This window comes from Cyanobium sp. Tous-M-B4 (assembly GCF_024345395.1).
GTDB lineage: Bacteria > Cyanobacteriota > Cyanobacteriia > PCC-6307 > Cyanobiaceae > Cyanobium_A.
In genome coordinates this window covers 1-51107 of the sequence record NZ_JAGQBA010000009.1, presented here as the reverse complement: position 1 = coordinate 51107, position 51107 = coordinate 1, and the positions used below count along the sequence as shown (strand labels likewise).

General features: G+C 63.3%; 55 protein-coding genes and 1 pseudogene. 38 read left to right on the top strand and 18 right to left on the bottom strand.

Features of this window, described 5'->3' with window-relative positions; translation table 11 throughout:
• The 3 genes and pseudogenes from KBY73_RS14735 to KBY73_RS14725 form a co-directional block, all read left to right on the top strand.
• Positions 1 to 143, top strand: a pseudogene (locus tag KBY73_RS14735) (photosystem II D2 protein (photosystem q(a) protein)); the annotation flags it as partial.
• Complete coding sequence (psbC, locus tag KBY73_RS14730) at positions 127 to 1512, top strand: photosystem II reaction center protein CP43 (protein WP_254937812.1); 1386 nt, start codon at positions 127 to 129, stop codon at positions 1510 to 1512. The pseudogene KBY73_RS14735 and the gene psbC, both read left to right, overlap by 17 nt.
• 191 nt (positions 1513 to 1703) lie before the next feature.
• Positions 1704 to 2432: a YcgJ family protein gene (locus KBY73_RS14725; protein ID WP_254937811.1), complete on the top strand. Its 729-nt coding sequence runs from the start codon at positions 1704 to 1706 to the stop codon at positions 2430 to 2432.
• Here KBY73_RS14725 and KBY73_RS14720 read toward each other — a convergent pair.
• A complete protein-coding gene (locus KBY73_RS14720; protein WP_254937810.1) occupies positions 2404 to 2988 on the bottom strand; it encodes a nucleoside triphosphate pyrophosphatase in 585 nt (194 codons plus the stop codon). The two genes, KBY73_RS14725 and KBY73_RS14720, sit on opposite strands and share 29 nt — an antisense overlap.
• A 21-nt stretch (positions 2989 to 3009) precedes the next feature.
• Here KBY73_RS14720 and KBY73_RS14715 point away from each other — a divergent pair, with 21 nt between their 5' ends.
• Genes KBY73_RS14715 through KBY73_RS14705 form a run of 3 tightly spaced genes read left to right on the top strand, consistent with a single transcriptional unit; the run spans position 3010 to position 5186 of the window.
• Positions 3010 to 3405 carry an Npun_F0494 family protein gene (locus KBY73_RS14715; protein ID WP_254937809.1) on the top strand — a complete coding sequence of 132 codons (396 nt, stop codon included), beginning with the start codon at positions 3010 to 3012 and terminating at the stop codon, positions 3403 to 3405.
• 44 nt (positions 3406 to 3449) lie between these two features.
• On the top strand, positions 3450 to 4940 hold the full coding sequence (locus KBY73_RS14710) for a cobyric acid synthase (RefSeq protein ID WP_254937819.1): 1491 nt from the start codon (positions 3450 to 3452) through the stop codon (positions 4938 to 4940).
• Positions 4941 to 5186 (top strand): 2Fe-2S iron-sulfur cluster-binding protein, encoded by a 246-nt coding sequence (locus KBY73_RS14705; protein WP_254937808.1) that lies wholly within the window; start codon positions 4941 to 4943, stop codon positions 5184 to 5186.
• 31 nt (positions 5187 to 5217) lie between these two features.
• Here the strand turns inward: KBY73_RS14705 and mnmA are convergent, their stop codons facing one another.
• Entirely contained in the window at positions 5218 to 6429 is a 1212-nt protein-coding gene (mnmA, locus tag KBY73_RS14700; protein WP_396097234.1) for a tRNA 2-thiouridine(34) synthase MnmA, read from the bottom strand.
• Between the two features lie 23 nt (positions 6430 to 6452).
• On the opposite strand from mnmA, the gene KBY73_RS14695 reads away from it, so the two are divergent.
• The 4 genes from KBY73_RS14695 (at position 6453) to KBY73_RS14680 (ending at position 11815) form a co-directional block, all read left to right on the top strand.
• Positions 6453 to 8006, top strand: a complete 1554-nt coding sequence (locus KBY73_RS14695) for an NAD(P)H-hydrate dehydratase (protein WP_254937806.1) — start codon at positions 6453 to 6455, stop codon at positions 8004 to 8006.
• Positions 8007 to 8148: 142 nt separating this feature from the next.
• Positions 8149 to 9075 carry a sigma-70 family RNA polymerase sigma factor gene (locus KBY73_RS14690; protein ID WP_254937805.1) on the top strand — a complete coding sequence of 309 codons (927 nt, stop codon included), beginning with the start codon at positions 8149 to 8151 and terminating at the stop codon, positions 9073 to 9075.
• A gap of 497 nt (positions 9076 to 9572) precedes the next feature.
• Positions 9573 to 10859: a hypothetical protein gene (locus KBY73_RS14685; protein ID WP_254937804.1), complete on the top strand. Its 1287-nt coding sequence runs from the start codon at positions 9573 to 9575 to the stop codon at positions 10857 to 10859.
• A gap of 56 nt (positions 10860 to 10915) precedes the next feature.
• Entirely contained in the window at positions 10916 to 11815 is a 900-nt protein-coding gene (locus KBY73_RS14680; RefSeq protein WP_254937803.1) for a calcium-binding protein, read from the top strand.
• A gap of 256 nt (positions 11816 to 12071) precedes the next feature.
• On the opposite strand, the gene pdhA is transcribed toward KBY73_RS14680, so the two are convergent.
• A complete protein-coding gene (gene pdhA, locus KBY73_RS14675) occupies positions 12072 to 13199 on the bottom strand; it encodes a pyruvate dehydrogenase (acetyl-transferring) E1 component subunit alpha (protein WP_254937802.1) in 1128 nt (375 codons plus the stop codon).
• A gap of 149 nt (positions 13200 to 13348) precedes the next feature.
• Between pdhA and KBY73_RS14670 the strand changes: the two genes are divergently transcribed.
• The 6 genes from KBY73_RS14670 to KBY73_RS14645 all read left to right on the top strand — a co-directional run bounded on the left by KBY73_RS14670 (position 13349) and on the right by KBY73_RS14645 (position 19765).
• Entirely contained in the window at positions 13349 to 15307 is a 1959-nt protein-coding gene (locus KBY73_RS14670) for an IMS domain-containing protein (RefSeq protein WP_254937801.1), read from the top strand.
• Positions 15308 to 15382: 75 nt separating this feature from the next.
• Positions 15383 to 16861, top strand: coding sequence for a signal recognition particle protein (gene ffh, locus KBY73_RS14665; protein WP_254937800.1), 1479 nt, complete (start codon positions 15383 to 15385; stop codon positions 16859 to 16861).
• A gap of 49 nt (positions 16862 to 16910) precedes the next feature.
• A complete protein-coding gene (rpsP, locus tag KBY73_RS14660) occupies positions 16911 to 17357 on the top strand; it encodes a 30S ribosomal protein S16 (protein ID WP_254937799.1) in 447 nt (148 codons plus the stop codon).
• Between the two features lie 11 nt (positions 17358 to 17368).
• On the top strand, positions 17369 to 18400 hold the full coding sequence (locus tag KBY73_RS14655; RefSeq protein WP_254937798.1) for a PhoH family protein: 1032 nt from the start codon (positions 17369 to 17371) through the stop codon (positions 18398 to 18400).
• The gene (locus KBY73_RS14650) at positions 18397 to 18903 is read left to right on the top strand and encodes an aromatic acid exporter family protein (RefSeq protein ID WP_254937797.1); all 507 of its coding nucleotides are present in this window, start codon (positions 18397 to 18399) and stop codon (positions 18901 to 18903) included. Before KBY73_RS14655 ends, KBY73_RS14650 begins: the two co-directional genes overlap by 4 nt.
• A 124-nt stretch (positions 18904 to 19027) precedes the next feature.
• Positions 19028 to 19765 (top strand): Bax inhibitor-1 family protein, encoded by a 738-nt coding sequence (locus tag KBY73_RS14645; RefSeq protein WP_254937796.1) that lies wholly within the window; start codon positions 19028 to 19030, stop codon positions 19763 to 19765.
• A 42-nt stretch (positions 19766 to 19807) separates the two neighbouring features.
• On the opposite strand, the gene KBY73_RS14640 is transcribed toward KBY73_RS14645, so the two are convergent.
• Positions 19808 to 21349, bottom strand: a complete 1542-nt coding sequence (locus KBY73_RS14640; protein ID WP_254937795.1) for an alpha/beta fold hydrolase — start codon at positions 21347 to 21349, stop codon at positions 19808 to 19810.
• A 43-nt stretch (positions 21350 to 21392) separates the two neighbouring features.
• On the bottom strand, positions 21393 to 21914 hold the full coding sequence (locus KBY73_RS14635; RefSeq protein WP_254937818.1) for a hypothetical protein: 522 nt from the start codon (positions 21912 to 21914) through the stop codon (positions 21393 to 21395).
• An 88-nt stretch (positions 21915 to 22002) separates the two neighbouring features.
• Between KBY73_RS14635 and era the strand changes: the two genes are divergently transcribed.
• Genes era through KBY73_RS14605 form a run of 6 tightly spaced genes read left to right on the top strand, consistent with a single transcriptional unit; the run spans position 22003 to position 25308 of the window.
• Entirely contained in the window at positions 22003 to 22932 is a 930-nt protein-coding gene (gene era / locus KBY73_RS14630; RefSeq protein ID WP_254937794.1) for a GTPase Era, read from the top strand.
• Positions 22933 to 22968: 36 nt separating this feature from the next.
• Positions 22969 to 23196, top strand: a complete 228-nt coding sequence (locus tag KBY73_RS14625) for a type II toxin-antitoxin system Phd/YefM family antitoxin (protein ID WP_254937793.1) — start codon at positions 22969 to 22971, stop codon at positions 23194 to 23196.
• Positions 23196 to 23636 (top strand): type II toxin-antitoxin system VapC family toxin, encoded by a 441-nt coding sequence (locus tag KBY73_RS14620; protein ID WP_254937792.1) that lies wholly within the window; start codon positions 23196 to 23198, stop codon positions 23634 to 23636. Before KBY73_RS14625 ends, KBY73_RS14620 begins: the two co-directional genes overlap by 1 nt.
• 13 nt (positions 23637 to 23649) lie before the next feature.
• Positions 23650 to 24177 carry a phycobiliprotein lyase gene (locus tag KBY73_RS14615; protein ID WP_254937791.1) on the top strand — a complete coding sequence of 176 codons (528 nt, stop codon included), beginning with the start codon at positions 23650 to 23652 and terminating at the stop codon, positions 24175 to 24177.
• A 4-nt stretch (positions 24178 to 24181) separates the two neighbouring features.
• The gene (gene trmD, locus KBY73_RS14610; protein WP_254937790.1) at positions 24182 to 24883 is read left to right on the top strand and encodes a tRNA (guanosine(37)-N1)-methyltransferase TrmD; all 702 of its coding nucleotides are present in this window, start codon (positions 24182 to 24184) and stop codon (positions 24881 to 24883) included.
• 41 nt (positions 24884 to 24924) lie between these two features.
• Positions 24925 to 25308: a heavy metal-binding domain-containing protein gene (locus tag KBY73_RS14605; protein WP_254937789.1), complete on the top strand. Its 384-nt coding sequence runs from the start codon at positions 24925 to 24927 to the stop codon at positions 25306 to 25308.
• Here KBY73_RS14605 and KBY73_RS14600 read toward each other — a convergent pair.
• Positions 25299 to 26180, bottom strand: coding sequence for an SPFH domain-containing protein (locus KBY73_RS14600; protein ID WP_254937788.1), 882 nt, complete (start codon positions 26178 to 26180; stop codon positions 25299 to 25301). The genes KBY73_RS14605 and KBY73_RS14600 overlap by 10 nt on opposite strands.
• 75 nt (positions 26181 to 26255) lie before the next feature.
• Here KBY73_RS14600 and KBY73_RS14595 point away from each other — a divergent pair, with 75 nt between their 5' ends.
• Positions 26256 to 26681: an NfeD family protein gene (locus tag KBY73_RS14595; protein WP_254937787.1), complete on the top strand. Its 426-nt coding sequence runs from the start codon at positions 26256 to 26258 to the stop codon at positions 26679 to 26681.
• A gap of 382 nt (positions 26682 to 27063) precedes the next feature.
• On the opposite strand, the gene KBY73_RS14590 is transcribed toward KBY73_RS14595, so the two are convergent.
• The 3 genes from KBY73_RS14590 to KBY73_RS14580 all read right to left on the bottom strand — a co-directional run bounded on the left by KBY73_RS14590 (position 27064) and on the right by KBY73_RS14580 (position 31158).
• The gene (locus tag KBY73_RS14590) at positions 27064 to 27720 is read right to left on the bottom strand and encodes a LuxR C-terminal-related transcriptional regulator (RefSeq protein WP_254937786.1); all 657 of its coding nucleotides are present in this window, start codon (positions 27718 to 27720) and stop codon (positions 27064 to 27066) included.
• A 124-nt stretch (positions 27721 to 27844) separates the two neighbouring features.
• Positions 27845 to 29011 carry an HlyD family secretion protein gene (locus KBY73_RS14585; RefSeq protein ID WP_254937785.1) on the bottom strand — a complete coding sequence of 389 codons (1167 nt, stop codon included), beginning with the start codon at positions 29009 to 29011 and terminating at the stop codon, positions 27845 to 27847.
• The gene (locus KBY73_RS14580) at positions 29008 to 31158 is read right to left on the bottom strand and encodes a peptidase domain-containing ABC transporter (protein ID WP_254937784.1); all 2151 of its coding nucleotides are present in this window, start codon (positions 31156 to 31158) and stop codon (positions 29008 to 29010) included. The genes KBY73_RS14585 and KBY73_RS14580 overlap by 4 nt, the downstream gene beginning before the upstream one ends.
• Before the next feature lie 408 nt (positions 31159 to 31566).
• Here KBY73_RS14580 and KBY73_RS14575 point away from each other — a divergent pair, with 408 nt between their 5' ends.
• The 5 genes from KBY73_RS14575 (at position 31567) to larB (ending at position 34372) form a co-directional block, all read left to right on the top strand.
• Complete coding sequence (locus tag KBY73_RS14575; RefSeq protein ID WP_254937783.1) at positions 31567 to 31860, top strand: hypothetical protein; 294 nt, start codon at positions 31567 to 31569, stop codon at positions 31858 to 31860.
• Positions 31861 to 32137: 277 nt separating this feature from the next.
• Complete coding sequence (locus tag KBY73_RS14570; protein ID WP_254937782.1) at positions 32138 to 32344, top strand: hypothetical protein; 207 nt, start codon at positions 32138 to 32140, stop codon at positions 32342 to 32344.
• Between the two features lie 267 nt (positions 32345 to 32611).
• Entirely contained in the window at positions 32612 to 33097 is a 486-nt protein-coding gene (gene ispF / locus KBY73_RS14565; protein ID WP_254937781.1) for a 2-C-methyl-D-erythritol 2,4-cyclodiphosphate synthase, read from the top strand.
• Positions 33094 to 33549, top strand: a complete 456-nt coding sequence (locus KBY73_RS14560; protein ID WP_396097224.1) for a TIGR03792 family protein — start codon at positions 33094 to 33096, stop codon at positions 33547 to 33549. Before ispF ends, KBY73_RS14560 begins: the two co-directional genes overlap by 4 nt.
• A gap of 109 nt (positions 33550 to 33658) precedes the next feature.
• Complete coding sequence (gene larB / locus KBY73_RS14555) at positions 33659 to 34372, top strand: nickel pincer cofactor biosynthesis protein LarB (protein ID WP_254937780.1); 714 nt, start codon at positions 33659 to 33661, stop codon at positions 34370 to 34372.
• Here larB and KBY73_RS14550 read toward each other — a convergent pair.
• The 5 genes from KBY73_RS14550 to KBY73_RS14530 form a co-directional block, all read right to left on the bottom strand.
• Entirely contained in the window at positions 34346 to 34504 is a 159-nt protein-coding gene (locus KBY73_RS14550; RefSeq protein ID WP_254937779.1) for a hypothetical protein, read from the bottom strand. The genes larB and KBY73_RS14550 overlap by 27 nt on opposite strands.
• A 106-nt stretch (positions 34505 to 34610) precedes the next feature.
• Positions 34611 to 35603 (bottom strand): DUF1517 domain-containing protein, encoded by a 993-nt coding sequence (locus KBY73_RS14545; RefSeq protein WP_396097238.1) that lies wholly within the window; start codon positions 35601 to 35603, stop codon positions 34611 to 34613.
• A gap of 10 nt (positions 35604 to 35613) precedes the next feature.
• Positions 35614 to 35817: a sulfur carrier protein ThiS gene (gene thiS / locus KBY73_RS14540; protein ID WP_254937815.1), complete on the bottom strand. Its 204-nt coding sequence runs from the start codon at positions 35815 to 35817 to the stop codon at positions 35614 to 35616.
• Positions 35817 to 36896: a thiamine phosphate synthase gene (locus KBY73_RS14535; RefSeq protein WP_254937814.1), complete on the bottom strand. Its 1080-nt coding sequence runs from the start codon at positions 36894 to 36896 to the stop codon at positions 35817 to 35819. The genes thiS and KBY73_RS14535 overlap by 1 nt, the downstream gene beginning before the upstream one ends.
• A 76-nt stretch (positions 36897 to 36972) precedes the next feature.
• Entirely contained in the window at positions 36973 to 37956 is a 984-nt protein-coding gene (locus KBY73_RS14530; protein WP_254937813.1) for a bifunctional riboflavin kinase/FAD synthetase, read from the bottom strand.
• Positions 37957 to 38033: 77 nt separating this feature from the next.
• On the opposite strand from KBY73_RS14530, the gene KBY73_RS14525 reads away from it, so the two are divergent.
• Positions 38034 to 38615, top strand: a complete 582-nt coding sequence (locus KBY73_RS14525) for a DUF3611 family protein (protein WP_254937778.1) — start codon at positions 38034 to 38036, stop codon at positions 38613 to 38615.
• Positions 38616 to 38624: 9 nt separating this feature from the next.
• Here the strand turns inward: KBY73_RS14525 and surE are convergent, their stop codons facing one another.
• Positions 38625 to 39410 (bottom strand): 5'/3'-nucleotidase SurE, encoded by a 786-nt coding sequence (surE, locus tag KBY73_RS14520; RefSeq protein WP_106502229.1) that lies wholly within the window; start codon positions 39408 to 39410, stop codon positions 38625 to 38627.
• A 72-nt stretch (positions 39411 to 39482) separates the two neighbouring features.
• Between surE and pheS the strand changes: the two genes are divergently transcribed.
• From pheS to KBY73_RS14500, 4 genes are read left to right on the top strand one after another with little or no spacing between them, the layout of a single operon-like run.
• Entirely contained in the window at positions 39483 to 40490 is a 1008-nt protein-coding gene (pheS, locus tag KBY73_RS14515; protein ID WP_254937777.1) for a phenylalanine--tRNA ligase subunit alpha, read from the top strand.
• Between the two features lie 55 nt (positions 40491 to 40545).
• Positions 40546 to 41463 carry an NAD(+) kinase gene (locus tag KBY73_RS14510; protein ID WP_254937776.1) on the top strand — a complete coding sequence of 306 codons (918 nt, stop codon included), beginning with the start codon at positions 40546 to 40548 and terminating at the stop codon, positions 41461 to 41463.
• A complete protein-coding gene (locus KBY73_RS14505; protein WP_254937775.1) occupies positions 41460 to 42137 on the top strand; it encodes a response regulator transcription factor in 678 nt (225 codons plus the stop codon). The genes KBY73_RS14510 and KBY73_RS14505 overlap by 4 nt, the downstream gene beginning before the upstream one ends.
• Positions 42134 to 42622, top strand: a complete 489-nt coding sequence (locus tag KBY73_RS14500) for a DUF192 domain-containing protein (protein ID WP_254937774.1) — start codon at positions 42134 to 42136, stop codon at positions 42620 to 42622. The genes KBY73_RS14505 and KBY73_RS14500 overlap by 4 nt, the downstream gene beginning before the upstream one ends.
• Here the strand turns inward: KBY73_RS14500 and cbiE are convergent.
• The gene (gene cbiE / locus KBY73_RS14495; protein WP_254937773.1) at positions 42585 to 43865 is read right to left on the bottom strand and encodes a precorrin-6y C5,15-methyltransferase (decarboxylating) subunit CbiE; all 1281 of its coding nucleotides are present in this window, start codon (positions 43863 to 43865) and stop codon (positions 42585 to 42587) included. The genes KBY73_RS14500 and cbiE overlap by 38 nt on opposite strands.
• Before the next feature lie 70 nt (positions 43866 to 43935).
• Between cbiE and KBY73_RS14490 the strand changes: the two genes are divergently transcribed.
• The 3 genes from KBY73_RS14490 (at position 43936) to KBY73_RS14480 (ending at position 44898) form a co-directional block, all read left to right on the top strand.
• Complete coding sequence (locus KBY73_RS14490) at positions 43936 to 44181, top strand: hypothetical protein (RefSeq protein WP_254937772.1); 246 nt, start codon at positions 43936 to 43938, stop codon at positions 44179 to 44181.
• An 85-nt stretch (positions 44182 to 44266) separates the two neighbouring features.
• Complete coding sequence (locus tag KBY73_RS14485) at positions 44267 to 44497, top strand: hypothetical protein (RefSeq protein ID WP_254937771.1); 231 nt, start codon at positions 44267 to 44269, stop codon at positions 44495 to 44497.
• Positions 44494 to 44898: a PIN domain nuclease gene (locus tag KBY73_RS14480; RefSeq protein WP_254937770.1), complete on the top strand. Its 405-nt coding sequence runs from the start codon at positions 44494 to 44496 to the stop codon at positions 44896 to 44898. The genes KBY73_RS14485 and KBY73_RS14480 overlap by 4 nt, the downstream gene beginning before the upstream one ends.
• Before the next feature lie 93 nt (positions 44899 to 44991).
• Here KBY73_RS14480 and KBY73_RS14475 read toward each other — a convergent pair whose 3' ends face one another.
• Together KBY73_RS14475 and KBY73_RS14470 are read right to left on the bottom strand one after the other, a co-directional pair.
• The gene (locus tag KBY73_RS14475) at positions 44992 to 45165 is read right to left on the bottom strand and encodes a hypothetical protein (RefSeq protein WP_254937769.1); all 174 of its coding nucleotides are present in this window, start codon (positions 45163 to 45165) and stop codon (positions 44992 to 44994) included.
• The gene (locus KBY73_RS14470) at positions 45165 to 45353 is read right to left on the bottom strand and encodes a hypothetical protein (RefSeq protein ID WP_254937768.1); all 189 of its coding nucleotides are present in this window, start codon (positions 45351 to 45353) and stop codon (positions 45165 to 45167) included. The genes KBY73_RS14475 and KBY73_RS14470 overlap by 1 nt, the downstream gene beginning before the upstream one ends.
• 355 nt (positions 45354 to 45708) lie before the next feature.
• Here KBY73_RS14470 and KBY73_RS14465 point away from each other — a divergent pair, with 355 nt between their 5' ends.
• Together KBY73_RS14465 and KBY73_RS14460 are read left to right on the top strand one after the other, a co-directional pair.
• On the top strand, positions 45709 to 45996 hold the full coding sequence (locus tag KBY73_RS14465; RefSeq protein ID WP_254937767.1) for a DUF4915 domain-containing protein: 288 nt from the start codon (positions 45709 to 45711) through the stop codon (positions 45994 to 45996).
• Between the two features lie 55 nt (positions 45997 to 46051).
• Positions 46052 to 51107, top strand: a 5056-nt coding sequence (locus KBY73_RS14460; RefSeq protein ID WP_254937766.1) for a type VI secretion system tube protein Hcp, incomplete at its 3' end; no start/stop codon positions are given.

Genomic DNA, 51107 nt, shown 5'->3' with positions numbered 1-51107 from the left:
CTGAGGATCCTGAATTTGAAACCTTCTACACCAAGAACATCTTGCTGAATGAAGGTCTGCGTGCCTGGATGGCACCGGCTGACCAGCCGCATGAAAACTTCGTCTTCCCTGAAGAGGTTCTGCCCCGTGGAAACGCCCTTTAATTCCAACCTGGTGGTCGGGGGCAAAGACCTCGACTCCACCGGCTATGCCTGGTGGGCGGGCAATGCCCGCCTGATCAACCTCTCCGGTCGCCTACTCGGCGCCCACGTAGCCCACGCAGGCCTGATGGTCTTCTGGGCAGGGGCCATGATGCTTTTCGAGGTGAGTCACTTCACCTTCGACAAGCCCATGTATGAACAGGGGCTAATCCTGTTCCCCCACGTAGCCACCCTGGGTTACGGCGTTGGTCCTGGCGGTGAGGTCACCGATCTCTATCCGTTCTTTGTCGTTGGTGTGCTGCACTTGATCAGCTCGGCCGTGCTCGGCCTTGGTGGTCTTTATCACGCCCTGCGTGGTCCTGAGGTTCTGGAGAATTACTCCACGTTCTTCTCCCAGGATTGGCGCGACAAGAATCAGATGACCAACATCATTGGTTACCACCTGATTCTTCTGGGCGTCGGCGCCCTGCTGCTGGTCTTCAAGGCCATGTTCTTCGGAGGTGTTTATGACACCTGGGCACCGGGCGGTGGCGATGTGCGCATCATCACCAACCCAACCCTCAGCCCCGGAGTGATCTTCGGTTATCTCACCCGCGCACCATTCGGTGGCGAGGGCTGGATCATCGGAGTCAACTCGATGGAAGACATCATTGGCGGTCACATCTGGATCGGCCTGATCTGCATCTTCGGAGGCATCTGGCACGCAATCACCAAGCCCTTCGGCTGGGTGCGTCGCGCCTTCATCTGGAATGGTGAGGCCTACTTGAGCTACAGCCTCGGCGCCCTGAGCTTTATGAGCTTCATCGCCTCGGCTTACATCTGGTTCAACAACACCGCCTATCCCTCGGAGTTTTACGGCCCCACAAACGCCGAATCCTCCCAGGCCCAGAGTTTCACCTTCCTGGTGCGTGACCAGCGCCTCGGCGCCAACATCGGTTCGGCCATGGGCCCCACCGGTCTTGGTAAATACCTGATGCGCTCGCCCACCGGCGAGATCATCTTCGGTGGTGAAACCATGCGCTTCTGGGACTTCCGAGGCCCCTGGCTGGAGCCCCTGCGCGGCCCCAACGGCTTGAGCCTCGACAAGCTTCAGAACGACATTCAGCCCTGGCAAGTGCGCCGCGCGGCTGAATACATGACGCACGCTCCCAACGCCTCCCTGAACTCGGTTGGCGGCATCATCACCGAGCCAAACTCGGTGAACTTCGTGAACATCCGCCAGTGGCTGGCGTCCACGCAGTTTGTGCTCGCCTTCTTCTTCCTGGTAGGTCACCTCTGGCACGCCGGTCGCGCTCGCGCCGCTGCTGCTGGTTTCGAAAAGGGCATCGACCGCAAGGCAGAGCCCAGCTTGGCTATGCCTGATCTGGATTGATCGCTCGCGATCAATCCGTTTCATCAGCCCTCGCCGCAATGCGGGGGCTTTTTGTGTGCGGTTTTATGGATCCAGTTTTGGATCCATAAACATCCAGTCACAACCCGCCGAATTTTGGTCATATCTCAAACAACTTCTCTCTATACCTTGGTGGAGCGGGGCCATCCCACCCCGTCCATCTCAATTTCTCCATGACCCTTAGGCACTTCTCCCTTGCGGCGGCCAGCACAGCTCTGCTGGCCGCCTGCCTGGGCCTTCCCCAGCAGGCGCATGCCCAGTACGACAGCGTGAGCAGCCCCTCAAAAGGGGTGCTCTGTGATCGGGCCGGCCAGATCTGCTACGACCGCCAGGGCATCTCCCTAGGCCTGACCCGCCAATATTTCGGGCCAACGGCCGAGCGCAAACTGATGGGAGAGCTCTCCGGCCGGCCCATGCCCAGGGAATTCCGGCTCAGCAACGGCGCCGTGTGCAGCCTGCAGCTGGAACTGTGCTGGAGCGATGGCTTCGCCAAGCGCCAGATCAGTCGAGAAATGAGCCGAGACCTGTTTGGAACCACGACAGCCGCGGTGAACAACGATCGAGAAGTGACCCGGTTCTCTGGCTTCTGCACCCTGGCCCAGGGAGGCAAGCAGCTCTACGACGGACCCTGTGGACTGCGACGCATCAGCCGTGACAGCAGTGGCATCACCCGTTACGTGGTGGCGCAGCAGGATGGCCGCCGCTTCAACTTCAGCAACAGCACCGGACGGCTGGAAGTGAATGACAGCAGCGGCACCTGGCCCGTGGCCTTCTTCGACCACGGCTACACCGGCGTGTTCCGCTGGCGTGACATGACCCTGGTGGCAACCCGCGAGCACCGTGGTCTGCGGCAAAGCCGCGACAATCGGGTCGTTATGGATCAACTCTTCCTTGATCCCTGAGCCATCGGCGCAGCAACGGCAGGCTCAGGCCGATCACGTTGCTGAAGCAGCCTTCTATCCGCTCTACCAGTAATCCCCCACGCCCCTCCAAGGCAAAGCCACCGGCGCACTGGAGGGGTTCGCCACTGGCTACATAGGCGTCGATTTCATCGGAGTCGATAGCTGCAAATTGCAGCCGCGTCCTAACTACGGCGATTTGAGGGCTGCCCACCATCGCCTCTTCACTACTAGTGGTGAGGCAATGGCCGGTGATCAGCTCACCCCAACCGCCTGCCATCTGCAACCAGCGCTGCCGAGCAGCGCCAGCGTCAGCTGGCTTGCCAAACACCTCACCGTTGAAAACCAGCAGCGAATCGCAGCCAAGCACCCTGGTGCCCTGGGGCAGTTGTTGGGCCACCGCTTCGGCTTTGGCCCGGGCCAGCCGCTGCACAAGCTGGCCGGGATCGGCATCGCTGATCGACTCCTCATCAACGCCGCTCACCTGCACTTGGTGGGCGATGCCGGCCTGCTCCAGCAGGCGCCGGCGAGCTGGGGAGGCGGAGGCGAGCACGAGCATGGGGTCAGGGAGAATCCTTCTATGCAACATCGGGAAGCCACCGCGATCGACCCCCTGCTTCAAAACAAACGCTCCCTGTCCAGGGCCAGCCAGGCAATGCGCTGCCTGCCATTTAGGCGGGCGTTTTACGTGGAGGTGAACGATCGGGCTCTCAGCGGCGGCGAGCTCTGCCGCCGGAACGACCTCCAGAGCCTTTGCCAGGGAGCACAGAGTTCCGATCGGGTTGAAGCCCATTGGATCTGGCTGATCCAGCTAGGAGTGCTGCGGCGCGAAGTGGACGGCCAGGGCCTCACCGAGCGGGTGCGGCTCACGCCCATGGGACGCGAAGTTTTAGCCCAGTGGCCTGGCGAGATTCCAGGCGCCAGCGGCCCCATTCGCCTGCAGCACTGGCTGCGGCGCCACCGGCCGCGGCTATGAGCGCAAAAACTGCTCAGCAGGCCCCAGCCGCACCCACCCCGCTGATGGTGCTGGGCACCAGTAGCGGGGCTGGCAAGTCGCTGATGACCGCTGCCCTCTGCCGGGTGCTGCGCCGTCGCGGCGAAACGCCCCTGCCCTTCAAGGGGCAAAACATGAGCAACAACGCCTGGGTTGATCAAGAGGGCGGCGAAATGGCCTACTCCCAGGCGCTGCAGGCCTGGGCCGCCGGCCTGGAGCCCCACCACAGCATGAATCCAGTGCTGCTCAAGCCCCAGGGCGACTCCACCAGCGAGCTGATCCATCTGGGCCAGTCGGTGGGGCTGGCCCGCGCTGAGCACTACTACCGCGACTGGTTCCGGCCGGGCTGGGCGTCTATTCGCGCCGGCCTGAGCGAGCTGCAGTCGGCCCATCCGGGGGGGCGCCTGGTGCTGGAGGGGGCGGGCAGCCCGGTGGAGGTAAACCTGCAATCACGGGACCTCACAAATTTGCGTCTAGCCCAATTTCTGCGGGCCCGTTGCATCCTTGTGGCCGACATCGAGCGCGGTGGCGTGTTTGCCCAACTGGTGGGCACCTTGGCGCTGCTGCGGCCGGTGGAGCGGCCCCTAATCCGCGGCCTGCTGATCAACCGCTTCCGCGGCAGGCGTGAGCTATTTGACGAAGGGCGCCGCTGGTTGGAGGCCCACACCGGCATCCCCGTGCTGGGGGTGATGCCCTGGCTCGACGAGCTATTTCCGCCAGAAGACTCCCTCGATCTGCTGGAGCGCCGCGGCCGCAAAAGCGGCGCCGAGCTGGAGATTGCCGTGCTGCGCCTGCCATCACTGAGCAATTTCTCCGACCTCGATCCCCTCGAGGCCGAACCCAGCGTCCAGCTGCGCTGGCTGCCGCCGGGGGAGCCGTTGGGGAGTCCCGATGCGGTGATCGTGCCGGGCAGCAAGCAGACCCTGCGGGATCTGGCGTCCCTGCAGCGAGCTGGGCTGGGGCAGGAGCTGCGCAGCTACGTCGCCGGCGGGGGACAAGTGTTTGGTATTTGCGGCGGCCTTCAGCTACTGGGCCGGGAGCTACTGGATCCCCAGGGGCTTGAGGGCGGCGCTTGCGCCGCCGAGGAAGTGGTGGCAGGCCTGAATCTGTTGCCGCTACGCACCCGCTTCGGCGGCCGCAAGGCCTTGCGCCAGCGCCAAAGCATGGCCCGCTGGCCCGGCGAGGGCTTGAGCCTGGAGGGATTCGAGCTGCATCGCGGCCTCAGCAGCCCCATCGAAACTGCCGGCCCCCTGCACCCCCTCGCCACCGATCCCGACCTAGGCCATTGGTGCAACTTTGGCGAAGCGGGCGGCCTGGTGGCTGGCACCTACCTGCATGGGGTATTCGAAAGCGGGCCCTGGCGGCGCCGCTGGCTCAACCAACTTCGCCAGCGTCGCGGCCTGGCTGACCTGCCGGAGAACCCGCCCCACCACAGCCGGCAGCGAGACGCCCTGCTAGAGCGACTCGCCGATGCCTTTGAGGCCCACGTGAACCTCGAACCCCTGCTGAGCCCCTAAATGGCCGCTTCCGCCGTCAGCATCCACTGGCCCAACGGCCACACCAGCAGCTGCAACGCCGGTTGTGACTGGCTGGTGGCAGCCCAGGCCGCAGGCTTTCTGATCCCCACAGGCTGCTTGGGCGGCAGTTGCGGCGCCTGCGAGATTGAAGTCAACGGCCAGGTGGTGCGGGCCTGCATCGCCACGGTGCCCGCCAGCCGCTCGGGCTCGCTAACGGTGGAGCTAGCCAGCGACCCCTACTGGTGACCGGCTGAGATCAGGATTGACTTGACTGGTCTCAGGACTGAATCAAGCCTCCACCGAGCAGCATCTCCCCGGCGTAAAACACCGCCGCCTGACCAGGCGTGATCGAAAACTGCTCCTCAGCAAACTCCAACCGCACCCGGTGGGGCCGCAGGGCTGCGCTATCTGCGTCGGTGGCGGGCAAGGGAATCAGCCGAGCCGGCTCGGGTGCACTGCGGTAACGCACCTGCACCGCCAGCTCCATGGGCGCCGTAGGTGGCTCGATCGACACCCAATTCACCGCCCCCACCAACGCTTCGCCCCTGGCCGCACCAGCGCGGGGTGCCACCACCACCTGGTTCATCGCGCCATCGAGGCGCACTACATGCAAGGGCTCACTCCAGGCCACCCCCAGGCCCTTGCGCTGGCCGATCGTGAAGTGCTCAATGCCGTCGTGCTCGCCCACCACCGTGCCATCGGTAAGCACGATCTGACCCTGGCGCGGCGGCAGATAGGCATCGAGAAAGGCCTTCATCGAGCCGTGGTGATCGGCCAGGCAGAGGTCCTGGCTCTCGGGCTTCTGGGCCGTACGCAGGCCATGGCGCTCCGCCTCAAGCCGAGTGTCGGCCTTGGTGAGCTCGCCGAGGGGAAACACCAACCGGCCCAGGGCCTCCTGGGGTAGGTCGTAGAGGAAGTAGCTCTGATCCTTCTGGCTGTCTAAGCCGCGCAACAGCTGGTGACGGCCGTTGTCGCTATTGGCGCCATGGCGCACCCTGGCGTAATGGCCCGTGGCGAGCCGGCCGATGCTCCGCTCGCTTTCAGCCCACTGGAGCATCGGCCCAAATTTCACCTCCCGATTGCAACGAGAGCAAGGCAGCGGCGTAACGCCGGCCTGATAGCCCTGCACCAGAAAATCAACGATCTGGGCCTGGAAGTGCTCGCGAAAATCCACCACGTGGTGGGGCACACCTAGCTGCTCGCAGATGCCGGCTGCATCCACCAGGCCCTCGGCGCAGCAGGCACCCTTGCCACTCATCAGCCACAAGGTGAGGCCCTCCACCTGCCAGCCAGCTTCCACCAGCAGGGCTGCCGTCAAGGAGCTGTCAACGCCACCCGAGAGTCCCACCGCAACGCGATGCTCCCCGGGCCAGGCCCGCAGCCGCTCTAAAGCGGCCTGACCAGCCGGCGTCGAGGCAGGCGGCACAAAAGCGGAAGAAGCCACTGGAGCAGGCAAAGGGCAGACAGCTGGCGGTAGTGCTCCCATCATGAAACCCAGATGCCTTAAAGGGGTTGGGAGAGCCGTCCGCTGTAGCCCCTTGGCCGGAGCGCAATGGCCGCCACCTGCTGGTCAACAGCGCCCAGATGGCCGCGCTGGAGGAGCAACTTTTCGCCAGCGGCCTGCCGGTGGAAGCCCTGATGGAGAAGGCCGCCCTGGCGGTGAGTCGGCTGCTGCTGGAGCAGCACGGCGAGCGGCTGGGGCGCCATGGGGCGCTGGTGCTGGTGGGGCCAGGCCACAACGGCGGCGATGGGCTGGTGATCGCCCGGGAACTGCACCTGGCCGGCATCTCAACGGCCATCTGGAGCCCGTTTGACCGCCACAAACCGCTTAGCGCCGCCCATCTGCGCCACGCCCTGTGGCTTGGCCTCCCCCGGCTGGAGGCCAGCCCCGATCCCAGCAGTGCCGCCCTCTGGATCGATGCCTTGCTGGGCATCGGCCAGCGGCGGGCGCCTGGAGAGGCGATCGAAGCCCTGCTGCGGCAGCGCCAGCGCCAGCGGCCTGATGCGCTGGTGGCTATTGATGTGCCCACGGGCCTCTGCGCCGACAGCGGCCAGGCCACCGGCTCATACACGGCCCAGGCCATCAGCACCTATGCAATCGGCCTCATCAAAACCGGTCTGGTTCAAGACGCGGCCCTTGAGGCGGTGGGGGCGCTGCACAGGGTCGACCTAGGCCTGCCGCTATCGCTGCTGCAGGAGCTTCCTCTAAGTGTGCCCCTGGCCCTGGCGGAGCGAGACCTGGCGGCACGGCCCAAACCCAAATTCAACCCGGCGGCATCGAAATATCAGCGCGGCCGACTGCTGGTGGTGGCGGGCAGCGATAGCTATCGGGGGGCCGCCAGCCTGGCCCTGGCCGGCGCCAGCAGCAGCGGCTGCGGCAGCCTGCGGGCCGCCCTGCCCGAGGCCCTGGCCAGCAGCATCTGGCAGCAGCACCCACAGGTAGTGGTGAGCCTGGATCCAGTAGCCGAACTTGATCCCCAGCGGCTGGATGCCCTGCTGGTGGGGCCCGGCCTTGCCGAGGCCAACTGCTGGCCCAATCCGCCGAGCTGGAGCGGGCTACTGAGCTGGCAGGGGCTGCTGGTGCTGGATGCAGACGGCCTCAACCGCCTGGCGGGGCCAGTGAGCCAAGGGCTTGGCCTACAGGCAAGTCACTGGCTCCAACAGCGTCAGGGGCCTACCTGGATCACCCCCCATCCCGGCGAATTCGCCCGCCTTTTTCCCGAGCTCGCTGGCACCACCGCCCTGGAGGCGGCCGCCCAGGCGGCCATGAGCACTGGGGCCTGCGTGCTGCTCAAAGGGGCTCGCAGCATCGTGGCGGCCCCGGATGGCCGCCGCTGGCAACTGCTCGAAGCCAGCCCCGGTAGTGCCAGAACAGGACTCGGAGACGTGCTGGCCGGCTACGCCGCCGGCATAGGAGCGATGGCCCTGGCCGCCAGCGGCAACGCCGACGCCGCCTGGCTCGCAGCGGCAGCACTAGCCCACGCCCAGGCTGGGCGACGGGGGGAAAAGGCCGAGAGCGGTTTCACACCCATGCAGGTGGCAGAAAACCTGGCTCAGCTGTGTTGATCACAACACGGAAATCAGCAAATGTCAGACCAGGACAGGGATGCCTCTGTGTTGTTTTGCAAGTGAAAGCTAAAGGGTTGCTGAAAACACCCTCATAGAGCCGAATTTGCCTCGATAGTCAACTCCTTCGATAGGCGTACCAATGACCTCATCCCCGACGAGGGTCAGCGAAAGCAGTCGTCGTAGAAGTAGCGACCCGATTACTTGGTATCTGGCCACGATCGGGCGGGAGCCCCTGTTGACGCCAGCTGAAGAGATCGAACTCGGCAATCAGGTGCAAACAATGATGCGCCTCACGGAGGAGGGAGATCGAGAGCTCAGCGACCTGGAAAAGAAATTGCTGCGCATCGGCAAGCGCTCCAAGCAGCGCATGATGAAAGCCAATTTGCGCTTAGTCGTAAGTGTTGCCAAAAAATATCAAGGCAAGGGTCTCGAGCTGCTCGACTTGATCCAGGAAGGTTCACTGGGACTGGAGCGGGCCGTTGAGAAATTTGATCCGACCCGTGGTTATAAGTTTTCGACCTATGCCTTCTGGTGGATCCGCCAGAGCATGACCCGAGCGATCGCTTGCCAGTCGCGCACGATTCGACTACCGGTGCATCTCAGCGAACGCCTCACCGCCATTCGCAAGGTAAGCCTCGATCTTGCCCACAAGCTCGGCGCCATGCCCAGCCGCCAAGAGATCGCCGAGGCCATGGCCATGCCGATCGAAGAGCTTGATGGCCTGTTGCGCCAGTCCCTCACCACCTCAAGCCTGGATGCGCCAGTAAATGGTGATGAAGGCCGCAGCTTTCTGGGCGATCTGATCGCCGATTCCTCAGAGGAGGAGCCCCTCGACCGGGTGGAGCGCGGCATCCATCAGGAGCAGCTAGGGCGCTGGCTGAGTCATCTGAGCGACCAAGAGCGTCAGGTGCTGCAACTGCGCTTCGGCTTGGAGGGCGAGGAGCGTCACACCCTGGCGGAGATCGGCCGCCAGCTCGACGTCTCCCGGGAACGGGTGCGCCAGGTAGAACTCAAAGCTCTACGCAAGCTGCGCAATCTCACCCGCCGCACCCCAGCCACGCTTTAAGGCACTGACTAAAGGTTCGTAAAACCTCAGCGGACTGAGCAAGCTGGCCAGAGCCGCTTAGTCGCTGGCAGCCAAGGGTAAGAACGCGCACTCCTGACGAGGCCGGCTCGGACCCCAGGTCAACAGGGTGACGACTCGGCGATCCGATTGCGACAAGGGCTGCCATACAGCACCTCACCCTCAGAGGACACGAACCATCTGCCGGGCTTAATTGCCTGCTGAGCCCTATAGGTGGTGCGCCAAGCCCCTCTTGCATACCAGCAAGAATCCTTACCAGCGCAATAATATTAACCAGCAGATATGCAGCACATAGCAGAGAAAAACAAAGAAGTATTAAGGGGTATGCAGCAAATTTGATGCAAGCGAATAGGGCAATTACATATCAAAATCGGCGTATGGGTATACAAGGCAGGTAATCAGTGGCGAGCCGCAGGCCACCACTAGGTCATCACAACTCCAAGTAGACCCAGTTCCCTCTGAAACCGGAGACCGTAGTAATGGCAAAACCAAAATCATTTGAGCCGCTGCTTTCTGATCTTGGCAAGGATTTCTCAGTAGCACCATCAGCAGCCGGTCAGGGCCCAGGCATTGGTGGTGGCGGCAATTCAGGTAGTGGCATTGGCGGCGGCGGCGGCAGTCCTGGAGGTGGGACCCCAGGCGGGGGTGGTAGTGGCGGTGGCAGGCCAGGTGAAACCACGGCGGGCAACAACCTCTCCTTCCCAGCGATTTTTCCTGAAACGGCTCCGACGCTGAGGGGTACAGAAGGCTTCTTCACCTTCACAACGCCCGCGACGCCCACAGTGCCGGTGGACCCCAACTACGTGTATTTCGCCCAAGGGGTTACAGGCAACGAATGGCAGGCGGGAAACATTTCTGCGGGTGCCACTGCAGAGAGCCCAATAGCTATCGATTTTGTCAACATCGGTGACGCCTTGGAGTCGGCACCGATCCAGCTGGGCAGGAACGTCCGGCTGGAGCTAACCCTCTTCGAAGAGATTGGCGATCTGAGCGGAATCCTGGGGGATACCTTGCCCGGGTTCGCCATGACGCTGCTCGGGGGCGCCAAGGGCGGCGGCAAGCCATCCAAGAAGGGACCTACCGAAAGCCAAGGGGCAAGGCTGCCAGTCGATAAGTGGACTGGGATGCCCTACAGCGGCACCGCATCAGACACCACTGACGACCTGGGCATTACTTATGACAGCCAGTACGCCTCTGTCTATGCCGCAAATGCGAGCAGCACGGAAGGGGAAACGGTTGATTCCTACATGAAGCTAGTAATTCAGAAGGTTGAAGGTCTGATGCCACAGTATGCCGAAGATGGTAGTGTGACACCTGAGGTAAATGATTCGGCTGACTTCATCACTGGGCTTAGCTGGGATGGCGATCAGTGGGTAGACGTCATACCTGACGACAGCATCAAAATCGGCGACGACATCAGCAATACAGCATTCGGCCCCGAACTCACCATCTCCGGCACCTACAACGTAGGTGCGTCGGGTTTGCCGTGGAAGTTCACAGCTGATGGCACCTATCTCATCACCTTTGCCCTAGAAGATGGCACACCCGTGATCTTTGATGAGAACACAGTCGTACGCAACGATGATCCCTTGCAGGCAGGCTTCCAGCCCACCGAGCTTTCAGAAGGACGCCTCACCCAGGTGGTGGCCGATAAACAACTAGGCCTCAATGGCGAAGACACCCACAACGGCCTGCTGGCTCTACTGGTGGGTGTGCCGTCGACAGTTGGTGGCGGAGAGGAGAGCGCTCTGACGTCAATGATGTAGAGAATTCAACTACAGCTCGCATCATCTGGTGGCCACACCAAAGGTAGGACCTCCAGATGATGGTTTTTGATCTTGACTATCGAGACTTACCGAGGGTGATCGTTATGATTAAAGCCTACTCATTCACACCTGTTCAGCTAGCAACCCTGGAAACCCTGCTCTCCCCCTTGCAGGCGCTGCAAAGCCTGGAGGGCAGCTCGGGGACCTGCGACGACTCCGACCAAGGAGAGGAGGAAAAGCCAGAGGCTCAGTTGGGCACCAATGCCGCAGACCTTCTTGAAGGCAATGCTGGCCCAGACAATATCGTTGGCCTTAATGGAGATGACACGCTCAGGGGGCTTCAGGGCAAGGATTGGCTCTATGGCGACAACGGCCATGACTTCCTTGATGGGGGTGAAGGTCGCGATATTGTCCATGGTGGCAACGGCAATGACGAGCTACGCGGAGGCAAGGGTCGTGATGACCTCTTCGGCGAGAACGGCAATGATCTGTTGATCGGCGGCTGCGGACCCGACCTAATGGTGGGGGGGCTTGGCGATGACATTCTGTTCGGAGGCAATGCACCCGATACCTACACAGGCGGACTCGGGCGGGATGTGTTCGTGCTCTCCCTGCCTGGAGGAGAAGGCGGCCATGGGGGCGGTGGGGAAATGGCTTCAACATTCGCGCCCCTTGCCCATGAGGAGGAAGGCGATGTGATCACTGATTTCCGTCAGGGAGTCGACCAAATCGCCTTGGCAGGTGGCCTGACCTTTGATCAATTGGTTTTCAAAGCCAATGGTATTTACGTGACAAAGGAGGAAGACCATGAGATATCTGATCACCTCATGATCTCCTCTGCGCCAGGGAGTGAACATGAAGAATCAGGCAGACTACTAGCAAGACTCATTGACTTTGACACAACGATGCTAGGAAGAGCAGATTTCATCACATGGAGCGATCTTTCCATGGAATAACTTTTGGGCCTCGTATTCAATGCGGCAATCGGGCGAGAAACAACCCAAGCCTCTTACTTACAATTAAAACTACTGAGCCACAGACCAAATAGGCTTACATCCGTGGCAGACAGATGGCCATAGCATTTCGCTTCATAGGAATAATTCCAATTGGAAAGCATTTACGACTCTGATTTAAAGCATCGAAAGTAAATACCATCGCCAGTGAGGTGGCCCACCTGCACCGGCTCTGAGCAAAATCCGTTCTTCCTTAACCTCAGTCTTCCGCCCAGATGTAGCGAGTGAGCTCTTCCGGCTTGGGTTCGGGGGCCGCCAGGGCGAATTCGACGCAATCAGCCACTTCTGCATCGATCTCCTTCTCGATCGCCTTGAGCTCCTCGGCCCTAGCCAAGCCCTGCTCGATCAAGCGGGCGGCGAGGGATTTGATCGGATCTCGCTTGGCCCAAAACTCCTTCTCAGCCTCTTCGCGCAGCTCGTCGGGGTCAGCCAGGGAATGGCCGCGGAAGCGGTAGGTGAGGCACTCCAGCAGGGTGGGACCCTCTCCGGCCCGGGCCCTCTCAACGGCGCGCTGGGCGGCGGCACGCACCGCCAGCACGTCCATGCCATCCACCTCCTCACCAGCCATGCCAAAGGCAGCCGCCTTACGCCAAATCTCCGGATCGCTGGTGGCGCGGTTGTGGTCCATGCCGATGGCCCACTTGTTGTTTTCCACCACAAACAGAATCGGCAACTTCCAAAGCGCCGCCATGTTTAAGCACTCATAGAATTGACCGATGTTGCAGGTGCCATCGCCGAAGAAGGCGGCGGTAACAGAGTCGCTACTGGCATCGCCTAGGGCATCGCGCTTGTAGCGGCTGGTGAAGGCGGCGCCGAGGGCCACGGGGATGCCTTCGCCGATGAAGGCGTAGCCACCGAGCAGGTGATGCTCCTTCGAAAAAAGGTGCATAGAGCCGCCGCGGCCCTTGCTGCAGCCGGTCTCCTTGCCGAATAGCTCGCTCATCACCTCGCGGGCCGGCACACCGCAGCTAAGAGCGTGGACGTGGTCGCGGTAGGTGCTGCAGAACCAGTCGTGCTGCATCTTCATCGCCTTGATCACGCCCGTGCTCACGGCCTCCTGGCCGTTGTAGAGGTGCACAAAGCCAAACATTTTGCCGCGGTAATACATCTCCGCGCACTTGTCTTCAAAGCGCCGACCCAGGGTCATGTCGCGGTAGAGCATCAAGCCCTCCTCGCGATTGACCGTGGCAGGCACGGATGGGTAAAGGTTCTCGAGGCGCTCAGCGTGAGCCCCCACCAAACTGGTGACGTCGGCTGAACAGGTCGGTGCTCCGGAAGCTGATCCTGGTGCCGCCGCAATGTCGTGGCCCATGTCCGCCTGCGTCATTTCCCAACTGTACGAGGTCTGTTCCCGCAGCAGCTGACAATTTGTGCCACAACCGCTGACCCTGCCTACAGTCAGCCACCAGTGAAAGGCCTGGATTGGAACTGCCGATCGATCATTTCCGGTTGCTCGGAGTCAACCCGACCACGGACTTGCAGTCCCTGTTGCGCACCCTGCAGCAACGCATCGACCGGGCGCCAGATCAGGGATTTACCCAGGAAACCCTGCTAGCCCGTGAGGAACTACTGCGCACCAGCGCCGACCTGCTCAGCGACAGCAGCCGGCGCCAGGCCTATGAATCCGACCTGACGGCGCTAGCCGGTAGCGGTCCAGCGCTGATGCCCGCCCTGGATGTGCCCACCAGCAAGGAGGTGGGCGGCCTGCTGCTGTTACTCGAAGCGGGTCAAGCCTTCGAAAGCTTCGAGCTCGCCTGCCGGGCCCTGCAGCCACCTCAGACGCCAGCGCTGGGCAGCACCCGCGAGTCCGACCTGGCCCTGTTAGCTGGCCTCGCCTGCCTGGCAGCCGCCGTCGACCTGCGCCAGCAAAGGCGCTACGAGGCCGCCGCCCAGACCTTGCAGCAGGGCCAGCACCTACTGCAGCGGATGGGCCAATTACCAGCCATTCGCCAACAACTAAACGACGAGCTCGATGGTTTGCGGCCCTACCGAGTGCTGGACCTACTCAGCCGCAACCTCACGGCCCAAGCGGAAAGGGCCGAGGGTCTGACCCTGCTTGAAGAGCTGGTGGCCCGCCGGGGCGGACTGGAGGGTTTCGGTGACCCGAGCATGGGCCCAGAGGAATTTCAGGCCTTTTTCAAGCAGATCCGTGCCTTCCTGACAGTCCAGGAACAGGTGGATTTGTTCAGTCGCTGGGCAGGAGCCTCTGCGGCTGCCGACTTTTTGGCAAGCACCGCCCTCACGGCCTCCGGCTTTGCCCAACGCAAGCCCGAGCGCATCGCCGCGGCCCGCGAACGGCTGGAGGCCAGTGGTCAAGACGGACTACAACCGCTGCTGGCCTGCCTGCATCTGCTGCTTGGTCAGGTGGACAAAGCCCGCAGCGCCTTTGAGCAGGGAGCAACCCCCGAACTGAAGCGCTGGGCCGAGCAGCAAAGCAGCGACTCCCTAGCCCAACTCTGCGCCTACTGCCGCGACTGGCTGGCGCGGGATGTTTTGCCCGGCTACCGCGATCTGGAGGCTGATCCGGACTTGGAGGCCTACTTCGCCGACCGCGACGTACAGGCCTATGTCGAGCAGCACGACAGCCCCCCAGAGCGCTTGCCAGCGCCCGCCGAAAGCGACTTCGCCTGGGACATGGGCCTGGCCCCGGTTAGCGCGGCCCCAGCCAACCCCAGCGGCGGCTTCCTGGAACAGGAAGACGAAGACGAGCAGTGGGACTGGGATGGGACGGCCTGGCTCGATAGCCTGCGGGACGCCTGGGATAGCCATGGTCCTTCCTCCTGGATGGAGCGCATGCCCCAGTGGCAGTTGCCGTGGCAGTGTCAATTGTCGAGGCAGTGGCCGTCGCGCCGCACAACTACCGGAGTAGCAGTGGCAGCCGGGGTGGCCCTGCTGGCCATCGCCTCGTTTGTAAGGCTGCGCTCTCCCGCCCCCGGCCCGGGCCGCACTCCCATCGCGGTGCAACCGGTCGCCCCACCAGCTCTTCCCATCAAGCCCCCCCCTCCCGTCAAGGCCACCCCTGCCGCCGAACCCAGCCTGCCCCTGCGGGAGGAAGCGCCGAGCGAAGCCCAGGTGCAGGCCCTGCTCGAAGCATGGCTCGACGCCAAGGCCGCAATCCTGGCAGGCAAAGACAGTCGCATTCCCCTGGAGGTGCTGGCCCGGCCAAGCCAGCTGGATCGACTTGCCTCAGAGCGCGACGCCGACCAGGCCCGTGGCGAAACCCAGACCATCAGCACCGACATCACCAATCTGGTGATCAACGAGCGAGACGCCAACCGCATCGCCGCCACGGTGGGGCTGAGCTACACCGATCAGCGGCTCAACGCCAAGGGAGATCCTCAAGGCGAGCCCAGCAAGATGGAGCTTCGCAACCTCTATGTGTTCGGCCGCGACGGGGGTATCTGGCGCCTGGTGAGCTTCCAGAAAGCTCCCTGACCAGCCGGACTTGTTTTTACGATCGTTTGAATATGGGGCCCAGGCCCCAACCCCTGGCCCCGGAGTGGCACCGCGATGTTTGACGAGCTTTCGCAGCGATTTGAAGAGGCGGTTAAGAGCCTGAGAGGGCAGGCCTCGATCACAGAAACCAACGTAGAAAGCGCGCTCAAGCAGGTGCGTCGAGCCCTGCTGGAGGCGGATGTGAGCCTGCCAGTTGTTCAGGACTTCGTCGAGGAGGTGCGCCGCAAGGCCGTGGGCGCCGAGGTGGTGCGGGGCGTTAGCCCGGATCAGAAATTTATCCAGCTGGTGCACGAGCAGCTGGTTGAAACCATGGGCGGCGAGAACGCCCCCCTGGCCGCAGGTGGCAAGCCCGGTGCACCCTCGGTGGTGCTGATGGCCGGCCTGCAGGGCGCCGGCAAAACCACCGCCACCGCCAAGCTCGGCCTGCACCTCAAGGAGCAGGGGCGCAGGGCCCTGCTGGTGGGAGCAGACGTCTACCGACCTGCCGCCATTGAGCAGCTGAAGACCCTGGGCGCCCAAATCGGCGTGGAGGTATTCAGCCTTGGCACCGATGCCAAGCCCGAGGACATCGCCGCCGCCGGCATCGCCAAGGCCCGCGAGGAGGGCTTCGACACGGTGCTGGTAGACACCGCCGGCCGACTCCAAATCGACACGTCGATGATGGAGGAGATGGTGCGGATCCGTCAGGCCGTGCAGCCCGACGAGGTGCTGCTGGTGGTGGATTCGATGATCGGCCAGGAGGCCGCCGATCTCACCCGGGCCTTCCACGAGCAGGTGGGCATCACCGGAGCCGTGCTCACCAAGCTCGACGGCGACTCCCGCGGCGGTGCCGCCCTCTCAATCCGCAAGGTGAGCGGTGCGCCGATCAAGTTCATCGGCACCGGCGAGAAGGTAGAGGCGCTCCAACCCTTTCATCCCGAGCGGATGGCAAGCCGCATCCTCGGCATGGGCGACGTGCTCACCTTGGTGGAGAAGGCCACCAAGGAGGTGGAGCTGGCCGACGTGGCCCGCATGCAGCAAAAACTCCAGGAAGCCAGTTTCGACTTCTCCGACTTTCTGCAGCAGATGCGCATGATCCGGCGCATGGGCTCCCTGGGCGGGCTGATGAAGCTGATCCCGGGCATGAACAAAATTGACGACGGCATGCTCAAGCAAGGCGAGGTGCAGCTCAAGAAGATCGAGGCGATGATTGGCTCCATGACAGAGATCGAGCGCCAGCAACCGGAGCTGCTGGCCTCCCAACCCTCAAGAAGGCGCCGCATCGCCTCTGGCTGCGGCCACAGCTCGGCCGAGGTGGACAAGGTGCTGGCCGATTTCCAGAAGATGCGCGGCTTCATGCAACAGATGACCCGCGGCGGCGGCATGCCCGGCATGCCCGGCATGCCAGGGATGGGGGGTATGCCGGGCATGCCTGGAATGCCTGGGATGCCTGGGATGCCTGGCCCCATGGGCGGTGGTGGTGGCAGTGGCGGTGGGGCGGGGCAAAGAGTTGCCAAGCCCGCCAAGAAACGCAAGGGATTCGGGCAGCTATGAGCACCCGACGGGGTACATTGCTTGTTTGGACACCTAGCGCAAGGCCACGATGATCAAGCTCCGCCTGAAGCGGTTTGGAAAGAAGCGGGAAGCGAGTTTCCGCCTCGTGGCCACTAACAGCACCTCTCGCCGCGACGGACGTCCGCTTGAGGAGCTGGGCTTTTACAACCCCCGTACCAAAGAGACCCGTCTCGACACCGAGGCGATCCGCACTCGCCTCGGCCAGGGGGCCCAACCCACCTATACGGTGCGCTCCTTGCTGGAGAAGGGCGGTCTAATCGAGAAGACCGTGCGCCCTGCCGAGGTCGTTGGCAAGCAAAAGCAGGCTGATGCCCGCGAAGCTGCCGCCAAGCAGGCTGTCAAGGAGGCTGCTGAAGCCAAGGCTGCCGAAGCTGCTGCTGCCGCCGAAGCCAAGGCCGCTGCTGAAGCTGCTGCAGCGGAAGCCGCCAGTGCCGAAGAAGTAACTACGGAAGCCGCCGCTACCGACGAAGCTTGAGCTTTCGCCCCATGGCAGAGCCAAAGGGGCCTACAAGCTTTGCCATTCCCCTGCCCAATCCTGCCGCGGCTCTAGCCCTGGCAGGTGACGCCGAATCATCCACCCTGCGCCATCTCGAAGCCCTCACCGGAGCTTCGCTGGTGCTGCGGGGGCTGGATTTGGTTATTCAGGCCCCTCCCAGCCAAATGGAGCGGGCGGCGGCGTTGGTGGAATTGCTTCGCCCCCTGTGGCAGGAAGGCCAAGCCATCACCCAGGTGGATGCGCGGGTAGCACTGCAAGCCCTCGACACCGGCAGGAGCGCGGAGCATCAGCAACTGGGCCGCCAGGTGCTGGCCCGCAGCCAAAGTGGCAAGTTGCTGCGCCCGCGCACCCTGCGCCAGCAGACCTACGTGGAAGCCATGGAGCGCCACGACCTCACCATTGCCCTCGGCCCGGCGGGCACGGGCAAAACATTTTTGGCCGCCGTTCAGGCGGTGCGCATGCTCACCGAGCGCAAAGTGGAGCGGTTGGTGCTCACTCGCCCGGCGGTGGAGGCGGGCGAACGGCTCGGTTTTTTACCGGGCGATCTGCAGCAGAAAGTTGATCCCTACCTGCGCCCCCTCTACGACGCGCTGCACGCCCTGCTCGGCGCCGAGCGCACCGGTGCCCTGCTGGAAAAAGGGGTGATTGAAGTGGCGCCTCTGGCTTACATGCGTGGCCGCACCCTGGCCGACGCCTTTGTGATCCTCGACGAAGCCCAAAACACCACCACCACCCAGATGCGGATGGTGCTTACCCGGCTGGGGGAACACTCCCGCATGGTGGTAACTGGCGATCCCACCCAGGTGGACTTGCCCTATGGGGTAATGAGCGGCCTGCAGGAAGCTGCCCAGGTGCTGCAGGGGGTGGAGGGGGTCGCGATCTGCGAGCTCACCGCGGCTGACGTGGTGCGCCACCCGCTAGTGCAGCGGTTGGTGGAGGCCTATGCGGATCGCGATGCCACCAAACTGGCGCCTGCCGTTAAAAGGCGATTCGATAGCCAGTGCAGTGAGCCTGAACCATGAACAAAGCAGAGCGTCTGCGCATCCCCGCCGAGATCGCCATAGCGGCTTTGGTGGCTTACTTGCTCGGCTACTGGTTCACGAATCTGTTCCCGGGCTACCTACCCAAGATCGGCGGGCTTTGGTCGGCGATCTCCGCGATCGTGGTAACCCAGGCCACCCGCAGGGAGACAACCTCCTCAGCCTCGCTGCGAATTTTGGGTTCAGCCATAGGCGCCGGCACCAGTGCGATTTACCTGACGCTGCTGCCCTTTCACCCTGTGGGCATGGCCGTGGCAATCTTTGCCACAGTTGCTCTCTGCGCGGCGATCAATGTGCCCAGCCATGGCCGCTTGGCAGCTATCACCGTGATCGTTGTGATGGTCACCGGCAGCCTGGATCCGAAGCTAAGTCCGGGGCTCAATGCCCTGCTGCGCTTGGCTGAATCATGCATCGGCACCGGCGTTGCGGTGCTAGCGGCGGGGCTCTGGCCTAGCTCAAACAACCAGGCTGGTGGCAATTCCTGAAGCCCACGCGCCAAACCTGAGCCCAATCCCGATAGGGAGATCCGCACCAACGGCAGCCATCAGGGTCTCCCGTTGCCTGCAGATCGCTGGCAGGATATAGAAACTTCGAAACCACTGGTGCGCCATGCCGGCCAGCAGCAATTTTCAACAGGCCATTCGTGAGGCTCAATCGAGTGCCCTAGTTGGCCCCAATGTGGTCAACAAGGCCCTGCCCTATGTGGGCGGCGGCATGGTGCTCACCGCCGGTGGGGTAATGGGAGGACTGGCCCTGATGGCCAGCAGCCCAACCCTGTTCATGCCCCTGTTCTGGGTGGCCCTGATCGGCAACTTCATCCTGTTCTTCGTGGCCCAGAATGTGGCCCTGAAGGGCAACAACAACACCGCCCTGCCGCTGCTGACGGCCTACAGCCTGATCACCGGCTTCACCCTCAGCGGCATCGTTGCCTACGCCGTAAGCGCCGCTGGTGTCGGCGCCATCGGCACAGCCACCCTGGCTACGGGCATCACTTTTGTGGTGGCCTCAGTGGTGGGTCGCCGCATGAGCGACAACATCGGCCAAGCGCTGAGCGGCGTGGTGGGTCTGGGCATCCTCGGCCTGCTGATCGCCATGGTCGTGCAGATCATCGGAGGCATTTTTGCCCCAGGCGTCTTCAGCGGCGGCACCTTCGAACTGCTGATTGCAGGTTTCGGCACTGTGTTGTTCGTAGGAGCAGCCTTTGTCGACTTCTACACAATGCCCCGCACCTACAGCGACGACCAATACTTGGCCGGCGCCTTGGGGATGTATCTCACCTACATCAACCTATTTATATTCATCCTGCGCTTGATCATTGCCCTCCAGGGCGGCGGTCGCCGCGACTGAGCTTCAATTCAGTAACTTCAGCGCCCCAAAAGGGGCGCTTTTTTATGGCTGAGCCGGAGGCTTGGGCAATGCCGATGTCACTTCCCGCAGCGGATGGGTTGCACTGCCCCAACCAGCAAGGGGCAATTCAGGCGGGTTGCCTTGGCTTGAGCGAGCAGCGGAGTTAAACCAAGCCAGCAGCAGGGCCCGCAAGGGCCCCCCGGCCTCGCCCCTAGGCGAACGCAAATTGAAGTGATCGGCGTTCTCAGCCAGCACCAGGCGATGGCCACTGGCTCCGCCCCGGGTGGCCCTGGCCATGGGCTCGATCGCCTCGGGCCCGGGCGGCACCACCCAGTCGCGGCTACCGCTGATCACCAGCACCTTCGCCTTCATGCTGCCGGCGGAATCGACATCAAATAGCAAGCGCATCGGCGGACTCACCGCAATAGCAGCAGCCACCCGGGGGTCGACCAGAGCGGCACTATCCGCCGAACCAACGAAGTTGCACTGCAATATCCAGCTGAGATTGCGGGAGGGGTCGCGCACCTCATCGCAAAGCTGTTGAAGTTTGGTGGTGATGGGCCGGGCCCCAGCCAGCTGCAGCGCCGTGGTCGCCCCCCAGGAATGGCCTGCCACCAGCACCGCCTGGGTGTTCACCGGTCGGCGCAAAGCCAGCCGGCCCTGGGCGGCGGCATCGATCACGGCCGACACGTCTTTTGGCCTCAGGGCCAGCTCAGACGGACTGGGAGGGGGCTGCTTGCCGGCCAGCATGGCCCGCTGCTGGCTTTGATCGCTGCCTGGGTGGCGGGGCAGCACCACGGTGTAGCCATGGCTAGCCAGGTGGGCTGCCCAGCCCTCGAAGTTGCTGGGGTCATCCCACAGCCCGTGGGAAATCACCACCAGTCGATTGGGCGCCGCGCCAGATCCCATTGGCTCGAGCACCACCAGAGCCAACGGCTCCGAGCGATGGCCAACGGCGATGCTTTGTTCCTGCCGGGCAACAGCCAGGGGCCCCACCTCCTGCAGCGGTCCAGCACTGCCCACCGCCGGCATGGAGGCAATCAGCTTCTCAGCCGAGCGGCGTTGGTCACGAAAGCGCTGAATTGAAAATCCCAACCGGCCCAGCTCCACCGTGACGCTCTGGCCTGGTAGCTGCTCGATCACATCCAGCAAGCTGATGCCCCCCTTAGCGGCAGAGCGCTCCATCGCTTGCTCAAACTGAGCCGGATCGATGGGATCAGGCAGGCCATCGATGTCGCCTAGGGCCCCCACCAACAGCAGCACCTGATCCAGCAGCGGCGATCCCTGGGCCTGGCGAATAACCGCCTTGGCTTCAAGGGGCAGGTTGGAGCTCAACACAGCCTTGAGCCTGCGGCCGATCTCGCCTCGGGTGGCACGGTCGAGCTCGGCTAGATCGCTGTCGCCGGCAATCAAGGCCTCCGGACTGCGCAATTCAGCGACCCTGATGCTGAAATTTGTCTCGAGCAGGGGCAGCCGCAAATTGATGGTTTCAATTGCCCTGGCCGGCGCTGGAGCCAGCAGGGCGGCGGCACCGATTCCCGTGGCCAGAACGCGTAACGCCCGGGATGGCAATGGGCGATTCATGGGCTGAAGCGACGGCGGGGCAATGAAACCATCTTCGCCCGTTTCAAGCCTCAGCCACCGCTTCGATTGCGGCGGCGATCGAGCTCCGCTGCTCGGCGTCGTAGCCCCAGCGATCCAGGAAGGCGACGTCTTCTCCCTGCCCGGCAGTAGCCGCCAGCAGGATTTCCAGCCGCTCCTTAACGGCCTGGGGCTCAAGGCTCCTGAGCAGTTCGGTGCAGCGGGCTTGCACCCGCTCCGAAGCCCCCTGCTGGCTGGAATCGCCGGCACGTTGATGGTGCAGGGCCATCGCCGTACTCATGGCCAGGTTGCGGGCCGAAAGATCGACGACGCCCTCGCCTGCCAGCCGCAGCTGCAGCAGCAGGGTTTCGGGCAGGCGGTCCATCAGCGGGCAGTCGCCCGCCAGGCTGACGACAAAAAAGCCCCGGGCACCATCGCGGCTTGCTACCAGCTCAGCCACCCGGTCGGCGAGCACTTCATCACTGAGTTCACCCTGCTCCCACAACGCCAGCCACTGGGCTGTGATCTCCATGGCCTGCTGAAAAGTTGGTTCGGCAGCAGCGGTCATTGCGGTGAAATAGGTCACAACCAGAGTTCCAGCCTATGAACTCCGCCCAGGCAGCAAGGTTGGCCCTGCCAGCTGCCAGGCTGGTGCTATGGAGTTTTCCACGACCATCCCGGCCCTGCCCACCAGCCCAGCAGGCTTCCGCTCCGGCTTCGTGGCGCTGATCGGCCGGCCAAACGTGGGCAAATCCACCCTGCTCAACCAGCTGGTGGGCGAAAAGGTGGCGATCACCTCGCCGGTAGCCCAAACCACCCGCAACCGGCTGCGGGCGATCCTCACCACCGAAACAGCCCAGCTGGTGCTGCTAGATACGCCAGGTATCCACAAGCCCCACCACCTGCTGGGGGAGCGACTGGTGCAGAGCGCCCGGGGCGCCATCGGTGAAGTGGATGTGGTGCTGCTGCTGGTGGATGGCAGCGAGCCGGCTGGCCGGGGCGATGGCTTCATCGTGGAGCTGCTGCAGCACTGCCGCGCGCCGGTGCACGTAGCCCTCAACAAAAACGACCTGGTGGATCCGGAGCGGGCCGAGGAACTAGCCCAGAGCTACGGCGAGCTGGTGCCGGGCTGGCCCCTGCATCCGGTGAGCGCCTTGAACGGCGCGGGTACCAGCGAGTTGGTGGCAGCTCTGGCCGCCGACCTACCGGAGGGTCCCCACCTATACCCACCGGATGCGGTCAGCGATCAGCCCGAGCAGTTGCTGCTGGCTGAATTGATCCGCGAGCAGGTGTTGCACCACACCCGCGAGGAGATTCCCCACTCGGTGGCGGTGCAGATCGAGCGCATCGTCGACGACGGGCCGCGCACTGCCGTGCTGGCGACGGTGCTGGTGGAACGCAGCAGCCAGAAGGGAATCCTGATCGGCAAAGGGGGCCGCATGCTTAAGGAGATCGGCAGCGGCGCCCGCCAGCAGATGCAGAAATTGATCGACGGGCCGGTGTATCTGGAGCTGTTCGTGAAGGTGGTGCCCAACTGGCGACGCAGTGCCGCGCGGTTGAGCGAACTGGGCTATCGGGGGGAGTAAATCCTGCTTAGCCGGCATAGCGGCTAAGCTGAGACAATGAAAGTCAACCTCCACGACGCCAAAACCAATCTCTCCCGGTATGTGGAGCAAGCGCTCGATGGGGAGGAGGTGGTGATTGCGCGAGCCGGCAAAGCCCTGGTGCGGCTGGTGCCGGTAGATGAGGCTCCTCGCCGACGCGAGCTCGGCTTTCTTCAGGGGGCTGCGGTTCTGGACTGCGACCTCAAAGCCGACTTCCAGCAGGACATCGAGGCGATGTTCAGCTGATGGGGGCAGCCAGCTCAACGCAACCCAAGCTCAGGCCGCAACTGCTCGACACCCAGCTGCTGCTCTGGCTGGCCATCGCCCCGGAGCGCCTAGAGGCAACCTTGCGTGGCAACCTCAGGGACCGCCGCTTTCCCATGCTGTACAGCGTGGTGAGCCTCTGGGAAGTGGCGATCAAAACCTCCCTCGGCAAGCCTGGATTCGTCGTCGACGCAGCTCATCTACGTGACGGCCTGAAGCAGCAGGGTCTCCAGGAACTGGGAATCGAGCCAGAACACTCTCTGGCGGTGCAGCATCTGCCCTGGATCCATCGCGACCCCTTCGATCGGCTGCTGGTGGCCCAGGCCATCCATAACGGCCTCACCCTGCTCACAGCGGATCGAACCCTCCGCGGTTACGGCCACCAGGTGATCTGGATGGGCGACGGCGGGTCAGGCGGCTGAGAGAATCACGCCCATGAGCGAGCCCAGCCCCGACACCGCCCCTTTTCCGCCCGAGCAAATTGGCGCCTTTCTGCGCCTCTGCGCCGGTGAATGGATGAGCTTGCGCAGCCAGTTCGCCCTGGGCGCGGTCGACGCTGCTGATAGCGACAGCGCCGAAGACCTAGGCGAGGACGGCGAGGCCTGGCACAGCAGCGAGCGCGGCGAACTGGTGGTGGCCTTCCTGGAGGCAGAGGCCGCTGATGGGGCCGGCGGCCTACAAGTGGGCCCGAAAGATGGCGTGGCCAAGCAGCAGCTGCACTTCGACGCAAACGGTGGCTTCAGCAGCGGCGAGCAGCAGGGCCGCTGGCAGCTCTGGCCCGACGGCAGCCTGGAGCTGGTGATCACAGGCGATGGCCGGGAGGTGCGCGAGCGGATCTGGTTCACCAAGCCCAATCTGCGGTTGCGCTCCACGGTGGAAACCAGCGCTGCTGGCAGCCCCGGCCGGGCCAGCTTCAGCTCCGAGATCCGCCGGGTGAGCCGGCCCACCGTGCCCGCGAGCTGAACCCATGCGCCTCGATGTGGTGAGCCTGGCACCGGAGGCCTTTGCGCCACTGCTGGGCCTGGGGGTGATCGGCCGGGCCTTTGCTGCCGGCATCGCCGCGCTCCACACCCACAACCCCCGCGATTTCGCCACCGACAAATACCGCAAGGTCGACGACGAGCCCTACGGCGGCGGCGCCGGCATGGTGCTTAAACCAGAGCCGGTGTTTGCGGCGGTGGAGGCGATCCCGGTGCTGCCGCGGCGGCGGGTGCTGCTGATGAGCCCCCAGGGCAAGCCGCTCAAGCAGGCCGATCTGCGCCGCTGGGCCAGCGGCTACGACCAGCTGGTGCTGATCTGCGGCCACTACGAAGGATTCGATGAACGCATCCGCTCCCTAGCTGATGAGGAGGTATCGATCGGCGACTTTGTGCTCACCGGCGGCGAGCTACCGGCGGCGGTAATCATCAACGGCGTGGTGCGGCTGCTGCCAGGCACCGTGGGAACCCAGGCATGCCTCGACGACGAAAGTCACAGCGCCCTGCTGCTCGAGCATCCCCACTACACGCGTCCCGCCAACTTCCGGGAGCTGGAGGTGCCGGCAGTGCTGCGCAGCGGTGACCATGGCGCCATCGCACGCTGGCGCTTTGAGCAGCAGCAGCAGCGCACCGCCGAACGCCGGCCGGATTTATTCGGGCTCTGGCAGGCGCAGCAGCAACTCCAGCAGTAGAAACAGCAAACTGGGCTCAGCCCCCGGTTGCCTTAACAGCGATGCTGCTCAGCACCACCTCCAGCCTTGAAGGCCAGCCGATCCGGCACTACCTGGGCCTGGTGCACGGCGAAACAATTTTGGGCGCCAATATTTTTCGCGACATTCTGGCCTCCATCCGGGACCTAATCGGCGGCCGGGCTAGGTCCTATGAAGCCACGCTGGAGCGGGCCCGGGAGATGGCACTGCAGGAACTAGGTAGGCGCGCTCGATTGCTGGGCGCCGATGCCGTTGTGGGGGTGCGGGTGGACTACGAGGTGCTGGGACAGGCGGGTGGGATGTTGATGGCTTGCGCAATCGGCACTGCCGTACGGCTCGAGGCTGCTGGGGATTGGGCTCCTGGGGATAGGGGCCTTCCACCGCCGCCGCTACCGCCTCAACCCTGACCCTGCTGCAGACCCCGCAAAGCCGTAAGTAGGGCTGCCGGGCTCTGGGGATCCACCATCAGCACACTGCCTCCAGGAGCCTGAGCCATCTGCTCGCCCATCGCCATCCAGTCGCCGGCCAGCAGCAAACGCATCGCCTCGGCGGCCTGGGGGTTGGCCTGCATCGCCTCGGCCAGCCGACTGGCCGCATCGGCCCTGGCCTGGGCCAGCAGGGTCTGCTGCTTGGCCTGGGCTTCGGCATCCAGCAGCAGGGCCTCCGCCCGGCCCCGGGCCGCATTTACCTGGGAGTCGCGCTCGCCTTCCGAACGCAGGATCGCCGCCCGCTTCTCCCGCTCAGCTGTCATCTGCTGCTCCATCGCCTGCTGCACGCCACGGGATGGCTGGATATCGCGCAATTCCACCCGAGTCACCTTCACGCCCCAGGGATCGGTGGCCTGATCCAGCTCCTTCATCAGCACCTCATTCACCTCCTGGCGGGTGGTGAAGGTTTGGTCGAGGTCGAGCTTGCCCATCTCGGCCCGGATCTGGGTGAGCACCAGGTTCACCATGGCCGCCTGCAGATTGTCGACGGCGTAGTAGGCGCGGGCGTGCTCCAGCAGCTGCCAATACACAACCGCATCCACCTCGATGCCGACGTTGTCGCGGGTGATGCACTGCTGGGGCGGAATATCGAGCACCCGCTCCTTGAGCGATTCGTGGCTCACCACCTTCTCCAGCACCGGCAGCACCAAGGAGAGGCCCGGCTGCAGCTGGCGGTCGTACTTGCCAAGGCGCTCAACCAGGCGCGACTGGCCGCCGCTGGTGACCTTGACGCTGCTGACGCCGAGCAGGGCCATCAGCACCAAGGCGGGCAGGGAGAGCAGAGCTTCCACGGCAGGAATCCGAGCATGACATACCAACGCTAGTCAGCATGGGTGAGCTGAACCACCCCCACCCGCCGCGCCGCCATGGCTCCCGTGTCGCTCCTCTGGCTGCTGCTGGCCACCGGCCTGCTGCTGCTTGCCCTGGCGGGGGCCGAGGTGGATGGGCTGTTGCCGGCAGCGGTGGTGGCCCTGGTGTTGTCAGTGGTGACGGCATGGTTTCCCCTGCCGCCCCTGCTGCAGCTAGGCCTACTGGCGGGCCTCACCGGCCTGGGGGTGCTGGGTCTGCGGCGCTGGTCGGCACGGCAGCGGCACCGCAGCCTGCCGCCTGCGGAAACCGCCACGGTGCTCAGTGGCTTCAACGGCAGCGATACGGGTCGGGTGCGCTGGCACGGCCAGAGCTGGAGCGCCGTCAACCTGGGCAGCAGCCAAGCCCTCAGCCCAGGTGCGGCCGTGACCGTGCTGGGCCGCGAGGGCAATCAGCTGCAGGTGCTGGGGTCACCGGAAGACTGAGATAAGCAATTAAGCAGGCTTCTTCACCCAAAGCCCGTAATTAGTGCCAAGAACGCCATAAACCTTGGAGGGATTTGACAGCGGAGTCACAGGACCAGATGTATTGTATTGGCCATAGTTAGTAGTGCTTATAAGGTAAAAATCACTAGGCTTATCAGTTAAAAGCTTATGGCCGTCGCCACCAACAATGGCTTGACAGGCTTCCGAATGCAGAGGCTCAAAAAGTGACATTGCCGTTACAGAGTTAGGAACGAAAGTGGGTTGCCATGGATCAGTGTCCGTTATGGGCACTTCAACGGCTGCACACCTGATTCATTCATAAACGCGCAACGGCCGATCCGATCTCCGCGATCGCCAGATGCCCCAACTTTGTAGGGGGTGCTCAAAAGCGCAGCCAGCTGCGGCGACCCATGGAGCGGCGCAAAGCCATGCCCAGCAGCTCATTGCGACTGCCAACGCCAAACTTGCGCCGGATGTTCTGGCCATGATCGCGAACCGTGGCCAAGGTCACAGCCAGGGCCTCCGCAATCTGGCGATCACTCTGCCCCTGCAGGATCCCCCTCAACACCTCGTTCTCACGGGGGGTGAGATTGATCGGCCTCACCGCTTCTCCCAAGCCAGGCTCGGCGGCCAGGATGCGTCGTGTGCTCGAACTGATGAAGCGCTGGCCCTTCGCCAAAGCCATGGCCGCCTGCTGCAGGGGAGCCTTATCCGCAACAAGATCATCGCGGCAAACCACCACATCCACCCACTGCCAATCCATGTCGCTGAGATGGACCGGCAACACGGTCAGGATCAGCACCACCCGCAATCCCTCCACCCGCCTGCGTGCTGCCTCGATCAATGAAGAGATTTGGCCCTGATCGAGGTCGTTGGCACAGATCAGCAGGTCGGCCTTGCTCGAGCCCAACAGCCTCAACGCCTCCGCCTCACCCGTTGCCGCCGCAACGGGGAACCGGGGGCCACCCAGGAGCAACCCCAGACCCAGCAAGGCCATGGGATTGCCCATGGCCAGCACCACTCCGGCGGACGGCGGCATGCTGGCGAGCCAGCTGGTCAACATGCCGCGATTCGCCTGCAGTTCCTGCAAACAGGGCGTGATGTCCAACCGCAGGTACTGATCCTGGCACGTTCCATCCTGATAGACCCCGCCAAGAACCGCCTTAACGCCCCACCCAAAGGCGCGCCTTGCGCAACACAAACGCCAGCACGGTCTCCTGCTGGGTGGTGATGGCCGCCTCCAGCTCCATGCCCTGCTGGAGGCCGCAGCTGCGTCCGCCGGCCTGCAGCTCGGAGCGATCGAACTGCAGCGTCACCTCAAAAGCCCTGGCACCATTTGACCCGGCGGCGCCTGTGGCATCGGGGGCCACGGCCTGCACCCGTGCAGGCAGCGTGCCGTAATCGGGGTAAGGACAGCCGGCCACCTTCAGGTCGGCCCGCTGGCCGGGGCGCAGGCTGCTGATCTCCTGGCCAGGCACCAGCACCCGCCCCACCAGGCCGCCGCCGCTGGGGGCGATGCGCGCCAGCTCCTGGCCCTGGGCCACCACCTGGCGGGGGTTGCGCAGCGCCAGGCTCAGCACCACCCCATCCACCGGGGCGCGCACCTCGGTGCCCGCCAGGTCGCGACCCACCTGGCGGAGATCGGCCTGATTGGAGCTGAGCTGGCGGTTCAGCTGGGCCTGCTCCACCCCATTGCGCGAGCGCTGCTGCGCCACCGCCCGGCGAGCCTGGGCCAAATTCGCCTGGGAGACGCTGTAGGCCGCCTGCTTCTCCTCCATCTGTTGCACCGATCCGGCACCACTAGCCACCAACTGCTGGTAGCGACTGGCTTCGGTGGCAGCCAGCCGCAACGCCGCCTGGGCCTTAGCCACCTCCTGCTCGGCCGTCGCCACCGCCGCTTCGCCCTGCAGCACCAAAGCCTGGCGCTGCTCAGCAAGGCCCTGGCCACCCTCGCCCAGGGCCTGCTGGCGGCCCTGGAGGTTGCTGGGATCGAGCACGGCCAGGAGCTGGCCCCGGCGCACGCTCTGGTTCTGGCGCACCGCCAGGCTGCGCACCACACCGGCGAGAGGGGCGTTGACCACGCTGGTTTCCCCCGCTGGCCGCACCAGGCCGCTGCCCCGCACCACCACGCGATAGGGCCACACCGCCATGACCGCTACCGCCGCCACCAGGCCGCCCACCAGAACCCAGCCGCTGGCCTGCACCCACGGCCGCACCGGCGGCAGGAAATCGTTGAGGGTGGCTTCCTGGAGCTCCAGGGCCTCCTGGCGCTGGGCCAGGGGCGGCACCGGCGTGGCGCGAACCAAAGGACTGTCGGTTGGGTGGGTCATGCCGGCAACACGTAGGGGGCGAGGGTTTCGGAGCTGGCCATGGCCTCGGGCGGCCCCTCAAAACGCACCTGACCCTGCTCGAGATACACCACCCAATCGCAGCGCAGGATCACCCCAGGGCGGTGGCTCACCATCACGGTGGTGAGCCCCTGGCGCTGCGCTAGCAGGCGATCCATCAGGCGGCGCTCCAGCACCGGATCTAGGGCCGCGGTGGCTTCATCGAGAATCAGCACCGCCGGCTGGCCCACCAGGGCCCGGGCGATGGCAAGGCGCTGGCGCTGGCCGCCGGAAAGGTTGGCGCCGAATTCGCCCAGCACCGTCTGATAGCCATCGGGCAGCTCGCGGATGAAGTCATCGGCGAGGGCCTGCTGGCAGGCCTGCACCACCTGATCGAAACCCACCTGGGGATACACCAGGCGGAAGTTGTCCAGGATCGAGCGGTTGAAGAACTGGGCTTCCTGGGGCACCAGGCACACCTGACGCCGCAGGCAATCAAGCGCCAGGTCCTTCTGGCCGTAGGGGCCGTAGTGGATGGTGCCGGCCTGGGCGGGGTAGAGGCCCGCCAGCAACTTCACCAGGGTGCTTTTACCGCAACCCGATTCGCCGATCAGGGCCGTGCAACGCCCGCCGGGGATGGTGAGGCTGAAGTGATCCAGCAGCTCCACCCGGCCGGCGTGGTGGAAGCTCAGATCCCGGCACACCAGATCGCCATCGCCGGGCAGGGCCACCCAGGGCTTGGTGGCACCGGCGGGATCCTCCACCGTGCCCTCGAGCACGTCCGACAGGCGTTGGATCACAACCTGGGCGGACACCCCATCACTGGCGAAGGCCACCAGGCCCGCCAGAAAGGCCAACACATTTAGGGCCATGCCGTTGAAGGCCAGCAGCTGGCCGATGCTGAGCTCGCCGGCGATCACGAAACTGCTGCCGTACCAGAGCACCGCCAGGTTGGTGGCATTGCCAAGGAAGCTGGTGCTGGTACTGCCGAACAACTGCAGCTGCTGGGTGAGCCAGCGCAGACGGGCCAGGCGGCCGAAGTTGCCCTGCACCTCCTGCCACACCTGGGGGCTGGCCTCGCTGGTTTTCAGCACCTGGGCCGCCCGGAACGACTCCACCAGGAAGCCCTGGTTATCCGCCGACTCCACGATCAAGCGGCGGGTGTGCTGCTGCAACGCCGGCAGGAAGGCCAGGTTGACGCCGATCACGACCAGAAAGGAGAGCAGGGCCGCGAGGCTGAGGCGCGCGCTATAGCTCACCATCACGACCAGGGAAATCAGGGCGATGAACAGCTGACTGGGCAACCCCAACACGAGCGTGCCAATCAGCTGATTCACGTGGGCCACATCAGCAACGCGACTCACCACCTCGCCGCTGCGGTGGCTGTCGAAGTAGGTCATCGGCAGCTGGAACAGCCGATCGCCGTAATTCAGTTCCATGCCCAGCTGAAGGCGCTGGGCGAAATGACCCACTAGATGGCCCTGGATCAGGCTGAGAAGGTTGCGAAAACCAAACAGCAGCAGCATCGCCAGCCCCAGACTGGCCAGTAGCTGGCTGTCGCGGCGCACCAGCACGTCGTCGGTGAGCAGCTGCATCAAGAGCGGCATCGCCAAGGCGAGCAGGCCCACCGCCCCGTTGATCAGCAGGGCCTGCAGCACCAAGCCCCGATGGGGGCCCACCTGCTGCAGCAGCTGCCACCAGGCCCGCTGGGGGGCGTCCTGCTGGTGCTGCTGCAGCCGGGCGTGGTTGGGCTCCAGCAACAGCATCACCCGGTTGCCCCAGCCGGCCTCGAGTTCTTGGCGGCTGAGGCGCTGGAGCCCCACTGCGGGATCGGCGATCACATAGCGCTTGCCGACGCGGCCATGGAGCACCACCCAGTGGTTGCCACGCCAATGGCAGATCGCGGGCAGGGGAATGGCCTCGAGCTGATCCAGCAATTCAGCACTGGCCCGCACAGGGCGGGCATGGAAACCGCAGGCCTCAGCACCACGGCGCAGACCCAGCAAGGTGGTGCCGCCGCTACCGGTGCCCACCTGTTCGCGCACCCTCGGCATGCTGAGCCGGTGGCCGTACTGGCGCGCCACGGTGGCAACGCAGGCGGCGCCGCAATCCTCCTCGGCGTGCTGCTGGACGCAGGCGTAGCGCGTCACGACAGGAGCGGAGCGGGGGTGAGCCTGGGTGGCATCAATTCGGGCAGAGCCCCTCGGATGTTGGGGACATGATGGCGAGGTTGGGCAGAAACCTCCACCTCCAACCAGCACAAGCACTCGCAGGCACCTCTACAGAGTCACGACTCGGCCGGCTCGAGACCCAGGTGGCTGGCCTGGTAGCGAGGGCGAAGCATGAACTAGATGTTCAGTCTCAGAACGTTTATGCCGGCACCACTGACACCCTCCCCTTCGGGTGTTGCGGCCGGTTGATGTCCTTGCTGGAGTACTTGCGCGGGCGCGAAGTGAGGGAGGCTGCCTGCAACTGGTTACCGATATCGCGGTGCCAGCTATGATAAGGAATGTAAGGGCGATCGAATCGCTCCCACTCAACCCTTAGAGGTGCCAGCAATGGCGAACGAAATTTTTGAAGCGCTTTCTCCTTCAGAGGAAGAGCATCTAAGCGGAGGTGGAGTTACTGTAGTGACTGCTTCACAAAATGTGTCGGGAATCAACTTGCAGTTTAGCGGTTTAAACTCCCCACAAATCCTTGTCAAAGGCAGAACTTCAACCGTTATTGATCTCAATGTTGGCGGCTTTTCAAGCCTGCCAGGCTCTGAAATATGGGACGAGAAGCATGTAAATGCTGCACCCAATCCTGCTATTGCTGGCGCATCGGCTGGAAACTCCGTCGGTCCGGGATAGTAGATATCTGACCGAGAAGACAGCCCCTAAGCCCACAGCAGGGGCTGTCTAGCCAGCATTCATTGGTGCAGACCCCAAAAATACCTGTGGTGAACTACTTGGTGGCGGCGGGAGGTAGAACATTTAGGTTGTGCCCACCAACCCGAAAAGATCCCAACAAATTATTCTTGCGATCACCTGGCTCCCAGGGGAAAAATTAATACAACGTTTATCAACGCTGAACGCCTGAGCACTCTGCCGAATACTAATAATTAAGCTTGAACTTCAAGCAACCTCAATGATCGTCGATCTGCAAGTTATTAAAGATAATGACGCCGCGCTGATCATTGGTGGCGCTGTTCCTGCGAACGTTTTAGAAGACAACTGCAGAGTCCTTGGGGCAGAAGGCTCGCAGAAAGGTCTTGTCAACTGCAGGAAGAATGGAGCAGAAGGAGGGCTTAAAATTGGACTTGACTCTTTCGACCATGGTGGTTTTGACCATTAATCAAGGCAAAGCCTTGCTCACAGCCACTTGATCCGGTTGGGGCGTGAGCCCCAACCAGTTGGTGTTCCCCCCAACAAAGCCCGTCAGCTTTTTGCTGGACAGCATCCAGGTGCGGGGCTGAGCCTTGACGGCATCGAATCGGGCGGCGGCCCTGCAATGCTGTTGGGGAGAGTGGCTCGGAACCACCAGCCTTCAATCACAACTTCAGCGAGAAGCTGGTGGTCGGAAGACGGCCAACAGGACAATGGATCTCGTGAAGGGCTTCCCATGCAACTCCGCATCGGCAATGGCTACGACATCCACCGGCTGGTGCCCGGTCGGGCGCTGATCCTGGGCGGCCAGCGGCTGGAGCATCCCGCCGGCCTGGGGCTTGATGGCCACAGCGATGCCGACGTGCTGGTGCACGCAATCATGGACGCCCTGCTGGGGGCCCTTTCCCTAGGCGACATCGGCCTGTACTTCCCCCCGGACGACCCGCAGTGGCAGGGGGCCGACAGCCTGGAGCTGCTGGAGCAGGTGGTGGCCCTGGTGATGGAGCGTGGTTGGAGCGTGGTGAATGTGGATTCAGTGCTAGTGGCCGAGCGGCCCAAGCTCAAGCCCCACATCGCCTCGATGCGTTCTGCCATCGCAGCGCGCATGGGCCTGGCAGCCGATCAGGTGGGCGTCAAAGCCACCACCAACGAACAGCTCGGGCCTGAAGGCCGCGAAGAGGGCATCTCGTGCCACGCCGTGGTCCTGCTGCAGAAGCCGTGACCCCCCTTCGCTGGCGCCGGGTTTCTAGCCTGATCGGACTGCTGTTGATTCAGGGGGTGACGCTGGTGCTGCTGCTTACCAGCCATGCCGCGCCGGTGCGAGCAGCCTTTGCCGAGCCCGATGGCTCCTACGACGTGGTGGTGGTGGAACACCTGCGCCTGAAGGTGCCGGCCGAGGGCCGCCAGGCCTGGCTTGAGGCGGAACGGGGCAGCTGGGAACCCTGGCTGGCCCAGCAGGAGGGCTTTCTCGATCGCCAGCTGCTCTGGGATCCCGCCACCGAGGAGGGCACCCTGTTGATCCGCTGGGTCGATCGCGAGCACTGGAAGGCGATTCCGCCGCAAGCGGTGCAGGCGGTGCAGGAGCGCTTTGAGCAGCTGGCCCAAGCGGCCACCGGCCAATCACAAGGCAACCCCTTCCCGCTGGTGTTTGAAGGTGAGCTGCTGCCGCCATGAGCCGCATCAGCGCAAACAAGGCCACCTACGTGCTCGGCAGCCATGCCGAAGAGCGGGCCTGGTGCCTCTGGGTGACACCGGCCATTGTTGAGATGGTGTGGGAGCGGCTATGAACGGCAGCCCGGAGCATCGACTCGACCTTGGCCGCCGCCAGCGGCTGGGGATGGTGGAGGCGATCTGGGGCGAGCACAAAAGTGTCGAGCAGATCGCCCGGATCCTGGAGGAGCTGGATGGCGCAGGAGAGCTAGCGCTTGTGACCCGCATCTGCCCTGAGAAGGCGGAAGCCGTGGCAGCACTACTTGGGCCGGAGCGAGGGGAGGCCTGGCTTCTGCAGCACCATTCACAGGCCCGCTGTCTCAGCGCCGGCCCCCTACCAAGCCCGGATTCCAGGCTGGGGCGGGTAGCGGTGCTGAGCGGCGGCACCAGTGATCTGCCGGTGGCGGCCGAGGCCCAGCTGGCCTTGGCCTGCCATGGCATCGCCACCGAGCTGGTGCTGGATGTGGGCGTGGCGGGGCTGCACCGGCTGCTCGAGCGCCTCGAAGAGCTGCGTCATGCCGATGTGCTGATCGCCTGTGCTGGTATGGAGGGAGCCCTGCCCACCGTGCTGGCCGGGCTACTACCCCAGCCGGTGATCGGCGTGCCGGTAGCGGTGGGCTATGGCGTAAGTGCCGGTGGCGTGGCCGCCTTGCACGGCATGTTGGCCAGTTGCGCCCCCGGGCTCACGGTGGTCAACATCGACAACGGTTACGGCGCCGCCATGGCAGCCCTGCGGATCCTGGGCTGCGGGCCTGGGCGCTCAGCAGCCGGGTCGCAGGGGAGTTGAACCGGGCTGCTCAATCTCGAGCACCGCTTGAATCCAGAGCTGCATCGAGCGGGGCAATAGTCCCTGCTCGTAGCGCTCGATGGCCTGCAGCAGCACCGCTGTATTGACCCAAGTTGGCGAACGACGCAGCATCAAAACAGCCGGCACTCATCGCAGTGTGGGTAGCTAGCCAGCCATGGGCAAGGGGAAAGGCAAAGATCTCCCCTCGCCGTTTGGGACTCGAACCAGGACAGCAGTCCTAGAGGTGTTGAAGCTGGGGGTAAGCAGTTAGCAATTCTTCGGTGCTCAGCACTTCACCAGCCCCTTCCGGCTGCCAGATCACCTCGATCGCCAGCAGGTCAGCTGCACCGACGGCACCGAGTTGCTGCAGCGAATCACGCACTTGATCGGCACTGCCCGAACCCTTGAGCGCAAGCCGGCTGCGGCTTGCCACCAGCAGGGTGACGGCGATGAAATCGCTACTGGCATCGCTATCTCCTGCGGCCACGCTGTCATCGCTAAAGCGCTTGCCGCCCACGTTGGTGGTGACCTCTCGCTGCAACTTGCTGCGCTCCGTCATCGAAAGGCGATTGAAGGTGGATTCGGCACTAGCGAAAGGCACCTGACCCACCTCTGAATTGGCATAGACCCAGAGGTCGGGGTGGCGCAGCAGGGCCAAGGTGGTCTCCTGAAGCAGGGCTTGGAGGCCAGCCGCATGGCTGGTGTCAGCGCTGCCAGCTAAACGGCGCAGATCGGTTTGAAGCTGGCGGGCCGATGCCAGCAGCCCCACCTGCAGCTGGCTGATAGTGACCGGGCCATCGGGGCGGCCGCCGCCCACCAGATCGCTGCGGCTGCCGGAAATTGCTGGCCCCTGGCCGCCACCGCCGCCACCACGCACCGCATTGAGCAGCAGACCTCCCACGGCCATCAGCACAAGGAAGCCAAACAGGCCACCGCCACCGAAACCAAACATTGGAATCAGGAAGGGAAAGCCGATGCCCCCTCCCCCGTAGCCACCGCGGTAGCCGCTGTTGTAGCCGCCACCACCACCTCTATAACCACCACCGCCATAGCTTCTCGGCATCGAGGGGGCCGAGCGGAAGCTGCCTCCACCTATGCGGCCGCCACTGGCGGCCCAGCTGGGGCTGGGATGCACCACCAACAGGCTCAGGACAAACATCGGCACGGCCAGCAAGCTGAAGCAGCGCCGCAAGACCAGACGGGTAGAAAGCGCCAAGGCGCTGGAAGCGATTGGTCGGAATCTAGGAACCACCGCCCACAATGGTGACCACCTCCAGCACATCGGATTCCACCACCGGCTGGGTGGGCCAGGCCTGTCTGGGCAGGATCGTGCCGTTGAACTCCACCACCACCAAGCGGGGCTTGTAGCCCAGTTCCAGCAGGGCCTGCTCCAAATTGAGTCCGGCTGAGCAGGCTCGCTGATCGCCGTTTACCTGCAGCCGGATCACGAAGCCGGCACCTCAAGTGCTGCCAGCAGCTCGGCGGTGGCGGCAGCCGGATCAACCGCCTCGGTGATCGCCCGCACCACCGCAATCCGCTGGGCTCCAGCAGCCCGCACCGCCGCCACCTTGCTGACCTCCAGCCCGCCGATGGCAAAGAAGGGGATCGGACTAGCCGCCGCGGCCTGGCGCACGTAATCGAGCCCCACCGGCTCCCGGCCGGGCTTGGTGGGGGTGGCCTGCACCGGGCCGACACCGATGTAGTCGCAACCATCGCTGACCGCCTGCTGCAACTGGGCCAGGGCATGGGTGCTGCGGCCAATCAACCGATCTGGGCCCAGCAGCTGGCGCGCCACCGCCGGCGGCAGATCCCCCTGGCCCAGGTGCACCCCGTCAGCCTCCACAGCCAGGGCAATATCAATGCGGTCATTCACCAAAAACAGGGCGCCATGGGTGGCGCAGAGCTGGCGCAGGGCTCGGGCCTGGCTGAGTTTTTGCAGGTCATCGAGACCGGCGGCCTCTTTGGCGCGGTATTGCACCAGGCGTACCCCGGCCCCCAGGGCCGCGGCCACCACCTGCTCCAGGTCGGGCACCGGCGAAGTAACCAAATAGAGCCGGCAGCTAGCCAGCAGCTCACGGCGGCCCGCCCCGCCCGCAGCGGCCAGACGACAGGCCTGCAACAGATCCACTTCAAGGTCGTAGAGCAGATAGCGCAGAGCTGAGGCCTCCTCAGCCAGCAGGGGATCGCTGCTGCGCCCAAATTCCTCCAGCACCCGCAAAGCCTCCTGCACCCGGCCGGCGTTGGCACCCACCACGGCGCTGGGGCTGGATCGCTCCGCTTGGGCCGGATGTCCGAGGCCCGCGGCCGGATCGGTGGCGGTGTGGCGCGCAAATTTGTAGGCATCGCGATGCAACCTGCCCAGCCGCTGGCGCATGTCCTTGGTGCGCACCACCAGATCGCCTCGATCGAGGCCAAAGCGGGCCCAATCTTCCAGTACCCGCAAGCCCTCGCGAGCCCGATCGAGGTTGGCATCGAGCAGCCGGTCGCGGGCTGGGCTGGAGGAGCTGTCTAGGGTGGAATCCATCACACAGGGGCCAATGGCAGGCGAGCCAGGCAATCCAAATCGGGGCAATACCGACAGCCCGATGCTGGTGCTGATTTCAGGGATTCTGCTGCTCGGCGGGATCGCAACCTTCATTGGCTGGGGTCTCACCCACGCCTATCCAGGCGCTTAAGGCGCGGGCCAGCTGGGCATCGGCCGCAATCTGGGCTACCAGCTGGTCAAAGCTGGCAAAGGTTTGCTGGCGGCGCAGCAGTTGCAGCGGCTCCACCACCAGCTCCAATCCCTCAAGCTCCAGCTGCCGATCGAGCAGGTGCACCTCCACCGCCGAGGGGGCGGTGGGATCCACCGTGGGCTGGGGGCCGAGGTTCATCACGGCCGGCAGCATCGGGCCGCCGGCCACCGATGCCGTGGCTGCGTAAACCCCCTCCAGCGGCAAAAACTTGCGGCCATCCACCTGCAGGTTGGCGGTGGGCCAACCGAGTTGCTTACCAAGCCCGCGGCCACGCACCACCAGGCCGCTGAAGCGATAGGGACGCTCCAGCAAGCGGCGGGCCTCCGCCAGATCTCCAGCCCCTAGGGCCCGGCGAATGCGGCTGCTGCTCACCCGCTCCTCGCCATCCCAGAGCATCGGCAGCACCTGCACCTCGATGCCGTGACGGGAACCAATCTCCGCCAGGGCATGACTGTCGCCGCTGCGGCCGGCCCCGAAGCGGAAGTTTTCACCCACGGCGACCCGCTGGGCCGCCAGCTGGCCCACCAGCACCTGTTCCACGAAGGCCTCGGGGCTGAGGGCGGCCAGCTCTCGACTGAAAGGCACCAGCACCAGCTGCTCAATGCCCAGGGGCTCCAGCAGATGCAGCTTTTCAGCGGGCAGGTCGAGCCGTAAGCGCGCCTCGCCGTGCAGCACCTCGCGCGGATGGGGCCAGAAGCTCACCACAGTGGCGATTGCCGCCTGTTCGCTGCCCGGGGCAGCGGTAACAGCCGCGATCACGCGGCGGTGCCCCTGGTGCAGGCCGTCAAAGCTGCCGAGGGCGATGGCCGTGGGGCGCAGGGCCTCCTGGGGGGATCGCAGGGGTATCAACGCTACGGAACCCAAAGGCAACGGGAGCCAAAACGATCCTCCCATGGCACCTTTGGGGCACCCATCTGGATGGCTGAATGGCTGACCGCCTCGACCTGCAGCTAATCGCCGCGGCATTGCGGCGCCTGGGCTGGATTCGGCTCTGGTCCCAGGTGGTGCTGGGAGTGGTGGTGGTTGGGGTGCTGCTTTTCAACAACATCGGCGGCCGCCTGGCGGCCAATTCAGCCCGCGCCCTCGGCCTGGGGCCTGGCATCTCACTCACCACCATCGCCTTCCTGCTGCTGCTCTGGTGCATCTGGCAGAGCTGGCTGGTGGTGCGCTGCGGCCGGGCCCTCAATTCGCCGGTGCGGCCCAGCAAGGGTGAAACCTCGCGGCTAATCAAGCGGGGAGTGCTGGCCGACCTGGCCGGCATCACCTTGGCGGTGCTGGGCTATCAGTCGCTGGCGGGCAGCCTGTTCGTGCAGGCCTCCCAACAGGTGCCCGGCTTCTTTGGTGCCCAGATCCAGGCGACCCCTGGCGTGGCTGGTCGGGTGATCGGTCTACCGATCACCTCGATCGAGATGCTGGCGGTGCTGGGCAACACCCAGGTGCTGTTTGCCCACCTGATCGGGCTCTGGATCAGCCTATGGCTGCTGCAGCGGGTTTACCGCACAACCTGATTAACGGCCTCACCAAACCGGCAGATCAGCCGTGCGACCCCGCCAGAAGATGTCCGGTTGGAGCGGCGTCAGCGAGACCCCACCGGCATTGATCTGGGCCACATCGGTGGGCCAGGCCGCCGGCCCCGACACCTGGGCCTCCAGATCGTTGACCACCTCCCCCGCCAGCCAGTAGTAGCTGCGGCCGCGGGGGTCTACCCGCTGCTCGAACTGGTCGGTGTAGCGGCGCACCGCTGAATTGCACCAGCGCAGCTCTCCAATCGCCTCTGCCGGCCGGGGCGGCACATTGAGGTTGAGCAACATGTTGCTCGGCCAGCCCTCCGCCAGCATTCGCTCAGCCACATCGAGGGCGAGGCGTGCCGCAGGCGCAAATTGGCGCCATTGAAAGTCGGCACTGCTTACTGCCAGGGCGGGAAGGCCCTCAATCGTGCCCTCCATCGCCGCACTCACCGTGCCGGAATAGAGCACGTCGGTGCCCAGGTTTGGACCATGGTTGATACCGGAGAGCACCAGATCCGGCCACTCATCCAGCAAGGAAAACAGGGCGAGCTTGACGCAGTCGGAGGGGGTGCCGCTGCAGGCCCAGGCCTGGACGCCATCATCGAACAACTCATCAGCCCGCTCCGCCCGGATAGGGGTCTGCAGGGTGAGACCGTGGCCCGTAGCGGAGCGCTCCTGGTCAGGACACACCACACTCACCTGGTGGCCGCGGGCCAGGGCCGCATTGGCCAGGGTGCGAATGCCTTCAGCGAAGACCCCGTCGTCGTTGCTGATCAGGATCTTGAGCGGTGCCATCGGGCCTAACGCCATTTAGCCGCAACGTAACTGGGGTGGCTCCTTACAGTCAGCAATCCCTCCGCCCCTGCCGTGAGCGCCACCGTTTCCCTGCAGCAGCTCACCGACCAGCTCCAGGCGCTGGAAAGCCAGGCTGCAGCAGAGATATCCACCGCCAGCACCGCTGCTGAACTGGAAGAACTTCGAGTGGGACTGCTCGGCAAGAAGGGGCGCCTTTCTGGCGTTCTTGGAGCCATGGGCAAGCTGCCTGGCGATGAGAGGCCCCTGATCGGCCAAAGGGCCAACGTGCTCAAAGAGCAGGTGCAGGCGCTCCTTGGCGAGCGACTTACGGCCGTGAAAAGCGCCGCCATGGCCGAGCGTCTCGCCGGCGAAACCATTGACGTCACAGCGGCTTGCAGCTTCACGCCGCCGGGCCACCGCCACCCCTTAATCAGCACGATCGAGGAGATCGTCGACATCTTTGCCGGCCTGGGATATCGGGTGTCGGAGGGGCCGGAGATCGAGAGCGACTACTACAACTTCACGGCCCTCAACATCCCCGAGCATCACCCCGCCCGGGACATGCAGGACACCTTTTATCTGGGCGATAGCCAGCTGCTGCGCACCCACACCTCGCCCGTGCAGATCCGCTACCTGGAGAACAACCCACCGCCGGTGCGGGTAGTCGCCCCAGGGCGGGTGTATCGCCGCGACGCCGTGGATGCCACCCACTCGCCGGTGTTCCACCAGGTGGAGGTGCTGGCGATTGATGAGGGGTTGGACTTCAGCCACCTGCGCGGCACCGTCACGGCCTTTCTGCAGCAGTTCTTCGGCGACCTACCGGTGCGCTTTCGGGCCAGCTACTTCCCCTTCACCGAGCCCAGCGCCGAAGTGGATGTGCAGTGGCGTGGTCGCTGGCTAGAGGTGATGGGCTGCGGCATGGTCGACCCGGCCGTACTCACCGGTATGGGCCTTGATCCAGAGCGCTGGAGCGGCTTTGCCGCTGGCCTGGGCGTCGAGCGCTTCTGCATGGTGCGCCACGGCATCGACGACATTCGCCGCCTCTACACCAGCGATCTGCGCTTCCTGGAGCAGTTTTAGTTGGGCGGTTTGGTAGCAGCCCCATAAACTCGGGCAGCTCTCCGCTTCCCGATCGGTGCCCCGCGTCGGACTGATCGTGAATGACGGCAAGGACCTCGCCCTGTCCACAGCCGATGCCATCGAGGCGCGCTTCACGACGGCTGGCTACGGCGTGGTGCGGGTTAGCAGCTCCGGCGGCATGGTGGGTTTCGCCAACCCCGACCAGCACCTGCGCACCCGGGGCTATGCGGCCTGCGTGCCAGCGGGCTTCGACCGGGACCTAAGCCTGGCGGTGGTGCTGGGCGGCGACGGCACCGTGCTTTCAGCCGCCCGTCAAACGGCTCCGGTTGGCGTCCCGATCCTGACCGTCAATACCGGCCATCTGGGCTTTCTGGCGGAGGCCTACCTGCACCAGCTGGAGGGGGCCCTGGAGCAGGTGCTCTCCGGCGAGTGGACCGTGGAGGAGCGCACGATGCTGATCGTCAGCGTGATGCGCGGCGAGCAGCGGCGCTGGGAGGTGCTCTGCCTCAACGAAATGGCCTTGCACCGCGAGCCGCTCACCTCGATGTGCCACTTCGAAATCGCCATCGGCCGCCATGCCCCAGTCGATATCGCCGCCGACGGAGTGATCCTCGCCACCCCAACCGGCTCCACCGCCTACGCCCTCAGCGCCGGCGGACCAGTGATCACCCCCGACTGCCCGGTGCTGCAACTCACGCCGATCGCGCCCCATTCGCTGGCCTCGCGCGCCCTGGTGTTCAGCGACCGCGAGCCGGTGACGGTGTTTCCCGCCACGCCGGAGCGGCTGATGATGGTGGTGGATGGCAGCGCTGGTTGTTACATCTGGCCGGAGGACCGGATCCTGGTGCGCCGCAGCGAACAACCCGTGCGCTTCGTGCGGCTGGCCGACCACGAGTTTTTCCAGGTGCTGCGCAACAAATTGGGTTGGGGCCTGCCCCACGTGGCCAAGCCCGGCAACGGCACAGCGCCATGAACGATCCACGCATCCTGCTGCTGGGCCCTGAGGCCGAGGCCCTAGCGCCACGGCTTGAGGCTTCCGGCTATTCGTGCAGCAGGGAGCCTTTACCGGCTGGGGCAAACCCGGATGCGGTGCTGCTCTCCAGCGGCGATTCGGGCCGCATCGCCTCCCTGCGAGAGCAGTGGGGCACCATCCCGGTGCTGCTGGATGTGGGCGACGACACGGTGGAGGCGCGGGTCCACTGCCTCAGCTCAGGAGCAGACGACTTCTGGCTTTCAAGCCTCGGCCCCAGCGACCTGCTGATGCGGCTGAGGTTGCATCTAGATCTCACAAGCCGCGCCAATGTGCCGGCCCAGCTGCTGCAGGTGGGCGACCTGGTGCTGAACCCCAGCACCCGCCAAGTGAAACGGGGAGCGCGGCCCGTGGGCCTGACGGCTAGGGAATACCAGCTGCTGCTGCTGCTGCTGGAGCGCAAGGGCACCGTGGTGAGCCGGGAGTTGATCCTGCGCCAGGTATGGAACGACGAGCAGGACAGCAGTAGCAACAGCAGCAGCAACGTGATTGAGGTGTATGTGCGCTACCTGCGCCAGAAACTGGAAGAGGGCGGTGAACGGCGGCTGATCCACACGATCCGCGGCCAGGGCTACTGCCTAAGCGAGCGGCTGCCCCAGCTGGAGAGCCGCGAATGAACGCCAGTTGCCGCTGGGGGCTGGCCCTGCCTGGGGTGGCTGCCCTGCTGTGCGGCTTCACGCCACCACCCCAATGGCTGCCGATCACAGCCCGCTGGTGCCTAGCGCCTGATCGCTGCATAGCCCTGGAGGTTGCCGACACCCACGAAAAGCAGAGCAAGGGCCTGCAGCTGCGGCCGGCGCTAGCGCCATTGCGGGGCATGTGGTTCCCCTACAGCCCGCCGTCGCTGGCTCGCTTCTGGATGCACCGCACCCCGGAGCCTCTCGACATGTTGTTTGTGCTGGGCGGCCGGGTCGTAGCGATAGAAGCCCACACCAAACCCTGCCTGCACCTGCCCTGCCGCAGCTACGGCCCCGACCAGCAAGTGGATGGGGTGCTGGAGCTTGCCGCCGGCCAGGCCGCAGTCCAGGGCATCCAGGTAGGCACGGCGGTGCAGATAGAAGCCATCAAGGCAGCCGCCCCTTCAACACCAACACGGGATTGAGCGGCGCCAGGCGGGTGCCTTCGGCCAAAGGCGCCCCCCGCCAGCCCTGATGCTGACTCACGTACACCGCCAACCCCGCGGCCTCCAACAGGGGTCTGAGCTCCGCCAAAGCTTCCAAGGTGGCCAGGGGAATCACCACCACGCCGCCAGGCCGCAGCCGCTGCAGCACCGCAGTCAGCACCGCCGCCCTCTCCCGGCCACCTCCGCCGATAAGTACCCGATCCGGATCGGGCAGCTCCGCGAGGGCCTCGGGGGCCCGGCCCTCGCGGAAACCCGCTGGCCGCACCCCCAGCCGCTCGGCGTTAGCTGCGATCAGCGCCGCTGAGCCGCCACGCCGCTCCAGGGCCCAGAGCGCCAGACCAGGCCGCAGCCGCAGCGCCTCCAGCCCCACCGAACCCACGCCGGCGCCGATATCCCAGAGCACGCCGCGCTCGGGCAGTTCCAAATCTGCCAGCAACTGAATGCGCACCTCCCGCTTGGTCATCAAGCCGGGGCGGTCGTCGTGCTGCAGAAACAGGCCGTCTTCAAGGCCAAACAGGGGTAGGGCGGCGGGATCAGCAGGGGGCGCCGGCGGCTCAGCGATCAACAGCACCAGATGCAGCGGATCGCAATCGATCGGCAGGGGTGCCCCGGGGACCAGCCGCTGCATCCGCTCCGTCGGATGGCCCAGCCGCTCGCACAGCCAGAAGGCATAGGCCGCCTCCAGGCCAGAGGCCGCCAGGATCAGCCGCACCTCCTCGGCGCCGCCGCGGCTTGGGTCGGTGAGCACCGCCAGGGCGGCAGGCCGTTTCTGCAGGGCGGCGGCCAGGGGTTCGGGGTCGCGGCCGTGCAGGCTGATCCAGCTGGCGTCCTGCCAGGGGCGGCCGAGGCGGGCAAAGGCCAGCTGCAGCGAGCAGGGGGCGGGATGAAAGCGCAGCTGGGCCGCCGGAAAGCGCTGCAGCAGCAGGCGGCCGATGCCAAACCAGAGGGGGTCGCCACTAGCGAGCAGCACCGCCGGCCGGCCGGCTGCCAGGGCCTGCTGCAGCGGGCCGAAAATCTGCTCCGGCTGGTCGCTGGCCAGGAGCTGGGGGCAGGGGCTACCCGCCGGGATGCGGCCGGCCCCCTGCTCCTCTTGCCACCAAGGGCCAAGCTCCGTCAGCAGACGCTGGGGGGCAAGCAGCAGCTGGGCAGCTCGCACCAAGGCGAGGCTGCGGGCCGGCAGCGCAGCCACCCCCCCGGCATCGGTGCCGACCACCTCCAACACGGCCTGCTGAGCCAGGGCGCCCCACGGTCACTGCAGCCATGATGGCCGGCCTGTGCCACTGGACCCAGCCATGAGCGACCGCCGCCAGCGCATCCACGACCTGGTGCTGGCCCTGCTGGCCCAGCAAAAAGACCTGGAGCTGCTGGCCGGCGACGGCACGGGCCTGCCCAGCGGCGATCCCGGCAACTGGATCGAACGCAACCGCCGCGTGGTGCAGCGCTACCAAGCCCTGGTGCGCTCGGCCGTGACCCTCGACGCCCTGGTGGATCAGGAGGTGAACGGGGGTTTCCAGGCGCCAGACAACCAGGCCTACTGATCGGCCCTACTCAATCCCGATCACCAGTCCAACATCAAAATCCGCATAAACTGCTTGCAAGGTCGGACTCGAGGAGGCTGAAACCATGAAAGTGACCGTTGAACTTTCGGACACTGAGATGGCCGAAATCCTGGACTTCACGGGCGAGCGCAAGAAGGGGCCCGCCATCCGCCGCCTGATGGAGGAGGCCCTGCAGCAGCACCGTCGCGCCCAGATCGCTCAGCGATTTCTCAGCGGCGAATGGGGCGTGCAGCTGGAGAGCTACGAGGCCGACCAAGAGCGCGAGCGCCAACGGAACCAGGAGTTCGCTCCATGACCCTGCTGCTCGACACCAGCCTGTGGATCGACTTCACCCGTGCCAGGAGCCCGGCCCCCCTCAAACAGTTCATCGCGCCCTTCGTGCTCGACCCTGAGGCCCACCTGGCGGAACCGGTGCGTTTTGAGATGCTGCGTTCAGCCCGTCCAGACGAAACCCACCAACTGACAGCCCAGTTCGCCACCCTGCCCACGCTCTCCACCCCTGCAGATCTGTGGCAGCGGGCGATCGACCTGGGCCAGGCCTGCCGCCAGATCGGTCAGACGGTTCTCAGCCTCGACCTCCTGGTGGCCGCCGTGGCTCTGCACCACAACGCATTGCTGGTGAGTTTCGACGCCGACTTTGAGACCATCGCCTCGGTGAGTGAGCTGCGCCTGCAACGCCTTGAACGCCCTGCCTGAGCCATGCCCACCACTCCATCCAGCAGCCGTACCAGGCGCCGCCTCCTGGGTGGGGCACCTGGAGAGCCTGCTGGAGCAGCGGCGAGCGGGTCCTCAGCGGCGGGCATCCTGCAGCGGGCAGCCATAGGCATGAAACGCCCCATCGGCGCTCACCAGCAGCAGCGATTCGCTGATCGACTGGGCTACGAGCAGGCGGTCAAATGGATCGCGGTGATGGAGGGGCAACTGCTCGACAGTCAGCAGATGGGATCGCCTGAACGGCCGCATCAGGGCAGCTCAAACAGCTCGGCGATCAACGGATTAGCGGCATCGATCGAATCGGGAACCGTGAACTGACCGCGGGCCACCCCCATACGCCGGTTCCGCTCAGGCCCCTGCAGGGCGGTGATTGCCTCCACCAGACGCGAGAGATGGGTCTTGGCTGAGCCGCCGCTTGTGGCCGCAGGCGTTGCCATGGCGGTCAGAGCGCACGAACAGCCACTTTTTAGACCAGACCAGCAGCCAACCCATATCAGCGCAAGCGAATTTCAGTTACTTCAATCAAGGACCGCAATCCTGGCCACAACGCCGCGCTGCTAGTTGTCGATACCGATGTCAACGCCATAACCCTCGACTGGCTGCCGGCCCCTCAACCAGCAGTTCCTCACAGTTTTTGCCGTTGCTCCCAGTTACACGAGCAATCAGTATTATTAGTTTTAGGTCAACCGAAATGTTCGCCTGGGCGGCTCCCCGAGCAGTCCTGAACCAGCACCATTTCGGCAACCTGCCCTGACCACAGCCCTTTCCCTGCCAATCCCGGCATCCCCGGGATTGAGCCCCTGGCTGCAGGGGCTGGGGATCTCGCTTGCCTTCTCCACCTACCGCGCCAACCGGCTCCTCTGCCTCGGCACCAGAGAGCAGGGCCTGCTCAAGCTGCACGAGCGTCTCTTCGATCGGCCCATGGGCCTGTTCGTGGCGGGCGAGAGCCTCTGGATGGCGACCCGCTGCCAGCTCTGGCGCCTTTACAACCTGCTCGCCACCGGCCGCTCACTGCTCTCCCTGGCACCGCCACTCCCGCCTCCACAACCAATTCCTCCAGATCCACTCCCGGATCCCTGATCCGCCAGCCCAGGCCCCCAACACCGCTCCAACACTTCTCCAGCAACACCAGCTCATGACCCAGCTCCTCCTCAGCGGCACCTCCCTCTCAGCCAGTACCAGCTCATACCTGGAGCAGGCGCTGCAACTGCTGGAGGCACGCCTGGCTGCCTGGGTCAGCAACACCAACTCCTACAACGCCCTGCTGCTGCAGGTCTTTGGCGCCCAGAGCTCAGAGACCACCGCCGATCTCCAGACCCTGCTCTCCGGCACCGGCCTAACCATAAACCTTGAGATCCTCCCTGCCACCAGCCTCAACGGCAGCTACGCGGCTTACACCAGCAGCGATCCAACCGGCGCCGAACGCATCTACCTGAATGCCACCTGGCTGGAAAGCGCCACTGCTGAGCAGATCGAGGCCGTGTTGCTCGAGGAGCTCGGCCATGCCATCGACATCCGCCTCAATGGCAGCGCCGACACCGCCGGGGATGAAGGGGCCATCTTCTCCGCCTTGCTGCGCGATGTCACGCCAGCTCCTGCGGCCTATAGCGAAAACGACCAGAGCGTCATCAGCATCGCAGGCAACTCTGTGCCGGTTGAGGCTGCTGGAATTGCCTCAGAGTATAAATATTTTTTGAGGATCGATGGGATAGCTGGCAACTCAACTGTCAGCGGCTATGAAGGCTGGTTTGAGATTAATAGCCATGATTTTGACGCCACCGCTGCAGCGGGAACTACGGATTTCGCACCGCTGCTGGTAGACGTATTCAATTCCCCGGCACTTAGCTTCCTGTATCAGCAGATCACTGAAGGCATCCCGATTGCTAGCCTGCAAATTCAAGGAGTCATTGTTTCTACTGATACCAGACTTCCAATAGACATAACCTACGAGCTTCGCCTCGCTGATGTTGTTATTACAGGGTTAGACAATACAAGCGTTGCTGGCGATCAGCAATCTATGCAGCTGAGTTTTGTTGGTAGTCAATTTGGCATTTCCACAACTCCCTTAAACGCTGATGGAAGTTTGGGGTCTGCTTCAACCTATGCCTTTGATATTGAAACTTCACGACAAATCATCTTTGGCGATCTACCTCAGCCGGATCCGCTACCTAATGCCGGCTTTTCCGCTAGAATTAGATATTTCCTGAGAATAGATGGAATCGCTGGCAACTCCACTACCAGCGGCTATGAAGGTTGGTTTGAGATTGATAGACATGATTTTGATGCCGCCAGTGCAGCGGGATCCCTAGCCGATTTCTCACCCCTACGGGTTGATTTGCGCAATGCCCCGTCTCTAAGACCATTTTATCAGCTGATTTCAACAGGCACAAGTATCAATAGCCTTCAGATTCGTGGAGTCTACGACTCTTTTAATGAAGGAGACCTAACACCTACAACAAGCATAGTCTACGAGCTGCGCCTTGCCGGGGCCGTAATTACAGGATTAGACAATACAAATGTTGCTGGCGACCAGCAAGCCCTGCAGCTGAGTTTTGTTGGCAGCAAATTTGGCATCTCTTCAACTCCCATAAACGCTGATCGAAGCCTTGGGACTGCTGCGACCTATGCCTTTGATTTTGAAATCAATGATTCAATCGGCTTCAGCTCCCTACCTGAACCAGGATCGTTGTCCAATGCCCGCATCTCCCCTGTTGATCGCTATTTCCTGAAGATTGACGGAATTGCTGGCAACTCAACAGTCAGCCGCTATGAAGGTTGGTTTGAGATTGAGGCCCATGATTTTGATGTCACCAAGGTGACAACGACATCCAACCCTGAATTTTCACCGCTTCGTATTGATTTACTCGATACCCCATCCCTTAGCTTCCTTTATGAGCGGATTGCGGAAGGTAGCAGGATTGATAGTTTGCAGATTCATGGAGTAAAGGATTTAGTTGGCGGCACCACAGTTAAAACCTATGAGCTGCGCCTTGCCGATGCCGCGATTACAGGGCTAGATAATACAAATTTTGCTGGCGATCAGCAAGTCATGCAGCTAGCTTTTGTTGCTAAGAAATTCGGGATCTCCACAACCCCCCTCAATACTGATGGAACCATTGGGCGTGAATCAGCCTACGCCTTTGATATTCCAAGCAATCAGCAAATCACCTTCAGCGATCTTCCCACGCCAGCTTCTCTGCCCATTGCTGGTAACTCCCCTGTTGATCTCTATTTCTTGAACATTGATGGAATTGCTGGCAACTCAACTGCCAGAGGCTATGAAGGTTGGTTTGAGATTAATAGCCATGATTTTGATGTCACCGGGGCACTGCTCGCGAGGCCGGAGTTTTCACCGTTGCGGGTTGATTTTTTCAGCAATTCATCAATTAACCTCCTTTATGAGCGGATTGCGGAAGGTAGCAGGATTGATAGTGTGCAAATTCATGGAGTAAAGGTAGCTGGCGGCTCTACAGTTAAGACCTACGAGCTTCGCCTAGCCAATGCCGTTATTACAGGTTTAGATAATACAAATGTTGCTGGTGATCCGCCAGCAATGCAGCTAAGTTTTGTTGGCAACAAATTTGGCATCTCCACAACTCCCTTAAACGCTGATGGAAGCACTGGGACTGCTGCGACCTATGCCTTTGATATTCCAAGCAAGCTAGAAACCAACTTCAGCAATCTGCCCGCGCCAGCCCTTCCGTCCAATGCCGGCGACTTCTTTGCAACTAGCTACTTCCTTAAAATTGACGGGATTGCCGGTAACTCGACGGTCAGTGGCTATCAAGGTTGGTTCGAGATTGATAGCCATGATTTTGATGCTGTAAATCAAGTAAGCAGAAATATTGTCAGTGGGGCACTAGAAGCAGGCCTTGCGAGTTTTAGCTCGCTGCGGGTTGATTTACTCGATACCCCTTCCCTAAGCCTCCTATATCAGCGAATCGCGGAAGGCGGCACGATTAGCAGTCTGCAGATTCATGGAGTAAAAAATAATTTCGAAAGTGGAAACACGTCAGCAACCTACGAGCTGCGCCTTGCCGATGCCATTCTCACAGGGCTGGATAATACAAATGTTGCTGGCGATCAGCAATCCATGCAGCTGAGTTTTGTTGGCAGCAAGTTTGGCATCTCCACAACTCCCTTAAACGATGATGGAAGCCTTGGGCTTGCTGCGACTTATGCCTTTGATATTGCAAACAATCGGTCAATCGACTTTGGCGATCTTCCCACGCCAGCTAATCAGCCCAATGCTGGCGTCTCCCCTATTGACCGCTACTTCCTGAGCATTGATGGAATTGCTGGCAACTCAACTGTCAGTGGCTATGAAGGCTGGTTTCAGATTAATAACCACGATTTTGATGTCACCCGTGCAGGTAGTGCCGTAGCCGATTTCTCCCCGCTAAGGATTGATTTGCCCGATGCCCCATCCCTAAGCCTCCTGTATGAGCGGATTGTGGAAGGTGGCAGAATTAATGGCCTGCAGATTCATGGGGTTTCTAATCTTGACGTCAGCAGAATCATCAAAACCTATGAGCTTAGCTTCGACGATGCCTTTATTACAGGCCTAGATACGGAAAATGTTGCTGGCAAACAGCCGGCCATGCGACTTAGTTTTGATGTGGGCAGTTTCACAGTCTCCACCACCCCTTTGTCTGAAAATGGGATACTGGGCGCGACATCTACTTATAATTATACGGATGAAGCCGTTGATGGCGAGGCCACCGGCACACTCGCCATCAACGGCTCCGCACAAGAAGGAGGCACCCTGATGGCGCTCACCAGCGCCATCAGCGATCCAGACGGCCAGATCAGCTCCTTCAGATATCAATGGCAGGTGTCGGCTAACGGCACCACTGGCTGGGGCAACATCGGCTCCGCCACTGGCAGCTCCTTTTCCATTGCCGCTGATCAAACCCTGGTCGGCAAGTTCATCCGGCTCAATGCCACCTCCACCGATTCCTTCGGGGGCACCACCGACTTCTCCTCAGCAGCCACTGCCGCTGTTGCCAACGTCGAGGACGAGGCCACAGGCACCCTCGCCATCACAGGCAACCCACAAGAAGGCGCCACCCTCTCAGCTGACATCAGCGCCGTAACCGATCCCGACGGCAACGTCACTTACTCCTATCAGTGGCAGGTTTCGGCCAACGGCATCGATGGCTGGAGCAACATCGACTCCGCCACTGGCAGCTCCTTTTCCATTGCCGCTGATCAAACCCTGGTCGGCAAGTTCATCCGGCTCAATGCGACCTCCACCGATTCCTTCGGCGGCAACACCGACTTCTCCTCCGCAGCCACTGCCGCTGTCGTCAACATTGCGCCAAGCATCAGCCAGGTCGCCTCCACCACCGCCAACGGCACCTACAGCATCGGCGACGTCATCACCCTCATTGTTCAGTTCTCAGAAACGGTGCTGGTTGACATCACAAGCGGCACACCACAGCTGCAGCTGGAAACCGGTGACATTGATCGCTTCGCCACCTATAGCTCCGGCAGTGGCACCGGCATCCTCTCCTTCCAATACACCGTTCAAGCCGGTGATAGCTCCGCTGATCTCGATCAGCTCTTCAGCTCAGCCCTACAGCTCAATGGCGGCACCATCCGCGATATTTCAGGCAACAACGCAATCCTCACCCTTGCCGCTCCAGGTGCTACCGGCTCCCTTGGTGCCAATGCGGCTCTGGTCATTGATGGCACCAACGACAATGACAATCCTGTTGTCCTGAGCGACAACAACACCGACGCCAACTCGGTGGCAGAAAATGCCGCCATTGGCACGGCCGTCGGCATCACCGCCTTCGCCACTGACGCAGACTCCGGCGCCACCATCACCGCCTACAGCCTCACCAACAGCGCCGGCGGGCTCTTCTCCATCGATGCCAACGGTGTGGTGAAAGTTGCCGCTGCTCTCGATTTCGAGGCCGCCAACAGCCACTCCATCACCGTCAAGGCCGTCAGCTCTGATGGCTCCGAGAACACAGAAACCTTCTCCATTGCCGTCACAAAGGCCGTGGAGGCCAACGCCTTTCCAACGAAATATTATCTGTTGATTGACGGCCTCAACGGCGGATCGACTGAAGTAAATCACCGAGGTTGGTTTGAAATAGACACTCTCCAATTTGGTGCAGGCGTTGGCGTTAGCTCCCCTCCCTTTAGAGAAGTCAGTGATCCTTCGTTCTCGGAGCTGTCGG

Coding starts and splice junctions, on each gene's coding strand:
- KBY73_RS14725 (WP_254937811.1), top strand. CDS start 1,704: ATGACCCTTAGGCACTTCTCCCTTGCGGCGGCCAGCACAGCTCTGCTG.
- KBY73_RS14720 (WP_254937810.1), bottom strand. CDS start 2,988: ATGCTCGTGCTCGCCTCCGCCTCCCCAGCTCGCCGGCGCCTGCTGGAG.
- KBY73_RS14715 (WP_254937809.1), top strand. CDS start 3,010: ATGCAACATCGGGAAGCCACCGCGATCGACCCCCTGCTTCAAAACAAA.
- KBY73_RS14710 (WP_254937819.1), top strand. CDS start 3,450: ATGGTGCTGGGCACCAGTAGCGGGGCTGGCAAGTCGCTGATGACCGCT.
- KBY73_RS14705 (WP_254937808.1), top strand. CDS start 4,941: ATGGCCGCTTCCGCCGTCAGCATCCACTGGCCCAACGGCCACACCAGC.
- mnmA (WP_396097234.1), bottom strand. CDS start 6,429: ATGATGGGAGCACTACCGCCAGCTGTCTGCCCTTTGCCTGCTCCAGTG.
- KBY73_RS14690 (WP_254937805.1), top strand. CDS start 8,149: ATGACCTCATCCCCGACGAGGGTCAGCGAAAGCAGTCGTCGTAGAAGT.
- KBY73_RS14685 (WP_254937804.1), top strand. CDS start 9,573: ATGGCAAAACCAAAATCATTTGAGCCGCTGCTTTCTGATCTTGGCAAG.
- KBY73_RS14680 (WP_254937803.1), top strand. CDS start 10,916: ATGATGGTTTTTGATCTTGACTATCGAGACTTACCGAGGGTGATCGTT.
- pdhA (WP_254937802.1), bottom strand. CDS start 13,199: ATGACGCAGGCGGACATGGGCCACGACATTGCGGCGGCACCAGGATCA.
- ffh (WP_254937800.1), top strand. CDS start 15,383: ATGTTTGACGAGCTTTCGCAGCGATTTGAAGAGGCGGTTAAGAGCCTG.
- rpsP (WP_254937799.1), top strand. CDS start 16,911: ATGATCAAGCTCCGCCTGAAGCGGTTTGGAAAGAAGCGGGAAGCGAGT.
- KBY73_RS14655 (WP_254937798.1), top strand. CDS start 17,369: ATGGCAGAGCCAAAGGGGCCTACAAGCTTTGCCATTCCCCTGCCCAAT.
- KBY73_RS14650 (WP_254937797.1), top strand. CDS start 18,397: ATGAACAAAGCAGAGCGTCTGCGCATCCCCGCCGAGATCGCCATAGCG.
- KBY73_RS14645 (WP_254937796.1), top strand. CDS start 19,028: ATGCCGGCCAGCAGCAATTTTCAACAGGCCATTCGTGAGGCTCAATCG.
- KBY73_RS14640 (WP_254937795.1), bottom strand. CDS start 21,349: ATGAATCGCCCATTGCCATCCCGGGCGTTACGCGTTCTGGCCACGGGA.
- KBY73_RS14635 (WP_254937818.1), bottom strand. CDS start 21,914: ATGACCGCTGCTGCCGAACCAACTTTTCAGCAGGCCATGGAGATCACA.
- era (WP_254937794.1), top strand. CDS start 22,003: ATGGAGTTTTCCACGACCATCCCGGCCCTGCCCACCAGCCCAGCAGGC.
- KBY73_RS14625 (WP_254937793.1), top strand. CDS start 22,969: ATGAAAGTCAACCTCCACGACGCCAAAACCAATCTCTCCCGGTATGTG.
- KBY73_RS14620 (WP_254937792.1), top strand. CDS start 23,196: ATGGGGGCAGCCAGCTCAACGCAACCCAAGCTCAGGCCGCAACTGCTC.
- KBY73_RS14615 (WP_254937791.1), top strand. CDS start 23,650: ATGAGCGAGCCCAGCCCCGACACCGCCCCTTTTCCGCCCGAGCAAATT.
- trmD (WP_254937790.1), top strand. CDS start 24,182: ATGCGCCTCGATGTGGTGAGCCTGGCACCGGAGGCCTTTGCGCCACTG.
- KBY73_RS14605 (WP_254937789.1), top strand. CDS start 24,925: ATGCTGCTCAGCACCACCTCCAGCCTTGAAGGCCAGCCGATCCGGCAC.
- KBY73_RS14595 (WP_254937787.1), top strand. CDS start 26,256: ATGGCTCCCGTGTCGCTCCTCTGGCTGCTGCTGGCCACCGGCCTGCTG.
- KBY73_RS14590 (WP_254937786.1), bottom strand. CDS start 27,720: ATGCCGCCGTCCGCCGGAGTGGTGCTGGCCATGGGCAATCCCATGGCC.
- KBY73_RS14585 (WP_254937785.1), bottom strand. CDS start 29,011: ATGACCCACCCAACCGACAGTCCTTTGGTTCGCGCCACGCCGGTGCCG.
- KBY73_RS14575 (WP_254937783.1), top strand. CDS start 31,567: ATGGCGAACGAAATTTTTGAAGCGCTTTCTCCTTCAGAGGAAGAGCAT.
- KBY73_RS14570 (WP_254937782.1), top strand. CDS start 32,138: ATGATCGTCGATCTGCAAGTTATTAAAGATAATGACGCCGCGCTGATC.
- ispF (WP_254937781.1), top strand. CDS start 32,612: ATGCAACTCCGCATCGGCAATGGCTACGACATCCACCGGCTGGTGCCC.
- larB (WP_254937780.1), top strand. CDS start 33,659: ATGAACGGCAGCCCGGAGCATCGACTCGACCTTGGCCGCCGCCAGCGG.
- KBY73_RS14550 (WP_254937779.1), bottom strand. CDS start 34,504: ATGCTGCGTCGTTCGCCAACTTGGGTCAATACAGCGGTGCTGCTGCAG.
- KBY73_RS14535 (WP_254937814.1), bottom strand. CDS start 36,896: ATGGATTCCACCCTAGACAGCTCCTCCAGCCCAGCCCGCGACCGGCTG.
- KBY73_RS14525 (WP_254937778.1), top strand. CDS start 38,034: ATGGCTGACCGCCTCGACCTGCAGCTAATCGCCGCGGCATTGCGGCGC.
- surE (WP_106502229.1), bottom strand. CDS start 39,410: ATGGCACCGCTCAAGATCCTGATCAGCAACGACGACGGGGTCTTCGCT.
- KBY73_RS14505 (WP_254937775.1), top strand. CDS start 41,460: ATGAACGATCCACGCATCCTGCTGCTGGGCCCTGAGGCCGAGGCCCTA.
- KBY73_RS14500 (WP_254937774.1), top strand. CDS start 42,134: ATGAACGCCAGTTGCCGCTGGGGGCTGGCCCTGCCTGGGGTGGCTGCC.
- KBY73_RS14490 (WP_254937772.1), top strand. CDS start 43,936: ATGAGCGACCGCCGCCAGCGCATCCACGACCTGGTGCTGGCCCTGCTG.
- KBY73_RS14485 (WP_254937771.1), top strand. CDS start 44,267: ATGAAAGTGACCGTTGAACTTTCGGACACTGAGATGGCCGAAATCCTG.
- KBY73_RS14480 (WP_254937770.1), top strand. CDS start 44,494: ATGACCCTGCTGCTCGACACCAGCCTGTGGATCGACTTCACCCGTGCC.
- KBY73_RS14475 (WP_254937769.1), bottom strand. CDS start 45,165: ATGCGGCCGTTCAGGCGATCCCATCTGCTGACTGTCGAGCAGTTGCCC.
- KBY73_RS14470 (WP_254937768.1), bottom strand. CDS start 45,353: ATGGCAACGCCTGCGGCCACAAGCGGCGGCTCAGCCAAGACCCATCTC.